Source organism: Microbacter sp. GSS18, from assembly GCA_029319145.1.
Lineage (GTDB): Bacteria > Actinomycetota > Actinomycetes > Actinomycetales > Microbacteriaceae > Microbacterium.
Genome location: CP119753.1, coordinates 113404 through 168373, shown reverse-complemented (window position 1 = coordinate 168373; position 54970 = coordinate 113404). Strand labels below are relative to the sequence as shown.

Sequence of the window (54970 nt, the reverse complement as noted above, 5' to 3'; positions counted from 1 at the left end):
TTCGTTAGTAAGCCGAGATACTGCGATTGCCACTCTGGATGAAGACTAACCTCAGGCTCGTCAATGAGGACGAGCGCGTCGTTCTCAATTACGGCGGCAAGCCCGAGAAACGCCGTCACCAGCGAGAGCTCCCCCGAACTAACCTCGCGAAGGTCCACCTTCAACCCACCGTCCTCGCGTTCTAGCTCCACGGCGCTCAGCTCGACAAGCCCGGCTCTCTTGAGGAGCTGCATGTCCCGAAATCGATCTAGCTCGGTTGTTCCGACGCTTCGAAAGTCAGCGGTAAGGCGCACCTCCCGCGTCGGATGGCTAGATCTCAAGTTATCGACGATCGTCTGGAGCTCATCCAGAATGCTCTCGTCGCGGTCCACCATCCGTTGAAGGCGAACGGAGACGCTGCGCGCAGCAACCGCCCCCTCCTCTTCGTCCAGCAGGTCCCTCAGACCACGTTCAGAACGAAGGATCGACGAGTAGCGCCATCTATACGTGTGTTCAACACGTGGCGCGTACCCCAAGAACTTGAAGACCTGAGCGATTCTCCTTCGCCGCTGCTGAGTCGATTCTGTCGCCTCGACCAACGCCTCGAGTGCGTAGAGTGCCACTGCGGTGGCGGACGCCCGTCCCGAGCGGTCGCGCAGGCCGAGGTAGCTGTATATGCCCTCGTGGATAGAGTCACCCCGAAGATCCTCCCTCGGTGGCAACGGGAACTTGTCCATCGCAGTAGTGCTAATGGCGATAACCCTTGAGGGCAAGGGGATCACTTCCGGATCACAGTTTTGCCCATTTCTTGTCCCATATATTCGACCACGCTCCGCCGTCCATAGCTCGCAATCGTCGTCGCCGACCCGGTAGCGGAGTCGCCAATTGGAGTCGCTGCGACTCCGAAGTGGCATGCGCCCGCTCCGCGCCGATGCGAATACGGACGCGATGGCGCCGAGGGCCCTGCTCTTGCCGAGCCCATTCCTTCCAATCAGCACTGACACCCAAGACTCCGGCTGAGTCCGAGGGCTGTTGTTGTCGGGCGAAACCTCAAGCGACATCGTCGTCGCCGCCGCATCAACGAACATACCGGTTCGGGAAAAGTCCGACGCGATGGAGATCAATCTTGTGCCCTGCATTGCCCCCGCCGTTCGAGCTAGCTCTTTGGCCGATCCTATCGACGTCACTCGGCCGCAATTCGCGCACGCGCCAAGCCACTACCCAGCCGCTGCGACACTTTACTCGCACGGCTCCGATCTGATCTTCTGCTGGGCTGGTCTGAAACTGCTTGTTGCGGCGCTGCGCTTCGGCCATCTCTCCGGACCCGCGACTGGCCCAACCTGCGCGTGAGCGTGCTCGATCGGTTGGTCGGCATTTCCCCCCAAGGGTTGCCCTACATTAAGGGCGTCAGGAACACACGCGTGGAAGATTCGCTTGCGTAGACCGCTCACCTTGCCCGAGCCCCCGAGTCAAGCGCGATCACGTAGCTACATGCGATCTTGACCGCTGCTACCGAAGTCTCGGCCGTCAAGTTGAGACGATTGCCACGCATTCCGAGCTTCATGACGGAGACAAGCTTGCTTTCCAGCGCGAGCTGGTCCGACAGCCGATTCCTCTGGAGCCTCGTGAGCTCGCCGGCGCCGTGCGTGAGCGCGTTTCTGAGTTCCACCAGCACATCGAACTCCTGTGCGGCCTGACTCCCAGCGATCGATATGCCGAACCCATCCTTCAACCACTGCCTACGACTCTGCCAGGACTGGTGAAGCTGAGTCCGCACCTGGCCGAACGCGAGCTCCTGGAAGTCGCTAGCTGCGTGGAGATCAGCGGCCGAGAGTTGGTCGAGCAAGTCATCGACGTAGCCCTCCGTCAACGCGCATGACCTCAGAACGACAAGTTCCGGCGAGGTGCCGTTGGAGTGAGAATCGGCAATCGCCCAGAGCGCGCGCTCCGCCAGTCGACCAACTGTCTTGGGAATCATCCGTCAGCCTGTTTGCTCCCCCACCCAAAGGCCGCCCGGCTCAATCGCGAGGACTGCGTGATCGCACGACTCACTGGGTCCGAGTCTGATGCTCCGGACCTTCCTAGAGCAGCTGCAAGTCCGTTGCGCGTGATGGACGTTGCCGCGCTGTACAGACGACCAACATCCCGCGGACGCAGGACGCCCATCTCCGCCACCACCCACGCCGCCTGAGCACGAACCACCTCATGAGGATCTTCGAGCTGTGCACGAACCCACGTGGCGACCGTCTTTGCATGCTTGTCTTTCGCTTCTCCCACCACCCCTTGGTCAGAAGTCGCCTGAAGCAGCCAGAGTTTCGCCCACGGACTCTGGCGCTTCATCGTGACGAGCTTCCTCAGCGACTTCCAGTTCTCCTCCGGTTCTGAGCGCTTCGCGATGTAGCGAATCACAGTCGAAAGACGCAAGGGATCGCGAAACACCAACTCCCGGAGCACCCTGTTCGGCACGCGCTCAGGCGCTTCGTCAAGTCCTTGGATAGCTCGACCCGCAAGGCGCGTCGGAATGCCGCTCTCCGAGCGTGAGTTCTCCATCCAGTCGTTGAGCACCTGCCGATACGCCTCACGAAGCGCTTCATCGTGGTCAGGCTCGTCCTCGAAGACGGCTGGCTCGCCGTACGGCCCAATTAGGTCATCGAAGGTCACGGTGAGCGAATCCACCGCCTCGGAAAAGTACTTCTGGACAATCTGCTGAAGGAGTGAATCCTCCTCCTGGAATCGCTTTGAACGCTTGATCGAGGTCTTCTCCGAGGAGAGGATCAGGCCGAGTGAACGTGCCACTTCCGCAGCTTCCTCAATGATCTGGTTTGCTGCGCCCCAATCGTCGGCAAGCACCCGGAAGTCATCCACATACCGACGAAATCGTCGCTCCTGCTGCAGCAGGGACCGCTCAAGCCGCCCGAGATAGACATCCCCCAAGAGATCGCTGGTACCCATCATCTGTGGGAGGCCGCGGGGCCGTTGAAATGCTTCTCCGAGTAGGTCGATGAGAGGCCCGACCACTGGCGCGTTCAATGACTGCGTCAGCAGCTCTCGCCGTAGCACTTCGTGATCGACGTACTCGTACATCGAAGCGATGTCGATGGTCACAATGTACTTGCCCTGCTCGTTCGCCCCGGGAAGCCCAAACCCACGGAAGTCAGCCCAGTTCTCCGGAGTCCTCGACTCCGCGGGCAGGTCGGGGCGCAGGCTGTCCGCGAGCGCACCGTAGGCGACTCGGTCGATCCCAGCCAAGACAGTCACTGGACGCGGGCCGAAGCCACGTCGAGGCATGCTGAATGTTGAGGACGTGACGGCTCGGCCGGCCGAGTAATCCGTGGTCACCTCCCGGACAATCGTTGCCTCGTTTCCAGCCAGACACTTCTCTGAAATCAGAAGCGGTAGTCGATCCAGGGCATTTGCAGTCAATGAGGCAGCACTCGTCTTGAAGTCGAGCTTCTTCATGACGGCGGAATCGAGCTTCATTGGAGGTCCCCTCGGCGAAGACCCACAGTACCGCGACCGGCCCAAGGTCGCCCCGTCCGACGACATCACCGGGCGCCGGGCACGAGTTCAGGCGCGCGAAACGCATTCGCGTTGTCGTATTGGAGCGCCGACCAAGTCAATCTGCGCCACTCAAGCTGAAGGTGTGCGCACAAGCGCGCGAGCCGAAGCTTCTCAGTTGCGCGGCGACTGCGACGGTCGATCCATCGCGCGAGGTTGTGAGATCCCCCAGGTGTGCGGGAGCGTGTGCATGCCGTCCTGCCAACCCTCCACCCCGTACCGCCAACCCCGCGGATAGCGCGGCTCCCAGCATCCGCTCGCCCCTACTCTCATCCCATGCCCGAGTACCGCGCCCACTTCGACTTCGAGATCGCCTTCGCCAATGGCGGGGACCTGCACGGCACCGGGTTCCGGCTCGACCTGCCCGGGCCGCATGCCGACGAGGCGGCGATCGGGCTCATGCTGGTGCGCCACCTCGGGCTCGCGCTCGTCGAGCGGGTCGAGCTGACCGGGCTGCGGATCGTCGAGGAGCCGCACCGCGGCAGCCGGGATGTGCCGGCCGCTCCCCCGGCATCCGGGCGGCGGGTCGTGGATCTCAGCCACCCGATCCGGGCGGGGCTCGTCACGTATCCGGGGCTGCCCGCGCCCACGATCACCCCGCACCTCACGCGCGAGGACTCGCGCTCGCGCTACGCGCCGGGCACCGAGTTCGCGATGGACGTCATCACGATGATCGGCAACACCGGCACCTACCTCGACTCGCCGTTCCACCGGTACGCCGAGGGGCCCGACCTCGCGGGGCTCGCGCTCGAGGAGCTCGTGGGGCTGCGCGCCGAGGTGTTCCACCTCGAGGATGCGTGGGATGCCGGCCGCCGCGGCATCCGGCCCGAGACGCTCGCCGATCGCGACGTCGCCGGAGCCGCGGTGCTGCTGCACACCGGGTGGGACCGTCACTTCGGCACCGAGGCGTACGGGAAGGGCGCGCCGTTCCTGACCGGCGAGGGCGCCGCGTACCTGATCGAGGCGGGCGCGGTGCTGGTCGGGATCGACTCGGTCAACATCGACGACACCGAATCCGGCGGCGAGCGCCCCGCGCACACGCTGCTGCTCGGCGCCGGCGTGCACGTGGTCGAGCACCTCACGAACCTCGGCGCGCTGCCGCCGCGCGGCGCACGGTTCACCGCAGCGCCGCCCGCGGTCGAGGGGTTCGGGACGTTCCCGGTGCGGGCGTTCGCGGAGGTCGGGGCGTAGGGAGGCCCGGTTGCCACGGTGAGGCACATGGATTCGATCAGTCACCGAGAACTGCGCGACCAGAGCGCCGATGTGATTCGACGCGTAGAGGCGGGTGAATCGCTGATTGTGACGAATCGAGGCCGCGCGACTGCCGTGATCGGCCCCGCCGGACAGGCACCGATCGATAACCTCGCTGGGCGGGGGCAGGTGCGCCGAGCACGGGGCACCCTGGCCCAGCTACACACGATTCAGCGCCGACGAGCCGGACGGAGTAGCGCAGAGATCGTCGCCGACTCCCGAGAGCACCGGTGACGGCCGCCCCGCGTATGGGGGCGGTGAGGCTGCTCATCGACCAGCAGGGGTGGCGTCGTTTCGCGGCGCTGTTCCTCGCTATCCCTGAGACTCGGCGGCTTCCCGGCGAACCTCGTCGGTCATAGCGGGGCTCGGAGGGTCGCCGCCCTGTTCGCCCTCGTCTCCGCTTGTCTGGGCGACTGAGGCGTCGCCGCTCTCCTCCCCCGCGCCCTGATGCGGCTCGGCCTCGTCGCCACTCGTGATCACGCCGATGCCCACCGCCTCGTGGCTGGGCTCGGCGTCAGAGGTATCGCCGGCCTTCGGCTCGTCGCCGGGCTCCGTCTCGGTGCTCGGTTCCTCAAGCTGCTCCGCGGTGGGCTCCTCGGCCTCTCGTCCGGGGTCTTCGGTCTGCGGGTCGCTGGTCATGGCATCGTTCCTCGCGTCGTGGGTTGTCAGGTCCCAGACTTCGCGCGTGCGGGATCACGAGCAACGGCCTTGACTTCGGGGGTGGCCGCGCGTAGGCGGCCCGCCGTGCAGCGGTCTCGAGGGCCGCTGCGGCGGTCAGTCGTTCGGCGGACGCCGCAGACGTTTGACGTCGGTGCGCTGCTTCTTCGCCTTCAGGCGCCGCTCCTGCGACCCTCGGCTCGGCTTCGTCGGCCGCCGCTTGGGCGCCGGCGGTCGCAGGGCGTCGGCGACGAGCGCCGCGAGACGGGCGCGGGCGGCGTCGCGGTTGCGCAGCTGGGCGCGGTGCTCGGATGCCGCGACCGTCAGCACCCCGTCGATGAGGCGACCGCTCAGCCGCTCGAGCAGGCGCTCGCGCTGGTGCGGTGAGAGCACTGCCGACCCGCCGACGTCCCACGACAGTTCCACGCGCGAGTCCGTCGTGTTGACCCCCTGCCCACCCGGACCGGAGGACCGCGAGAACCGCCACGACAGCTCGGGCTCGGGAATCGTGAGCCGCGCGTCGACCCGAAGTCCGGGACGGTGAGGGCCTGCCATACGTCCATCATCCCGCGATCACCGTTCTCGGACGGATGCCGCTGCGGCAGCATCCGATGGGCCCCGCGACCGCCACGACCGCCCTACGCTGGTGCCGTGATAGTCCTCGAGCCCCTCCCCGACGACCGCTTCGCGGCGTGGCGCGAGCGGGCGATGGCCGGATACCGCAGCGACCTCGCCGCGTCGGGCCGGACCGCCGACGAGATCGAGGCGCACGTCGCTCGCGTCGAGCCCGAGCTCTTCACCGACCACGGCCCGCGCGAGGGACACTTCGTGTTCGAGATCTCGGTCGACGACGACGAGGCCGGGTACCTGTGGGTGGGACCGGGACCGTCCGGCGACGAGTTCTACGTGTGGGACATCGAGATCGACGAGGACTGGCGCGGCATGGGGCTCGGACGGTCGGCGATGCTCGCCGCCGAGGAGCTCGCGCGCGCCGAAGGCTACGCGACCATCGCCCTCGCGGTCAGCGACGCGAACACCGTCGCCCGCGGACTCTACGACTCCCTCGGCTACGAGACGGTCGACACCCAGGGCGGGCGCCGGCTCATGCGCAAGGCGGTCCCGGCATCCGCCTCGGCCTCCGACAGCGCGGACTGAAGTTCGGCACGGCCCCGGCTCACCAAGCCACGCTCCGCCACCCGGCGATGCGCCCTGGGCCCTGGGCCCTGGGCCCTGACGGGATTCGGCGCCCGGCCTCGCCGCGCTGTGGACAGTTCCCGCAGCGATGTCGGCCGCCTCTGCTACATTCGCACCCGGGTTCACGAGTGGCAGCTGTCGGTACCTGGCCGGCTGCCCGGCAACCCTCTCCGTCGAGCGGGGTGCCCCAGGGGAAGAACCGGCCCGCCGCGACCGCGTCGGGCAAGTCGACGGATGCCGCGAGCCGCGGCATCCGCTCTCAGGGGCGCTGCGGCGTCCCGGGAAGGTGACCGCCATGGACACCGAGCACACACCCAAATACACCGGACCCCGGCCCGAGGACTGGGGCGACGTCCCCGAAGCCGAGCGCACCATCTGGATGCGGTACTTCATCGACTACCCGCCGGCGTTCCCCGGCGCCTTCGCGATGAACATGATGGCCCGCGCCGCGCTCGCTGGCAGGACCGACGTGTCGCCACGCTGGTCGCGCTTCGGCGCCGCGATGCACGCCAACGGCTTCGGCCCCCTCGAGTACTACGTGCTGATGCAGACGATTTCGGCGCTGCGCCGGCGCGAGAGACTCGACGAGGCGGTGCACCCCGACCTGTTCCGGGTCGACATCCCGGCCGGCAAATACCAGATCCTCGACCCCGACACCGGCGACCTGAGCCCAGGACCGGCGACCTACGTGATCATCCCGGAGGGCTGGGCGAACTGGCCGCTGCACCTGCGCTACGGCCAGACCCCCGCCCGCGCGACCCAGTACGTGCTGACCGGCGGCGAGCCCGCACCCATCAGCACCGCCTACCACGGCGACGAGAAGATCGAGTACACGGACTGACCAGTGGCGCCGCCGCTCGCGGCTAGAACCACCACGACCGTCCGCCTCGCAAATCCGCACGCTGCTGTAGGGCGTCGCGGGCGCGGGCGAGCGGTCGCCGGGGCGGGGCGGGCGAGGCAGACGGCGAGCTCCCATGCGCACGGCGATCGCCCGCACCCGCGAGCGAAGCCGTCAGCGATCCGTCAGGTTCGCGGGACTGCTCCCGTCTGGCGCGTTCGGTGGGCTGGATGCCGTCCACCACCGCGCCCGCCCGGGAGACCCCATGTCGCTCGCCCTCCACCGCCTCGACCTGTTCGTCGGCCGCCGCCGCGCCGCCGTCCGATCGGGTGGGTGCTCGCGCTCATGGCGTTCCTACCCCCTATATTGACTGTGCATAGGGGTGAAGGTCGGCTCTACCGGGGGAGAGGCATGAGCCAGGTCGCAAAACGTGTCCTTGTCGGCGTGGGCGGCGCGGTTGCGCTCGCCGCAATCGCGCTGGGTCTGCTGAGTCTGTCCCAACCGCCGATCTTCAGCCTGCGAGAGGACGTCCCCTTCATCGGCGTGCAGACCGGAGGGAAGACCGGGCCGCTCTGGCTAGACATCTCCACACCGGAGCCAATCTCCGCCGATGATCCAAGCAGCCGCTTCGAGATCACCGCCGAAGTTCTCGGCAAGCCCGGATCCGTCGCGCACCTGGTGATCGGCGGATCACTGGCGGCGGCCGATCCAACGTGCTCTGGGATGGCCGCAAACGTCGGTGAACCCGAACGGATCAACAGCGACGACGACCTCTGGCCGATGCTGACCGCCTACAACGAGCGTCGTCCAGGAACAGGGAGGATCTTCGGCGTCGCGGGGATCGACGCACGGGCGAAAGACGAAGCCGAGTCCTGGCTGCGCGAACAGGACCTGTTCATCGCGCGGAACGTCTCGCTCGCAGGCTCGGTGACGAGAGAGTGGCAGCCGGACGACTCGACCGAGATGACCAGCTATGAGCTCGGTACAGCGACGATGACATGCACGTTCGACAGGTCCGCCCTGACCCAGGAACTTCTCTACCGCACACGATTCAGGGGAATCGATCTGATCGTCGCCCACAGCTCGCAGGACGGAGACAACCTCCTGAGGGTCGACTACGACCTTGAGATCCAGTCGGACGAGCCCATCAGGTTCTACCGGTCGACATTCACCAGTTCAGAGAGTCGTATCGATGAGAGTCGGGACCTCATTACGAGTTACACCGGGGACTGGTGGGCGCGGAACTACACCGGCGAGATCGGCATCACACTGGCGGCCGGCGCGACTCACTGGGAGCCGTCGGATGCGCCCGGTTGGCGGAGCAGATCGCAGTTGTTCGCGGGCCTCTTCGCATCGTTGAGCCTCGCGACACTGTCCGCAGCCATCGCTTACGGCGTGAGCCGGTCCAGCTGGGGGACGCGATGAGTGGTGTCCCATCGGTCAAGAGGACGATCGCGACGACGATCGTGGCGGCGTCGGTGTTCGCCGCCGGATGGTGGTTGGCTGAACAGTCGAACTCGGAGACCACCGACCGCGGCGTGACGTCGGCTCTCGCGGTCGTCGCATTGACCCCGAGCGCCGCCGTGGTGGGCGACATCAATTTCGTCGGCCTGACTCCCGAGAATCCGCGAGCAGGACGAATCTCTGTCTGGGCCGGCATGGGAAAGACCGGTTCTCCGGACGAGACCGGCGCTGAGTCGATCCTCTCCCGAAGCGATCCCTCCGACGAAGAGCCCACGGGTGACAGTCGGCAGGGCATCACGGTCATCGCCGGAGGCGATGCCGCGGACGAGTTCGCGGACTGCGACGCGGACGAAGTCACCGTGTGGCCGGATGTCCTGTTCGACGAATTGTCCCCGGCTGAGAGGGTGGCCGTCGTCGACAGCGTCCACACCCAGCAGTCCGACCGCGAGGCCCAGTACGGCCGCCCTGTCCAGGAGTCGAACATCGCGGCGATCGACGTCGCCAAGGCGATGACGTTCACGATTCTCGAGCCGGACTGGCTGGACCCGGACGAGTGGTCGATGACCGGAACGCCACCTGAATCAACAGAGTCGAGCGAGGCCGGGGGAACCGACACGCGCGGCGCGACCGGGCACTCGGCCTTCTTCCAGTGCGACGTCTCGCTGGCGGGGCTCTGGTGGCCGCAGACGTGGGGAGTCCGCTTCGAGCTTCCCGCTCTGTCGGTGGCCACCCCGTCAACCGAGGGCGCGAGCCACGTCGAGGCTCGCGTGGGCGTCTACCGGAATCGGGAGCTCACGTCGTTCGCGTACTCGAGAGCCGAAGGGCTCGACGACGCCGACGTCGACGAGAACTGGCCCGGACTCGACGGACGGCGCACGGTCATCGACGCCTTCTCCGATGTGGAGCCGGTCGTGTCGTACCCGGATGTCTCGATCAACTATTCATCGAGTCAGTCGTCGGCCTTCCGCGACTCCGCTCTCTTCCTCGCGGGCGTCATGTTCTCGCTGTTCTCGGCCCTCGTGGTCGCGATCGTGCGACAGTTCGTGATTCGTCACGGCGCTCGGCGCGCACAGGGATAGCCGCCAGAGGCGCAGTTGCAGCGCCTGGACGCCCACCGCCGCGGGTCCAGGGCCGACGTCGGGTCTCGCACCACCGCTCTTGCCACCCGGTGCGATCCACGGCTCAATGAGCCGCTGGAGAGCTCTAACACCCTGCGGGTCTCGACCGCCGTACTCGAGGGAATCGCCGCGCGTGCCCGATCTCGAGGTCGAGACGCTCGACCTGTTCCAGAACGACCTGGCACGGTCCTCGGGTTCGTCGGCATCCCGTCCGTCGCCGCGCTCAGCCCCGCCGGCTGCGGCGACGAGTCGTGCGGCCGTTCCAGGGCCCGGTGCCCCACAGCGCCCACGCGATGAACACCGGCTGCAGGAACAGCCGGATGAAGCGCGCCCGCTCGGTGCGCAGCAGCGGCGCCGACCGGCCCGTGCGCCAGTGGTGGACGTTGCCGGGGAACACCGCGACGAAGAACAGCGCCGCGGCGGCGCCTTCCGTCCGCCGCTCGCGCGCGGCCGCGACGAGCGCGCCGCCGAGCACCAGCTCGGCGATGCCCGAGCCGACCACGATGCGGTCTCGCCGGTCGTGCTCGCCTCGAGGCGATCGGCCACCTCGTCGTACAGGTCGGACTCGCCGAGCACGGGCATCGCCGCCAGCACGTCGGCGGCGGTCACCTGCTCGCCGGTCATGACGGTCGCGCCGTCGTGGAGGGCGTCGGCGAGCACGCGGGTGTCGAGGCCTCGCAGGTGGGCGCGGGCGGTCTCGGCGACCGCGACGCGCAGCAGGTGCTCGAGGATGGCGCGCTCCCGGCCCTCCTCCCCCGTCTCGAACTCGATCTTGCCGCCGAGCACCTCGACGGCGGTCTCGAGGTCGACCGGGCGCGCGACGGCCACGTCCTCGTGCTGCCGCGTCGCTCGGTGCAGGGCCGCGGCCGCGATCGTCTCGGCGCCGGCGATCGCGAACCGCGCCGAGACTCCGGCGCGCTGGTCGACGGCATCCGACTCGCGCAGATTGCGCGTGAACCGCGCGAGCACCTCGAGCAGATGCGACGGGACGTCGGCGACGAGGTCGGCCTCCTGCCGGATGACCGCGATCTCCTCCTCGATCGTCTGCGGGTAGTGCGTGCGGATCTCGGCACCGAAGCGGTCCTGCAGCGGCGTGATGATCCGGCCGCGGTTCGTATAGTCCTCGGGGTTCGCGGTGGCGACCACGAGCACGTCATTCGCAGCCAGGTTCACGAGTGGCAGCTGTCGGTACCCGGCCGGCTGCCCGGCAACCCTCTCCGTCGAGCGGGGTGCCCCAGGGGAAGAACCGGCCCGCCGCGACCGCGTCGGGCAAGTCGACGGATGCCGCGAGCCGCGGCATCCGCTCTCAGGGGCGCTGCGGCGTCCCGGGAAGGTGACCGCCATGGACACCGAGCACACACCCAAATACACCGGACCCCGGCCCGAGGACTGGGGCGACGTCCCCGAAGCCGAGCGCACGATCTGGATGCGGTACTTCATCGACTACCCGCCGGCGTTCCCCGGCGCCTTCGCGATGAACATGATGGCCCGCGCCGCGCTGGCAGGCAGGACGGACGTGTCGCCACGCTGGTCGCGCTTCGGCGCCGCGATGCACGCCAACGGCTTCGGCCCCCTCGAGTACTACGTGCTGATGCAGACGATTTCGGCGCTGCGCCGGCGCGAGCTTCTCGACGAGGCGGCGCATCCCGACCGCTTCCGGGTCGACATCCCGGCCGGCAAATACCAGATCCTCGACCCCGACACCCGCGACCTGAGCCCAGGACCGGCGACATACGTGATCATCCCGGAGGGCTGGGCGAACTGGCCGCTGCACCTGCGCTACGGCCGGACCCCCGCCCGCGCGACCCAGTACCTGCTGACCGGCGGCGAGCCCGCACCCATCAGCACCGCCTACCACGGCGACGAGAAGATCGAGTACACGGACTGACCAGTGGCGCCGCCGCTCGCGGCATCCGCTCCGCGGGCGGCGCCGCCACCTCCGAGAGGTCTCGCTCCCTGGCCCTGGGCCAGGAGCGCGGCGACGAGGTGCAGGGCGCTCAGCGACCGGAGGGCGCGATCACCACCACCATGACCGCCCCTGGAGCATCTCGCCGAAGTCCTCGGGCGACCCGCGGCCGGTGTGACGGGAGCCGAGGTAGCTGTCCACGACGGCGCGGCCGAGGTCGTCCAGCTCGGGGGCCACGACGTGACCGCCGGCGCGTCGGGCGAGCGCGTCGAGGAAGCGCGCGAGCCCCGGGTCTTCGCCCAGGCGGAAGAAGGTCGTCTGCGCGCCCATGCGCTGAACGGTGTCGAGCTCGCGCACCGTCACCGCCACGGTGCGGGGATCGGGCGGGTACGCGAAGTGCGCGCGGCCGTCGGGGCGCAGGTGCGCGGTCGGCTCGCCGTCGGTCACGACAAGGAGCACCGGCTGCGCCGTGGGGTTGCGACGGAAGTGCCGCTGCGCGAGCAGCAGCCCGTGCTGCAGATTGGTGCCCTTGTTGCCCCAATCGGCGTCCATCGCGGTGAGCTGCTCGAGGTCGATGACCGACGCGTAGCGCCCGAACTCGATCAGCTGCAGGGTGTCGCCGCGGAAGCGGGTCGAGATCAAGTGGTGGAGGGCGAGAGCCGTGCGCTTCATCGGCACCCAGCGGCCGTCGATCGCCATCGAGAACGACGTGTCGACGAGCAGCGCGACCGCGGCCTGCGTGCGCTGCTCGGTCTCGACCACCTCGACGTCACGCGTGTCGAGCCGGATGCCGGACGACGCATCGCCGCCATCGGCCACGGTCCGCAGCACCGCGTTCGACACCGTGCGCGGGATGTCCCACGGCTCGGTGTCGCCGAACGCCCACTCGCGTGTCGCCCCGGTGCGGTCGCCCGCAGCTCCGGCGTGACGCGTCTCGCGGCGACCGGTTCTCCCCGACTGCCGCGTCGCGATGTCGCGCAGCAGCGCCCGCCCCAGCTGCCGCATCGCGCGCGGGGTGAGCCGCAGCTGCCCGTCGGACGCGCGGTGCAGCATCCCGGTGTCGCGCAGCTCCTGTTCGAGCTCACGCAGCGTCCGCGCACTCACGGCGGCGTCCTCGCCGACGAGGCGCTCGAGGGCGTCGAGGTCGATGTCGTCCATGCGCGCGCCCGGATACGACTGGGCGAGCTGATCGGCCAGTGCCTCGAGGTCGGAGAGGTCCTGCATGATGCCGGTCGCCTCGCCGAGACCGGTTGGCTCGTCCCCCGAGAAGGATGCCGAGCCCGTCCAGTCCTCGCCGGGGCGTAGCGATTGCAGGTTCTCGTCGAGGCGCGACAGCGACCGCATGAGGTCGGGCGAGCCGAACGCCTGGGCCGACAGGCTCATCAGCTCGTTCCGCTGCTCGGGGGTCATCGAGTTGAGCATGCGCTGGGCGGCCGCCGAGCGCTGCGCGAGCGTGTCGAGCAGCTCGTCGAGGTTCTTCGGGTTCTCGGGGAACTGATCCCCGTGCTTGCGCATGAACTCGTCGAAGTCCTCCTGCGTGTCGTCGCCCATCCGGCGTTTCTCGAGCAGGTCGTTGAGGTCGTTCAGCATGTCGCGGATCGCCTGGCGGTCGGCATCCGTCGCGTTCTCGAGCGCGTTCTTCATGCCCGCGAACCGCTGGTCGAGGAGCTCGCGGCCGAGGAGCTCGCGGATGCGGTCGTAGTCGGCGCGTGCGCTCGGGCTCTGCCAGTCGTAGTCGGTGAGCTCGGTGACGGCGGCGGCAGTGCCGGGCGGCAGGTTCTCGAGCCGCATCTCGGAGAAAGCGCGGACGTCGTCGTCGAGCTGCACGTCGCGCACGAGGTGCTTGCGCTCCTCGAGCACGGCGCGGTCCAGGAGCTTTCGGACCTCGTCGAGCGTGCCGTCGAGCCGATGGCGTCGCATCAGCTCGGCGCGGCGCTCGCGGACCCGGCGAGCGAGGTCGTCAAGCCCCTCGTTGCGGCGGTCGCCGCGGCGCAGGTACTCGCGCAGCGCCCGCTCGGCGGAGGTCCCGGCCATCACGTCCTGCCCGATCGCCTCGAGCGCGGCCTGCACCTCGATGGGCGGCGCGAGCGGATCGCCGCCCGTGTACCGCCCGTACCGCGCCGTGTGCGCGGGGTTCCGGTGGAAGCCGCGGGGCATCAGCGGATGCCTCTTCCGCGCGCCGCAGTGTGCTCAGCCATAGACGGTCTCCCCGCCCGCACTGTCCTTGCCGATGCGCTTGTCGAGGTACAGCGATTCGAGCAGCAGCTCGAGCGCGCCGGCGCGCTCGCCGACGGTGCTCGCCTCGAGGCGATCGGCCACCTCGTCGTACAGGTCGGACTCGCCGAGCACCGGCATCGCCGCCAGCACGTCGGCGGCGGTCACCTGCTCGCCGGTCATGACGGTCGCGCCGTCGTGCAGGGCGTCGGCGAGCACGCGGGTGTCGAGACCCCGCAGGTGTGCGCGAGCGGTCTCGGCGACCGCGACGCGCAGCAAGTGCTCGAGGATGGCGCGCTCCCGGCCCTCCTCCCCCGTCTCGAACTCGATCTTGCCCCCGAGCACCTCGACGGCGGTCTCGAGGTCGACCGGGCGGGCGACGGCCGCGTCCTCGTGCTGCCGCGTCGCGCGATGCAGGGCCGCGGCCGCGATCGTCTCGGCACCCGCGATCGCGAACCGCGCTGAGACGCCGGCGCGCTGGTCGACGGCATCCGATTCGCGCAGGTTGCGCGTGAAGCGCGCGAGCACCTCGAGCAGGTGCGACGGGACCTCGGCGACGAGATCGGCCTCCTGCCGGATGACCGCGATCTCCTCGTCGATCGTCTGGGGGTAGTGCGTGCGGATCTCGGCGCCGAAGCGGTCCTGCAGCGGCGTGATGATCCGGCCGCGGTTCGTGTAGTCCTCGGGGTTCGCGGTGGCGACGACGAGCACGTCGAGGTCGAGCCGTAGCACGTACCCGCGGATCTGGATGTCGCGCTCCTCCATGACGTTCAGCAGCGACACCTGGATGCGCTCGGCGAGATCGGGCAGCTCGTTGATCGCGACGATGCCGCCGTTGCTGCGCGGCACGAGCCCGTAGTGGATCGTCTCGGGATCCCCGAGCGACCGACCCTCGGCGACCTTGATCGGGTCGACGTCGCCGATGAGGTCGGCCACCGACGTATCGGGCGTCGCCAGCTTCTCGGCATACCGCTCGGTGCGATGGCGCCACACGACCGGAAGGTCGTCGCCCTCCGCGCCCGCGCGTCGGATGGATGCCGGCGTGATCGGGTGGAACGGATGCTCGCCGAGCTCGGATCCTTCGATGACCGGCGACCATTCGTCGAGGAGCCCCACGAGGCTGCGCAGCAGCCGCGTCTTGCCCTGCCCGCGCTCGCCGAGCAGCACGATGTCGTGGCCGGCGAGCAGGGCGCGCTCGATCTGCGGGACGACCGTCGTGTCGAAGCCGTGGATGCCCGGCCAGGGATCCCGGCCCTGTGCGAGGGCGTCGAGGAGGTTCTCGCGCAGCTCGATCCGCACCGGCCGGTACGTGTGACCGGATGCGCGGAGCTGGCCGGTCGTGGCGATGGCGGGCGGCGATGCTTCCATGACGAGAGCGTAGGACTGCCCGGGGGCGGTGTGGGCCGGATCAGGAGATACCCAGCCTCAGCCTCGGCTCGCCTTCGTCGCCCGCCGCCTCGGTGAGGGTGCCAACGGGCGGAGACGGTCGGGGCGGTCAGTCGCCCGCGGCTCACCCGCAAGCCGCACGGACGGAGCGAAGAAGATGCGGGGAACCCGCGCCTAAGCGGTCGCCGCGCTCCGGGGCGGGTTGTAGGCGAACTCGATGCGGATGCCGTTGTCGTCCTCGACGAACGAGGCGTAGTAGCGATCGTTGAACCGCGGATACGCCTTGGGCTCGCGCACCTCGGTCCATCCTGCGGCGAGCGCGAGGGCGTGCAGGCGTTCGACGTCGGCGCGCGTGGCGATGTCGAAGGCGAGGTGCTGCCAGCCGACACGCCCGTGCCGGTGCGGCCCGGTCCCGTCCTCGCGCGCGGGAAAGAGGATCAGCTCGGTCTCGTCGGCGTTGTCCCACGACACCGATCCGTCCTCGTCATGACGGGTGTAGCCGAGTGCCGTCAGCACGGGGTCGAACTGCGCGACGGCAGCGTTCAGATCGTCGACGGTGATGCCGAGGTGGTCGAGAAGGGCCATCCCGAAAGCCTAGAGCCGGCCCTCGACACCGCCTCGGCGCGGCACCCGCCCGTGCCGACCGAGGCGCTCGACCGCCCATGTAGCACGTGACGACCATTCGTTCCAGCCCCTCCCCGAATCCGCGCTCGTGACGTGTGATGGAGGTTCATCCCAGGAAGGAGCACGACATGGGTATGGACGACGACATCAAGCACCACGCCGAAGAGGCCGCCGGCAAGGCCAAGGAGAAGTGGGGCGAGGCGACCGACGACAAGGACCTCGAGCGCGAGGGCGAGGTCGACCAGACCAAGGCCAACCTCAAGCAGGCCGCCGACGACGTCCAGGACGCGTTCAAGCGCGACTGATCGCCGGGCCTCGGCATGAGCAGACGGGCGGTGGAGCGGTTGACGCTCCGCCGCCCGTCTCTCTGAGAACCCCGGTCCGGCGCGCGCGGATGCCGCTCAGCGGTCGCCGCGCTGCTCGGGCGTCAGCCGCATCCGTCCTCGGCCGAACGGCATGGCGGGCGCCCGGTAGGTGATGGCGGGCGGGTCCCCGGCCTCGAGGGCGAATTCGGCCTGACCGAAGCGCCACAGCCGGTTGAAGAGGTACACCCCGATCGTCGCCGTGTGGTCGGCGGGAAGCTGCCACGTGCCGACGCCCCACTGCACCGGGTTCCCGCGACCGGCGACCACGACGGTCGGCCGGACGCCGACGTACAGCGCGAACCAGGGCCTGGTCAGCGTCAGCTCGATGCGGCGGGTCCGTTCTGCCGACTCGCTCACCGGCGTCCCGCTCCGGCCGGCGCGGCGGACGACCGCACGGCAGCACGACGGATGCCGTGGCCCCGCAGCAGACGGGGGCGGGGTCGAGCGGAGATGGCGGTCACACCCCCATCCTCACACCTCCACGACGCCGCGCTCCGGGATCGCGTGATTCCGCTGCCACGTCCGGGACGCGTAGACGCGGCGCGTCAGCAGACGATCGAGCCGCACGAAGTCCCGGGCGAGGATCGCGTGCGTCGCCCAATCGGGCAGCCAGCCGAGCTGCCAGCGCATCGCATCGCTCAGCACGCCGGCGTACTCCGCGCGGATGCGCGTCTCGCCCCCGACCGCCTCGCACGCGTACTCGACGCGCGAGTTCCACGGCGCCGATGACAGCCACACCACGCGCTCGTTGTCTTCGAGGGCGTCGAGCGTGTCGATGAAGTGGGCCTGGAAGGGTCCGATCTGATCGGTCGCCATCCATCGCGTGCCCACGCGCGGCGGTCCGTCGTCGAGCTGCACCCGGAAGAAGGCGGCGGGGGCGAACTCGCGCCACTTCAGCGGGTCGGCGAGGTACGGGAACACCGCCTCGACAGGGTGATGCACCGTCGCGTCGACGGTGACGCGACGTTCCCAGCCGCGCCGGGTCGCGCTCACGAGGACCCCTATCGTCCATGCCCGCTCGCGTCCCAGCCCGCGGGCACCGTCCCTCGGTCCCGAGCGTACGACCACGTTCGGGCCCGCACAACGGTCCGCGCGGCGTGCGAGCGCGCGCCGAGGGCGGTGCGGCGCGGACGTCCCGGGTGTAGCCTGCGGCTGTTCGCCACGCAGGCGGCATCCGTCGCACGTCCGTGGCGGGATCGAGGTCGAGATGGCTGAGAGACTGCCGTCGTCCGGAGCCCTGCCGGAGGGGCAGACCCCCGGCTGCGACCCGTCGGGACTGATCCTCGTCCATCGCATCTTCCGGTGGCTCTATCGCGAACTCCCGCTGCTCGTGCGCGAGGTGAAGGCGGGCGACACGGCCCGCTCGTCGCTGGTCGGGGACTACGCGTCCCTCGACTTCTTCGCCCTGCACCTGCACCACGAGACCGAGGACACCGTCCTGTGGGATCGCCTCACCGCACGCGACCCGGCGTGCGTCGCGCACGTGGACCAGATGAAGGCGCAGCACGCCGAGGTCGCGCGGCAGCTCACGCTCCTCGAACCGCAGCTCGCGCCGTGGGTCGCGACGGCGGATCCGCGGCTGCGCGACGCGTTCGCCACCGACATCGAGACCCTGCGCGACACCTTGTTCGGCCACCTCGGGCAGGAGGAGGACGACATCATGCCCGTCGCCGCCGCCGTGCTGACGCAGAAGGAATGGGACGAGCTCGAAGGCCACACCCGCGCCGCCCTGCTCGCGCACCGCAAGGAGCTGCCGCGTGACGTGATGTCGCTGCAGCTCGGCCTGCTGCTGGCGAGCGTTCCCGAGGACGAGCGCGACGAGTGGTACCACGCCAACGTCCCCGCCCCGATCCGGCTGCTCTACGCCCTGCTGATGAAGCGGCGGTACGACCGCGCGATGCGGGAGATCTACCCGGATCGCCCGGTGCCCGAGATGACCTGACAGTTCTTCGAGCGTCGCGCAACCCCGGCCCCACCCACCCCGCGGCCGTGCCAAGGTGTGACCATGACGGCTCGCATCGTGGCGATCGGGACTGCGGTTCCCCCGACCCGCATCGACCAAACCCGCGTTCGGGACTTCTTCGCCGCGCAGCCGGGAGCCGATCGACTCACGCAGCGCCGCATCCGCGCCGTGTTCGACGCGGCGGCCATCGAGAACCGTCACACCGTGCTCACCCAGCTCGCCGATCCCGCCGCGATCCCCGCCGACCGCAGCGAGGATGTCGAGGGAGTGGACTTCGTCGACGAAGCCGCCGTTCTCCTCGCGCCGACGACGGGAGCCCGCAACGACACGTACCAGCGCCTCGCCCCTGACCTGTACGCGAGCGCGGCGAGCGCGGCGATGACGGATGCCGGCATCCCGGCATCCGCCGTCACCCACGTCGTGACGGTCTCGTGCACCGGGTTCTTCGCCCCCGGCCCCGACTACCGGCTCGTGCGCGACCTCGGCCTGTCCGATACGGTCCAGCGGTACCACCTCGGCTTCATCGGGTGCGCGGCGGCGATGCCGGCACTTCGGCTCGCGGCCCAGATCACCGCGGCCGAGCCGGACGCGGTCGTGCTCGTCGTCAGCGCCGAACTGTGCACGCTGCACGTGCGGGACTCCCCCGATCCGCAGCAGATCGTCGCCGCCTCCGTCTTCGCCGACGGCGCGGCAGCCGCCGTGATCACCGCCGACCCGGCGATCGGCACCCCCGGCGGACTCGACCTCGACCGGTTCGGCACGGCGCTGACGACCGACGGCGAGGAGGACATGGTCTGGACGATCGGCGACCGCGGGTTCGAGATGATCCTGTCGGCCGAGGTGCCACGGATCGTCGGCCGCGAGATCCGCGGAGCCGTCGATCGGTTCCTCGACGGAAGCCCTCCTCCCGACGCGTGGGCGGTGCACCCGGGAGGGCGGAGCATCCTCGACCGGGTCGAGGCGGGCCTCGAGCTCGACCCCGATGCGCTGTCGACGTCGCGGACGGTGCTGCGCGACTACGGCAACATGTCGAGCGCGACGATCATGTTCATCCTGCGCGCGCTCCTGCACGACGACGCGCTCGCCGACGGCGCCCGTGTCGCGGCCCTGGCCTTCGGGCCGGGCCTGACCGTCGAGTCGGCGCTCCTGACCAAGCGCTCCCCCGCCGTGGCATGAACCTGTCGGTGCGCGACGACGCGCTGCGCGAGCTGATGGACGATCCGGCGTGCGACCCGGAACGCCTGCGCTCGACGCTCCGGCGCTTCGACACCGTCAACCGGCTCGTCGCCGGCTGGGACGCCGTCTACCGCACGCACGTGCGCCCGACCCTCGCCGGTCTCGGACGCCCCGCCCGCGTCCTCGACCTCGGCAGCGGCGGCGGCGACGTGATCGCGCGCCTCGCCGCGTGGGCGCACCGCGACGGGCTCGACGCGTCGTGGCTGGGCGCCGACCCGGACACCCGCGCGCACGCCGTCGCCACGTCGCGCGGGGCGCCGGCGACCGTGTCGTTCCTGTGCACGGATGCCGCGACCCTGCGAGCCGAGGGCGCCGTGTTCGACATCGTGATCTCGAACCACGTGCTGCACCATCTCGACGACCACCTGCACGGATTCCTCGACGACTCCGCCGCGCTCTCGCGAGGACCGGTGCTCCACAGCGACATCGAACGCGGCCGGCTCGCGTACACGCTGTACGCGCTGGGCATCACACCGCTCGCCCCCGGCACCTTCCTGCGCACCGACGGGCTGCGCTCGATCCGGCGCAGCTACACCGTGCCCGAGCTGCGCGAGCAGCTGGAGACCCGCGCGTCGGGCTCGTGGCGCGTCGAGCGCCCCACGACCTTCCGCCTGCTCGCCGTGGGGACCGGCCATGCCTGACGTCGCGGTCGTCGGCGCGGGGCCGGTCGGGATGCTGCTCGCCGGCGAGCTCGCCCGGCACGGACTCGACGTCACGGTCCTCGAGCGCCGTCCCGTCCCCGGCGCCGGAACGCGCGCGATCGGCGTACACGCGCCGGTGCTCGCTGCGCTCGAACCCTCGGGCCGCACCGATGCCCTGCTCGCCGTCGCCAAGCGCGTGCCGCGCGGCGAAGCACGCTCCGACGGCCGGCGGCTGGGAACCGTGCGCTTCGACCGGCTCGCGACGAGGTTCGGGTTCGTGGCGACGCTGCCGCAGGCGGCGACCGAGGCGGTGCTCGCGCGCGACGCGCCGGACCCGGTGCGCGGCGTCGAGGTGACCGCGGTCGAGCCGGCATCCGCATCGGTCAGGATCCGGGCGCTCCGCAACGCCGACCCGATCGAGGTCGAAGCGCCGCTCGTCGTGGTGGCCGCGGGAGTCTGGGGGCGCGGGCTGGTGTACCGCGGCTCGGGGCTCTCCGCGCACGAGTACCACGACCGCTACCTCATGACGGATGCCGCGGTCCAGGCACGCGACGACGACACGACCGCGGTGGTGCACCTCGACCGGACGGGCGTGCTGGAGTCGTTCCCGCTGCCCGGCGGCATCCGGCGGTTCGTGGCGTGGGACCCGCCCGGTGGCGACCCGGATCCCGGCATCCGCACCGCGCGGCTGCGTGCGGCCCTGCGGGCCCGCGGCGAAGAGATCGCGGCGGATGCCGTCGAGTCGGCCACCGCGTTCGGCGTGCGGCGCGTCATCGCACCGAGTCTGCGCCGGGGGCGCCTCTTCGTGATCGGCGACACGGCCCACGAGGTGAGCCCGATCGGCGGCCAGGGGATGAACCTCGGCCTGCTCGACGCCATCACGCTCGCGCCGCTCCTCGCTGAGTGGAGCCGGACGGGCGTCGCGCCCGAGCCGGAGCTGCACCGGTGGGAGCAGCGCCGCGTGCGCTCGGCGCGCACGGCGGCGAGACTCGCGGCGATGAACACCGCGCTCGGCAGGCCCTTGCCGCCCCTCGCGCACCGCGTGCGCGTGGCGGCGCTGCGCGGCGCGCTGAGTCCCGCCACCGGGCGCGTGTTCGCCCGCGCGTACGCCATGGGCCTCGACGCCGACTCCTGAATCCGCGGTGCCGGGATCAGCCGACGAGCGCTCGCCCGGTCGCGACGAGCTGCGCGGCGAGCAGCAGCCCGGCGAGCATCACGAGCCGGAAGAGTGCGCGCGACGGCGCCTGTCGCACGACCATGATCACGGTGACCGCGGCCACCGCGATGACTCCCGCGAAGAACACCCACGAGATGGGCGTCACCGTCGCCAGGTCGCCGCCGGCGGCACCCGCGAGCACCGCCACGGCCCCGGCGATGACCGCGACGGCCGCGGCGACCGTCGACGTGCGGGGTCCCCACCGATGCGGCAGACCGCGCACACCCGTGGCCGCGTCGTCGTCGAGGTCGGGCAGGACGTTGGTGAGATGCACGGCCGCGCCGAGCGCCCCGCCGGCGATCCACGCCCATCCGGGGGCGAACGCGGGGTCGGGGGACGACAGCGTCGCGAGGCTCGGGAAGATCCCGAAGCTCACCACGAACGGCACGATCGAGGCGGGGGTCGACTTCAGGCCGGCGTTGTACGCCCACGCCGACCCGAGCGCGAGCGCATGGGCGACGAGCATCCGCCATCCGAGGATCGCCGACAGCGCGAGCGCGAGGGCGAGCAGTGTGAACGCCGCGCCCCACGCGACCGACAGCCCGACGTCGCCGCGCGCGACGGGCTTGTCGCCGCGACCCGTGCGGCGGTCGCGCGGCGCGTCGATCGCGTCGTTGGAGATGCCGACCGAGAGCTGCCCGGCGAAGACGGCGACGCCGAGCAGCGCGATTCGCGCAGGATCGAGTCCGGCTGCCCAGCCGAGCGCGAGCGCGAGCGCCGTGACCACCAGCGTCGGCCCCGGATGCGACGATCCCCACAGTGCACGCAGCGTGCTCACGCTCGATGGTCTCACGGCTCGTGCGGCGGCCCGGGTGCTGTACCCGGACAGGGGTCCGGCCGGGTCCGAACTGTCATCGTTCGGGCCCGGCCGGATTCGCGGGTGCGCTGGGTGACGATCCTCCGCGCTCCCGGTTTCGAGGAAGTCCGACGGCCACCGCGGCCACATTTCGAATGCCGGCTCCGGCGCTGTGCGCGAATGTCCTTCAGGGAACGGAGCATGTCAGCGCGAGCGCTCCACCGGCGCTTCTGCGGCGACCGTCTGGAACTTCCTCTGTATGTGTCGCCCTGGGGGCGATTTGTTGATCACAGCCTAGCGTTGTGGTCTGACCACCGGAGTAGGACCAAAGTCCCATGTGGTCGTCGCACCGCTTGCGCCTCGGTGTTGCACTCAGAGCCCCGGTGCTACACTGCCCGCATGCCGACCACACGCCCGCGCCACATGGTCACCGAGACCGATGACGTGGCGCGCGCCCTCGACGCCGCATCCCGCGAGTGGCCGGAGCTGCACGATGACCGCGCGGCCCTGCTCCGCCGCCTCATCGCTCGCGGATACGAGAGCCTCCACGCGTCCGGCGCCGAGGAACTCACCCGGCGCCGCGCGGCACTCGCCGCGCTGGCGGGCAGTCTGACCGGAGCCTTCCCGCCCGGCCACCGCGAGAGCCTGCGGCGCGAGTGGCCCGAGTGATCGTCCTCGACGCGAGCATCGCGATCGCGCTGCTCGACGCGGATGACGCGCACCACCACACCGCCGTCGCGCTCCTGGGCGAGCACGTCGACGACGACCTCGCGATCAGTACTCTCACGCTCGCCGAGGTGCTGGTGCGCCCCGCGCAGCTGGGAGCGGCGGAGCGCATCGATGCGGGCCTGCGCTCGCTGGGCGTCACGACTCTCGCCCTCGGCGCGGATGCCGCACTCGAGCTCGCGCACGTGCGCGCGGCGACGGGATTGCGGATGCCCGATGCTGTCGTCCTCCACGCGGCCGAAACGGCGGGAGCCGCCCTCGCCACGGCCGACCGGGTCCTGCTCTCGGCGGCCCGTGCGCGCGGGGTCGTCGTGCTCGCGGCTTAGGTCCGGAGCCGACCACCCTCGCACCTGTCACGGGGGAGGCGGGCGTCGGAACCCCGTCCTAGGCTTCTCGCGGCGACAGCGAAGAAGGAGTCGGCGATGGCGAAGTACCTGATCTCGTTCCCGAGCGGGGCGATGCAGTTCCCCGACGAGGACCTGCCCGCGGTGTCCGAAGCCGCGCACGCCGTGATCCGCGAGGCGAAGGCAGCCGGCGTCTGGGTGTTCGGCGGCGGCATCGATGAAGACATCCCGCCGGTCAGGGTCTCCGAGGACGGCACCGTCACGGCGGGCACCTACGCCGAGACCGCGAGGATCGAGGGCGGCTACACCGTCCTCGAGGTGCCGACGCGCGAGGCCGCAGTGGAGTGGGCTGCGAAGATCGCGGCCGCGTGCCGCTGCGCGCAGGAGCTCCGGGCGTTCCATGACGACCCGGAGTCCTGAGCTGCGGCGCCTCAGGCCTGCGACTGTCCGCCGCCGGTGTCGCGAGAGGCCTTCTTCGCGGCGTCGACCTCGGCCTGCCAGCGTCCCTTCTCGCGCGCGAAGAGCACGGCGAAGACGCCCCAGATGCCGAGATCGTCGACGAACCCGAGCGGCCCGAGGACGAGTTCGGGGATCAGGTCGATCGGCGCGAACGTGTAGATGGTGGCGGCGATCGCCGCGACCCACGTCGTCGGCGCGACGCGATGCTCGCGCTTGCGCACCGCCCGAAGGAACTGCCACCACATGTCTCCAGTGTGCGGCATCCCGGCATCGACGGGCCGGGTCTGGCGGCGAGCGTCACCGTCGTGTATGCGCCCGGGCACCAATGGTCGGCCGTAGCTGTGAAGCGGCAGGGGCGCTCGCTGCAGCAATACCTGTCGATCGAGCTCGCGAAGCTGGTCGCCCAGCCGACGCCCGCCGAACTGTTCGCCGAGATCGAGGCACGGGGCGGGGGTGTCGACGTCGAGCCGGCAGACATCGTCGAGGCGGTCCGACGCGGACGCGAGCGGATGCCGTGATCGTCGTCGACGCGTCGGTGCTGGTCGATGCGCTGATCGGCTCGGCTCGAGCGACCCCGGTGCGCTGGAGACTCGAGGCCGACGACCTGGTTGCGCCGGACATCGTCGACGTGGAGGTCGCTTCCGCGCTGCGTGGGCTCGCCATCGCGCAGCGCGTGGACGAACGCGCGATGGAGGGTGCCGTGGCAGACCTGGGACGGCTGCGGCTGCAGCGGCATCCGCCTGCCGTGCTGATCAGTCGCGCTCTGAGCCTGCGGGCGGACCTCACGGTGTTCGACGGTGTCTACGTGGCGCTCGCCGAAGCGCTCGACTGCCCGCTCATCACCTTCGATCCACGCATCGCCGCAGCCCCCGGTATCCGCTGCTCGGTGGAGATACCCGGCTAGCTCGCCGGACCTCGGCACAATCCGGACGACGCCCGCGCGCGCAGGTCGGACACGGACGCCTGTCCTGCATCCGCGTCCGCTTCTGCCTCGCCCCGCCCGTCCCCCACCCGGCCGAGCGCCCGGTCGATCGCGACGACGACGAAGCCCACGGCCTCGAGCGCGATGGTGAGAGCGAGGATCCAGAGCGCCACGCCGCCCGGGCCCAGCGTGTCGAGATTCATGAACGGATACGGGTACCGCACGCCCGGGGCGAACTCGCCGCCGACCGACCCGAACACGAACGCGAACGCGAGGTACCCGAGCGGGATGAGCGCCCACAGCAGCGGGTCGCGCCACCGCATCCGCCCCTTGGGGGTGAACAGCAGCCAATCGAGGATCACCAGCGCCGGCGCGACCACGTGCACGAGCGTGTCGGTGAGCGTGTACGCCTGATACGAGCTGTCTTCGGTGAGCGTCGGCACCAGCACGATCGTGTAGACGAGCATCGTGACGGTGACGGCCATGAGCACCGCCCCGTGGAACTCCGGCGACGGATTCGACAGCCCGCGAGGTCCGCGCGTGAGGAGATCTCGCACGGTCGCCGCCGCCACGGTCGCCATCCACGCCAGGGCCAGGACGTTGCTGAGCGCGGTGAAGTACAGCAGCGTGCGCCAGCTCGGGTCGGGCGTGAACAGATCGAGCAGGCGGATGACGCCGGTCGCAATCAGCACGACCGCGACGATGCGGAACGCCACGGCGACGGGGCGGAACGGGATGGCCACGACACGACCCTAGGCCCGCTGTCTTCGTCGGACTCCGACACACACAGGCGCCGCACAATCCACTCGTGTAGGCTGAACTCACCCAACCGGGTATGCACGCGTCCCTCTCTGCCTCATCGTGGAGCCGCAGAACGCCTGACGCCCGACCGTCACATCGAACGGTTTCACCCAAACTCGACTTACGCGCACCACCGCACCCGCGACGCCGGCGCGCGCCAGAAAGACCCTTGACTCTCACAGCATCCGCATCCCTCCCTCCGTCGAGCGCGCCCGCGCTCGAGTGGCGGCAGGCCGACCACGACGTTTTCGTGGCGACCGCCGCCGGCGAATACGCCGGGTTCATCGCCGTCACCCCGCGTGGTTACGAGGCCCACGGCGCCGTCGGCGACGCCCTCGGCGTGCACGAGACCCGCGACCTCGCGGGCCGGGCCGTCGCGGCATCCATCACCCGCAAAGCCCCCACACCTGCGCGCCCCGCGCACCTCACACGTCCGCTCCGCACACGTCGGAACGGCACCCCCGGCCGCTCACGCGGCCCCAGCAGAAAAAGGAAAGACACGATGGCCACTGGCACCGTGAAATGGTTCAACTCTGAGAAGGGCTACGGCTTCATCGCTCCCGATGACGGCTCGGCCGACCTCTTCGCGCACTTCTCCGCGATCACCGGCTCGGGATTCAAGAATCTCGAGGAGAACCAGAAGGTCGAATTCGACGCTGAGCGTGGCCCCAAGGGCATGCAGGCGGCGAACATTCGCCCGCTCTGATCTTCGCGCGTCAGCCCGGGTCGGCCCTGCATGGGGTCGGCCCGGGCTGACGTGTTCCCGCGGCCTCGTCGCGGAGTGCACTCGGGCGTGTGACGGCCCCGCAGAAAGAATTCAGAACCTCACACGGCGCGTCACACGCCGTCCTCGGATGCTGTCCTCACGACCTCACCGGATCATGAACGAAGGACACATCATGTGCACGATCGACCTCGCCACCACCCTCGACGACCTCGCCCACGCCATCGCCCAGGACGGCGCCGAAGCCCACCACGCCCAGCTCGCCTTCCTCGCCGAGGAGGCGCGCGGCGACGCCCCCGCCGCCGCCGCAGTCCTCGCCGACCCGCTGGCCCCTGACGTCGTGCGCCAGCGCGCCTTCGGTCTCGTCCACGGCGTCCTGGTTCGCCAGGAGCGCTCCGGCCGGAGCCTCGCCACGGCGGCGCGCCGCGTGGCGGAGCTCTATCGCCTCGCCGCGTGACCCCGATACCGTGAGCGCGTGCTGCGCATCCACCTGATCGGCCGCCCCGCCGCCGAGCGCGACGGGGTGCCGATCGCGGGTCCGCGCGGCCACAAGTCCTGGGCGCTCCTCGCACGGCTCACCCGCTCGGCGGACCCGGTCTCTCGACAGGTGCTGGTCGACGAGCTGTTCGCCGAGGCCGACGACCCGTTCGCGACGCTCCGCTGGACGCTCGCAGAACTCCGCCGCAGTCTCGGTGCTCCGGACGCGTTCGCCGGGAACCCCGTCGCGCTCGGCCTCGACGACGCCTGGATCGACGTCCGCGACATCTCGCCCGATACCGCCGCGCTGGGGCCGGTCACCGGCGGATTCCTCGACGGCATCGACGTGCGCGGCTCGGCGGGCTTCGAATCGTGGCTGCTCGTCGAGCGCAGCCGCATCGACGGCGAGATCTCCGAAGCGCTGCGGCAGGCGGCGCTGCGCGCACTGTCGGCTCGGCAGCACGGCCGCGCGATCGAGCTCGGCCAGGCGATGGTCGCCCGCACGCCGCTGGACGAGGGCGCGCACGTGCTGCTCGTGAAGGCGCTCGCCTCGGCCGGAGAAGCGGATGCCGCCGAGCGCCAGGTCGCGGCCGCAGAAGCGGTCTTCCTCGACGAGACGGGCGTCCCGCCGTCGCCCGCCCTCCGCGACGCCGCGCGCACCGGCGTCGCCTCCCCAGCCCTCGGCATCCCGGCACGCGCCACCGCAACAACACTCCTGCAGGCGGGCATCGCCGCGGTCGCCGCGGGCGCCGCGGACGCCGGCGTCGAGTGCCTGCGCGGAGCCTCGGCCGCGGCGGAGTCCGCCGAGGACCCGGCGCTCTACGGCCGCTGCCTGACCGAGCTCGGCACGGCGCTCGTGCACTCGGTGCGCGGCTACGACGACGAGGGCGCCATCGTCCTGCGGCACGGCGCCGACCAGGCGCAGACCGCCGGCGACGAGCAGACCGAAGCGACCGCGCTCGGCGAACTCGCCTACCTCGACGTGATCGCCGGCCGCCGTGCGAACGTGATGCCGAACCTGCGAGCAGCGCGCGAGCTGCATCCGCACGATGCCGAGTTCGCGGCACGACTGGCGGGATTCGAGGCGATGCATCTCAGCGACATGGGTCGGCTCGCCGAGGCCTCGGACCGCTTCGCCGAGGCGGCCGAGCTTGCGCGGGCGGCGCGGGCCCCGGTGCGGGAGGCGTGGATCCTCGGCGTCGGCTCGCGCACGCACTACCTGCTCGGGCGCTACGACCTCGCCGAGGAGTGGGCCGACCGGTCGTGCGAGCTCGCGGAAGCGGCGCAGTGGAACGCGTTCCTCCCCTGGCCGCAGGCGTGGCGCGCGCACGTGCTGCTCGCCCGCGGCGATGAGCCGGCGAAGGTCAGGGACGGGCTGTCGGCCACGTTCGCTATGGCGTGCCAGATCGGCGATCCCTGCTGGGAGGCGATCTCGGCGAAGGCCCTGGCCCTGACCTACCTCGACGAGGGCGACCACGGATCCGCGCTGGAATGGCTCGCGCGCGCGATGAACCAGTTCCGCCGCAAGCCCGACACGTACATGTGGGTGGCGATCGAGATCCTCGTGACCGAGGCGCAGGCGGCGCTCGGCGCCGGGGACCTCGCGCACGCCGAGGACGCCGCGCGGCGGGCGGTGGCCGAAGCCGCGACCCACTCGATGGACGAGCTGCTCGGCCGCGCCCTCGCTGCGCTCACCGAGGTCGGCACGGCCCGGGCGTGACCCGATGCCCGCGGTGGGCACGGTGACTCACCCGTCCCGCCGCCTGCGCATCTGCGCGAGCGGCATCGCGAGGCGGTGGTTGCCCGTCAGCTGCTCCTCCTGCCGGTCGAGGAAGTCCCAGTACGCGGTCGTGAAGGCCGACTCGCGGGCCTCGCGCTCGCTGCCCCACCACGACCCCATCTTCTGCAGGTAGGCCCCGCCCGAGATGTACGGCTTGGTGGCGACGCCGCCGCCGTCGGCGTATTGGCTCATGCCCTGCACGTTCGGCACCATCACCCACTCGTAGGCGTCGACGAACAGCGCCTGGAACCAGTCGAACACCGACCGGGGCGCGTAGCCCTGCAGCAGCATCCAGTTGCCGAGCACCATGAGCCGCTCGATGTGATGCGCATAGCCCCACCGATGCACGCGGGTGAGCACCGTGCGCACCGGCACCGGAATGTCGTCGGGGACCTCACTGCCGGAATACCACCACGGCTCGAGCTCGCGCGCGAGACCGAAGTGGTTGGCCTCGATCAGGGCGGGTCTCGTCCGGTAGGCGCCGCGCATGTACTCGCGCCACCCGATCACCTGGCGCACGAACCCCTCGAGCGACGCGATCGGCACGTCGTCGCGACGGCTCAGCGCAGCCTCGACCACCTCGTCGACCCGCAGCAGCCCGGTGTTCATGAGAGGACTCAGCACGCCGTGGAAGAGGAACGGCTCGCCAGCGGCCATCGCGTCCTCGTACCGCCCGAAGCTCCCGAGCCGGTGGGTGACGAAGTCGTCGAGCCACGCGCGCGCACCCTCCGGCGTCACCGGCAGCCAGAAGTCGGCCGCATCGCCCGGGTGATCGGCGAACCGCGCGGCGACCTCGACGAGCACGCCCCGCGTTATCGCATCCGGCTCGGGGACCGGCAGCGACGGCACCTCGATGCCGTCATTCGGCAGCGGCTCGCGGTTGTCGGCGTCGAAGTTCCAGCGCCCACCGGCGGGCCGCTCGCCATCCATGAGGATGCCGGTGCGCTTCCGCTGCGCCCGGTAGAAGTCCTCCATCGACGAGGACGGATGCTGCGCGAACCACGCGTCGACATCCTCGGCCGCGGTGAGGAACAGCTCATCCGGATACACCCGCACCTTCACGCCGGCGTCGCTACAGATCCGGCGCAGCCGCGCGTCGATGCCGCGGTCGGTCGCGCTCATCTACGCGAGGCCGTCGATGTCGTGCTCGCGCAGCATCCGCTTCACGGCAGCGCCGACGCCGACGCCCTCGGTGTGGGCGAGCGTCAGCCGCTCGACGCGTCGGCCCGCGCCCTCGAGCCGGTCGGCGGTGTGGCGCAGGCCCGACAGCAGCAGCGCGATCTTGTGCGCGTGGTACGGGCGCCGGCGGAACGCGGCGTCCGACTCGACGATGAGGAACACGTCGATGTCGGAGTCGTCGAGGGCCGGATGCCGCTCGAACAGCTGCGTCGCGAGCACCAGCGCAGCCTTCATGACGAGCGTCCCCCTCCGGCGCTGAGACGTCGCGCCACCCGTCATGACCCTATGCCGCCAGGCGGGTGCCGGGGCCGGCCCGTGCGCTTCGTCTGGCCCCTATGGTGGCGGGTATGGAGTCCCCCGATGTGGTCGTGATCGGTGCCGGGCTCGCGGGGCTGCGCGCCGCGACCGTCCTCGCCAAGAGCGGCCACGAGGTCGTCGTGCTCGAGGCGGAGGACGTCGTCGGCGGACGTCAGCGCACCGACACCGTCGACGACTTCCTGCTCGACCGCGGGTTCCAGGTCCTCAACCCGGCGTACCCGGCCGTGCGGCGCCTCATCGACGTCGACGCCCTCGGGATGCGCTCGTTCCCCGTCGGCGTGCGCGTGCGGCGCGAGGACGGGGTGGCTCTGCTCGGGCATCCGCTTCGGCATCCGCTCTCGATCGCGCCGACGCTGCGGAGCGGGCTCGTGAGCCCGGCGGATGCCGTGGCGCTCGTACGCTGGGCGGGGCCGGCGCTGTTGCAGCCGGGGCGGGTGAAGCGCGGCCCCGACCGGTCGCTGCGCGGAGCGTGGGATGCCTTGGGTCTGCGCGGACCGATCAGGGACGAGGTGCTCGAGCCCTTCCTCGCGGGGGTGCTCGCCGACGACACCGGCGAATCATCGGACGCGTTCGTGCGGCTGCTGATCCGCATGTTCGCGCTCGGGCGGCCGGGGGTCCCCGAGCGCGGCATCGCAGCGCTGCCCGCCCAGCTCGCGGCCACTGCACAGACCGTCGGCGCACGCATCCGTCTCGGCGAGCGCGTGACCGGCATCCGCTCCCGGGGCTCGGCGGTCGAGGTCGCCATCGACGGCGGCGATACGCCGCGCCCTCGCGCCGTCGTCGTCGCGGTGGGGCCCGAGGCCGTCTCCTCCCTCGTCGACGTCCCCGCGCCCGAGACACGCGGGCTCCAGACGTGGTGGTTCGAGGCGGACGGCGCAGCGCCGGCATCCGCTCTGCTGTCGGTCGACGGACGCCGCCACGGTCCGGTCGTCAACACCGTCGTGATGTCGCGCACCGCCCCGTCCTACGCACCGGCCGGCCGGCACCTCGTCGAGGCGACGTGCCTGCTGCCGACGGCGGCGCGCACCGATTCCTCGGCGGCGCCGACCGAGAAGCACGTGCGGGCGCACCTGACCGAGATCTGGGGAGCGGATGCCGCCTCGTGGCGATTGCTGCGCCGCGACGACATCCCGCACGCGCTCCCGGCCCAGCGTGCGCCGCTGCGCCTGACCGCTCCGGCCCGCGTCACCGACGGCGTCTACGTCGCCGGTGATCACCGCGACACCGCGTCGATCCAGGGCGCGCTCGTGTCGGGTGAGCGGGTCGCGCGGGCCGTCCGATCGGACCTTCACGGCGGGTAGCACCCGCCGTGCCGCGGCTCCGCCAGCCTGGACTTTGCGCGCCTGGACGCCGGATACTTCTACAAGACGTCGCATCGTGCTCACGTCGTTGCGAGCGACTGATCTGTGGGGAGCACCATGAGCAACGTCGACCCGGCCACCGACACCGGCCGTTCCGCCGTCAGCCGGCGGACCGTGGTCAGAGGAACCGCGTGGGCTGTGCCGGTAGTGATGGTCGCGGCCGCTGTGCCGGCATTCGCCGCCTCGCAGCTGGTCAGCGTGGACTCCGCCGGCGTCGGCTGTCACGTCGTTCAGAATCCGCCGGATGCCATTCGCGCCTACATCATGTTCACCGGAGCGGACGGAATCAACGTGAGCGTCACCGGGGTGACCGCCGAGAACGCGACCCCGACCAACCTGCCCGTTTCCGGGGTCATCGCCTCAGGTCAATGGGAGGCCGAGGTCCACTTCCAGACGACCGCGGCCTTCCAGTACGCCGGCCGAGTCCTGACGGTGAGCTATACCGCGAACTCCCAGCCGCAGCCATCGGCACAGGTCGTCATCCCGGCGTTCACCGCGCGGTGCCCCTAGCCCCGACTTCATCGGTCGCGGCGCGGGACGGCGCTGCGGCTTCACACCGGCGACCTACGTCGCCTCCCACAGCCGCTGGCAGTAGTCCCTCGGGACCGCGCCGAACGGCACACGGTAGCAATCACGTTGCCACCGAAGGAGCATGAAGGCATGTCGTACGCCAAGGTCAGTCTGAGCCTCAGCGATGCCGACGTCGCCTTCCTCGACTCCGAGACCCTGTCGGGCGCCTACCCGAGCCGATCGGCGGCCGTGCAGGACGCCGCGCGGATGCTGCGCGAGAGCCGCCTCGCGGATGCCTACGCCCAGGCCTTCGAGGAGTGGGACGACGACGCGTGGGATGCCACATCGGGCGACGGGATCTCAGCCGCGTGAGCGATGCGCTCCCGCTCCTCCGACGCGGACACATCGTGCTGGTGAATCTCGACCCCGCGGTCGGCTCTGAGGCAGCGAAGACCCGCCCCGCCATCGTCGTGAGCAACAACACCGCGAACGCCAGTGCGCTCCGCAGCGACCGCGGCGTCATCACCGTGGTTCCCCTCACCTCGAACGTCGCACGGGTGCATGGGTTCCAGGTGCTCGTGGATCCCGAGAGCTCCGGGCTCACCCGCACATCCAAGGCGCAGGCCGAGCGGGTCCGGACGGTCTCGATCGCACGCGTGAGCGCCGTCACGGGGTGGCTGGGTGCCGAGCAGATGGGCGCCGTCGACGCCGCGCTGCGCCTCCATCTGTCGCTCTGAGCGCTACGTCGCCTCCCACAGCCGCTGGTAGTACTCCATCCGCACCGCGTCGAACGGAACGCCGTACGCCTCGACGAGCGCGTGCTCCCAGCCGGGGCCGTAGTTCCAGCCGGTGCTGAGCGCCGCGACGGCGATGTCGGCCCAGCGGTCGGCGACGCCGAGGGCGCCGAGGTCGACGTGCGCCGTCCACATGCCGGCATCCGAGATCAGTGTGTTGGGGGCACACGCGTCGCCGTGGCACACCACGAGGCGATCGACGGGCGGTGGCGTACGCAGGTCGGCGGGAATCCGGATGCGTCGGGCGCCGGCTTTCGCAAACCTCGTTTCGACGTCCCATCGGAACGGGCAAGCGGCGACCGGCAGGCTGTCGTGGAGCGCCCGCAGTCCTTCGCCGATCGCCCGCACCGCCGTCGCGGCGTCCGCGATCCAGCGGGGGTCGACAGCGCTCCGGCCGGGCAGCGCCGCGGTCACGAGCCACTCATGCGTGTCGTCGCCTCCGACATCGAGCACGCGCGGCACCGGCGTGAACGGAGCGGCCCAGCGCATCCGCGCCGCCTCGTCGGCCATGGTGGTCTCGGCGCTGCGGGGACCGTACTTGATGAACCGCGCGCCGTCGGCATCCGTCGCCTCGAAGGTGACGCCGCCATCGTCGTTGCGCCACACCGGGGCCAGGCGCGCGGAGCCGGCGAGCTCGCGCACCCGCGCCGGAACGTCGGCGTCGGGTGCAGGGATGCTCATGCCGACATGATGCCGGTTTCCTCCCCGGGCACGCTCGGCCGGCGACCTGTCCACACACGCAGGCCACCCTCGGCATCGACGGCCGCGCGTCGCCAGAGTGTCCGCATGGCGCTCGGCCGCCATGCGGACGCGCGACAAGCGCCTGCACGACCGAGCCCACGTCCTCGGTGTCGCATGGCAGCCGTCCGACTGACGACCGCCCCGGTCCGCCCATCCGGTGGTTGACTGGGCGCATGCAGGCCGACCGCACCGACACCGCCGTCGCGACGATCGTCGCGGCCGACGCCGTGGACAAGCTCGAGGCCCTCACCGCGATCGCGGAGGCCGTCGGATCGCGCGTGATCGGCGCCGGGACCTCGACCCCCACCATCCCGCTCGCCGACGGCGTGTGGGCCCAGATCGAGATCCCCAAGTTCGGCGAACCGCCGCCGCTGGCGATCGACGTCCATGCCACGTCCGGTCTCGACACGGCGCGGCATCATGCCCGGCGACTCGCCGACACGCTCGCGCACGCGACGACGTGGTCGCTGAGCCTCATGTTCGAGGGCTGAGCGCACGAAGCCCCGCGCTGCAGCGCCCCCGGCGAGGCGGCATCGCGGTGGTTGCGAGTCGCCTCGGCGGTGCGTTGCTGAAGGGCCTCGCTTCGTGCACGTATGCCGACGGAAGCCTGGGAATCGCCCTATATTCCGGCCGCGCCATGGGGGACCCCGTAGCCTGGCATCAGCGATCGGCAACCGCCTTTGGCTCCGCAACGGCCAAAGCGGTCACGATCGAAACCGGGGTATCCCCATCTCTTCCAGCACCCTCGAGCCGCGGCTCGGACCCATCCGCCAGACCTACGCCGGCACGAAGGACTTCCCGCCCATCAATCGGGCCTACACGGATGTCGCGCAGATCGCCCGCGAAACCGGCCTGATGCGCCGAGCGCCGTGGTTCTACGGAATCGTCGGCATCGCCATCGCGCTCGGATTCGGCGGCGCCGTCACCGGCTTCGTCCTGCTCGGCGACAGCTGGTTCCAGCTGCTCATCGCGGGCGCCCTCGGCATCCTGTTCACCCAGGTGGCCTTCCTCTCGCACGAAGCGGCCCACCGGCAGATCCTCGCCTCCGGACCCGCCAACGACAAGCTCGCACGCGTGCTCGGCAACGGCATCGTGGGCATGAGCTACTCGTGGTGGGCCAACAAGCACACGCGCCATCACGCCAACCCCAACCGCGTCGGCAAGGACCCCGACATCGAGGTCGACACGATCTCGTTCCTCGACACGGATGCGGCGAGCGCCCGCGGCCTCCGGCGTCTCATCACCCAGCGCCAGGGGTGGCTGTTCTTCCCGCTCCTCACCCTCGAGGGTCTGAATCTGCACTTCCTCGCGTTCCAGCACCTGTTCAGCCGGCAGCCGGTCAAGGGCAGGTTCATCGAGCTGGGGCTGCTGGCCGCTCGCTTCGCGATCTTCGTGGTGCCGGTCTTCATGTTCCTGCCCCTCGGGATGGCGTTCGCGTTCCTGGGTGTGCAGCTCGCGGTGTTCGGCGTCTACATGGGCGCCTCGTTCGCCCCGAACCACAAGGGCATGCCCGTCATCGCGCCGGACGCCAAGCTCGACTTCTTCAGCAAGCAGGTGCGCACGTCGCGCAACATCGGCGGCGGCTGGTGGGCGACATGGCTCATGGGCGGACTGAACTACCAGATCGAGCACCACCTGTTCCCGAGCATGGCTCGCCCCCACCTGGCCAAGGCGCGCGAGATCGTGATCGATCAGTGCCGTCACCTCGACGTGCCGTACACCGAGACGTCGCTGTGGCGGTCGTACGGCATCGTCATCGACTACCTCAACCGCGTCGGCCTCGCGGCCCGCGACCCGTTCGACTGCCCCGTCACGGCCACCTACCGGCGGGCGTGACGCGCGCGACCGCCGGCCGCCGGGAATAATCCGGCCACTGCCGCGGTCGTTCACAGCATGACTCCCGCCGACGCGACGACTGCTCCCGACATCCTCGACCAGACCCTCGCCGCCCGGTACGGCGACGCCGCGCCCGAGCCGACGCCGTCGATGAACGACGTGATCGCGTTGCAGCTGCGGCACCGCTCGGTGCGCAGCTTCACCGCCGAGGACGTCGCCGACGACGACATCACGGCGATCATCGCGGCCGCACAGTCGGCGGCGACGAGCTCGAACATGCAGGCGTGGTCGGTGATCGAGGTGCGCGACCCCGAGCGCAAGGCGAAGGCGTCCGTGCTCGCGGGCGACCAGCAGTTCATCCGCGACGCCCCGGTGTTCCTCGTCTTCGTCGTCGACTGGGCCCGCAACCGCATGATCGCCGAGCGGCGCGACGCACCGACCGGCGGCATCGACTTCCTCGAGAGCACGCTCGTCGGATTCGTGGATGCCGGCATCGCGGCCCAGAACGCCGTCATCGCCGCCGAGTCTCTGGGGCTCGGCACCACCTACGTCGGATCGGTGCGCAACAACCCCGAGGAGCTCAGCGACCTGCTCGGGCTTCCCGCAGGCGCGTTCCCGGTCGCCGGCCTCGCGATCGGCCACCCCGACCCATCCGATCCGGCCGGCGTCAAGCCGCGCCTCCCCCAGGCGGTCGTGCGGCACCGCGAGACCTATCAGACGCCGGATGCCGATGCGATCGCCGAATACGACGAGACGGTGGCCGCGTACTACGCCACCCAGGGGCGTGCGCGGCCGTGGACGCCGACGGTGCTCGCGCGCGTGCGGAACGCCGCGAGCCTGCACGGACGCGCGCGGATGCGCCAGGCGATGGAGAACCGCGGGCTGCGCTCGGAGTGATGTGCGGGCCCGGCGCGCAGAGGCCGGGGCGAGAACGAGCCAGCGGCGCGCGACGGCGCCGAATCCGGGGACGGCCGAACCGCACCCTCGGGTATGACCCGCGTGCGCAGAGCGCACCGCGCCGACAGTCGGCCGCACGGTCGCGCAGCGCGATCCGTGGGGGGACGGAGCAGCGCGCGCCGGGCCGACAACGCTGGAACGTATGTCGGATGGGGGGCGTCGGGTCGGGCGCAGCCCGGCCGAACGGGGAGTCGGCGCTCGGTCGAGACCGGCGCGCTCCCCCTGTCACCGCAATCGGCGACAGGACAATTCTACCCATTGTGGTCAGACCACAGCTGAGAACGGCATAAGAGTTACCGATGGACCCGCCGTGAACGTCACGACGACCGGCGGCCCGCGCCTATCCGGCCGTCAGTCGGAGATCGCCGCGGCGATCTCGTCGTCGCCGGCGTTGAAGCGGATGGTCCGCCCGATGGTCGAGTCGTCGGCGATGGTCGCGGCGATCACGGCGGCGACATCCGCGCGCGGCACCGTCCCCGCCGACTCGGCGTCCGCGTCGATCCGGCCCGTCGGCTCGTCGAGCGTGAGCCCGCTCGGTCCCAGGATCGTCCAGTCCAGACCGCTGGCACGCAGGTGCTGGTCGGCCGCCGCCTTCGACTCGGCGTACGCGAAGAACGAGTGGTCAGGCGGCACCCCGTGGTCCGGCCTCGCCCCGAAGTACGACACCATCACGTAGCGACGCGCACCGGCCGTCGCGGCGGCGTCGATCGAGCGGATCGCGGCATCGCGGTCCACCGCGTAGGTCCGCGCCGGGTCGCCGCCGCCCGCGCCGGCCGACCACACCACGACATCGTGACTGCGCATGAGCTCGGCCAGCTGCGCCGTGTCCATCGTCGCGACGTCCGCCACGAGCGGCGCGGCTCCCGTGGCGACGACGTCGGGCGCGTGCTCGGGATTGCGGATCACCGCCGTGACGGTGTCGCCGCGCCGCGTGAGCATCGGCTCCAGCAGCAGCGCCACTTTGCCGTGGCCACCGATGATCAGGATGCGTTCGGACATGGAGCTCCTCTCGCCTGCTCCTCCACACTATTGCGATGCACGACGGCGAGGGCCGGATGCATCGCACGGCGCGAGGCCTTCCCCCTGTCGGCGGCCCGCCCTACCGTGGGCATCATGACCGGACTCACGCCGTACCTGCACTTCCCGGGCACCGCACGAGACGCCCTCACCTTCTACGGAGACGTCTTCGGCGGCGATCTCGAGATCAACACGTTCGAGGACTTCGGGCGCAGCGACGGGCCCGGCGACGCCGTCGCTCACGGGATGCTCAATGGTCCCGTCACGCTCTTCGCGGCCGACGCCGGGCCGCAGGACGCCCCGCTCGGTCTTCAGGGCATCATGTTCTCGCTGCTCGGCACCGCTTCACCAGAGGTCCTCAGCCACTGGTTCGCCGCCCTGGCAGAGGAGGGCGGGACGATCCTGGACCCGCTGCAGCAGCGCCCGTGGGGCGACTTCGACGGCCAGGTGACCGACCGGTTCGGCGTCACGTGGCTCATCGGCTACGAGGGCTGACGCCGCCGACCACCCCGGCGGCGGCTCATCGGGGTTGCGCGACCGCGCGGAATGGCGCACGCGCCCCCGCCCGCGCTCCCCTAGGCTGGCGGCACCCGAGCAATGCCGCCCGCGCAGGAGATGCCGCATGGACCGCACCCCCGAGAACGAGCAGCCGACCCCCGAGACCGTCCCGGACGCGACCGCGGGAGTCGGCGAGCCAGAAGCGGACGCCACGAGCGCCGACGCGGCCGAGACGACGCGCATCGACGCCCCGGGGGGCGACGAGGACTCATTCGAGACCGTCCGCCTGAACCGCGACTCGCTCGACGCCGACAGCTTCGACACGGTCCGCATCACACCCGCGCCCGACAACACGGATGCCTTCGACACGGTGCAGCTGGACCCGCCGCGACAGACCGACGAGGAGTTCGCCGCCCTCGGCCTGCCGACGCACACGCACGCGACCGACGCTTACAACACGGTCATCATGCCCCCGCCCGAGCCCGCGCCCGCGGCGCAGGCGGCGGAACCCGCTCCGGCGACGGGCGAGGTCGCCGCGCAGAAGACCCGTGACCCCGATGCGCAGCGCTGGTGGGCGACGCTGCTCGCCCTCCCCGCCGGAGTCTTCGCGGCGCTCATCGGCCTCGGTCCGTGGGCGCTCACCGGCGCGCGCCTGCCGCTGCAGGACCTGTGGGTGGACGCGACACCGCAGTCCGCCATGCCGTTCGCGCTGCTGCCGCTGAGCCAGACGACGGTGATCCCGGTGTTCTCGTACCTCATCGTCGGGGCCGCGCTCGCCGGCATCCTCGGCCGCGCCCTGCACCTGCGCGGCGTCGGCCTGTTCCTCCTCGAGATCGGGGTGCTGGGGATCCAGGGCTGGGCGGCGGTGCAGGCCACGATGGTACTGCGCGAAGGCCTGCAGGACCGGTTCGAATCGGCGATGTACATCGTGGGACTGGTCACCGGCACGAGCCTGTCGATCCTCAGCGGCGTGCTGGTCACGATGCTCATCGCCGCCGCCCCCCGCGCCGGCGCCCTGCTCGGTCTCACCGCCGGCGCGATCGGGATGACCGCGTGGACGACCACGCTGCTGTTCACGACGGGAGTCACCAGCAGCGCGTTCGCCGGCGTGATGCTGATCGTCCCGTGGATCGCGCCGGTGCTGACGGGGCTCGCGATGGCCTGGACGGGGCTCAACACCGTGGGCCGCGTGATCTCGGCGATCGTCGCGCTCGCGATGATCTGGATCGCCCCGGCCGTCACGACCGCCGTCGCCAACGCGCTCGGCAACCGCGTGATCTTCCGCAACGGCGACGACCTGCTCGCCTACGGCTCGAGTGTGTTCCGCTCCGCGCTCACCGAACCGTCGATCTCACTGCCACCGGTCATCGTCGCGGCGGCCATCGGCGCGGTCATCGCGGGCGGCATCGCGCTCATCCGCGTGCTCACGACGCAGCGGGACGTTCCGGCGACGCGCTGACGGCTGCCGCCGTGTCACGACGATGGACGGATAGCCTTCGGTCATGGCCGTCCGTCAGACGCGCAAGGCGCGCGCCGCGCGCCGCCGGTCGCGCCGCGTCGCGGCATCCGGCAGCGATCTCACCGACGCGCAATGGCAGCTCATCCTCGACGCGTGGGAGTGCTGCGCGTATTGCGGCGGCGAAGGGGCGGCATTGCAGAAGGACTGCGTGCTGCCGATCTCGCGCGGCGGCCGGTACACGCTCGAGAACGTCGTGCCGGCGTGCCGGTCGTGCAACGCCAGCAAGTGCAATGACGAGGTGACGTCGTGGATGCGGCGACGCCGGCTCGACGAGCCCGCGTTCCTGCTGACATGGGCGACCATCGTGCGGGAGCTGCGGGAGCTGCGGGAGCCGCGGGAGCCGCGGGAGCCGCGGGAGCCGCGGGCAGAGGAGCTGCGGGCGGAAGTTCCGTAGGGAGCGCTTCGTCTTGCCGCGGCCGCTCAGCGGCCGGGAGCCGGATGCGCCGGGACCGGGGCCGACCCCAGCAGCGGCATCGCGACGTCGTCCACGATCTGCACGAGGTACGCGTCGTCGACGGCGGCGCCGTGCGTCAGGAAGCGGTGCTGCAGCAGCGCGGGGGCCGCGTGCAGGCGAACGGGCGGCGGATCCGGATCCACGGCCTCGCCGCGCTCGACGGCGCGTCGCACGATCTCGCGCATCATGCTCGCGCTGCCGCCGCGCGAGCCGTCGGCGATCGCCGGAGCCGCCGCATCCGACAGTGACTCCGAGACGATCCCCCGCAGCGCCTCGCCCGCCGGGCCCTGCATCTCGCGCGCCATCGTGCGGAACAGCGCCAGGAGGTCGGCGCGAAGCGTGCTCGGCTCGGCGGGCAGCACCGGCTCACCCACCAGCCGGTACGCGGCCTCGCGCACGAGCTCGACCTTGGTGGGCCAGCGGCGGTAGACCGAGATCTTGCCGGCTCCCGCGCGCCGCGCGATGCCGTCCATCGTCATGGCGGCATAGCCGACGTCGCGCAGCTCTTCGATCGCCGCGTCGACGATGGCATCCTCGAGCGCGGCTCCGCGCCGGCGCGGCCGGCTGCGGTGGTCACCCCCGGCCATCACTGTCGTCCTCCGCGAGCACCACCCCGCGATCGCCGTCGACGATCACGCGCTGCCCCGTCGTCAGCACGGCGGTGCCGGTGCCGGTGCCCATCACGGCGGCGATGCCGTACTCGCGCGCCACGATCGCCGCGTGCGACGCCAGTCCGCCGTTGTCGACGACCACTGCCGCCGCCCGGGCGAACAGGGGCGTCCACGCCGGATTCGTCGCGGGGCACACCAGCACCTCGCCGGCCCGCAGGGTCGCGAACTCGTCGGGACCCTGCACGATGCGCACCGGGCCCGACGCCCGGCCGCCTCCCCCGCCGACCCCGTTCGCGAGCGCCCCGTCGACATCGCCCCGGCCGAGGTCCGGATACAGCGTGGTCGGCGCGATCAGCGAGGAGCCGGCGAGCTCGGCGAACGCCGCCCGGCGACGCTCGACGATCGCGCGCAGGTCGGCGCGCGCGTCGTCGGGGCCGCGGAGTCCGCGCAGGTCCTCGAGCGTGAGGAACCAGATGTCGCCCGCGTCGTCGATCGCGCCGGCATCCGTCAGGCGACGTCCGAGCTCGGCGATCACGTCGCGCACGACCGGCATCGTGCGGGTGAGCTCGAAGTGGGTGTCCTCGCGCACGGTCACACCGGCCGAGGCCTTGTGCACGAGACGTCGCACCCGGTCCTCGGAGTGCGTGCGGCGGATGAGCGGATGCCGCAGCACGGCGTCGAGGGCCGCGGCCGCCGCGGCATCGTGGTCCGGCCGCGCGTCGGCGTCGCCGTCGAGCATCACGGCGACGAGGGCCATCACGGTCTCGGGGGAATCCGACCACGTCGGGTCCTTCGGCAGCAGCACGCTCGACGTCTCACGATGACCGAACCGGCCGAGGAAATCGTCGAGAGCTTCCCGCACGTCGCCCGCCACCGGTTCGCTCCGCACGAGGTCGTACAGGGCGGGGCCGTCGAGACCCGTGGCCCGGTCGGCGAGACCGGCGGCGCGGATCCGGTCGGCGATGCCGGCGAGAGCGGCGTTCGCCTCCTGCGTGGCCGTCTTGGCGTCGAGAATAAGGGTCGAGAACAGCTCGCGCCGCCGGAGCAGCGTCAGCAGCATCCGCAGTCGCACCATCGCACCGCCGGCGGCGGGCAGGTACTCCACGCGCAGATCGGTCATCAGATCGCTGACACTCCCCGCCTCGGCCGGCATGTCGAGGAGCTGCGCCCACGCGGCCCGCCCGAGGTCGCGGGCGGCGAGCGCGTCGACCTCGGCTTGGAAGCGGGCGCGGCGCGGATCGTCGAACCACGCCCGCGGATCGCGCCCGAGGCGCGACAGGGTGCGCACGATGCGCTTGGGCACACGCCGGGTCGGCTCGGGGTTCGGCGGGATGAACTGCTGCACGATCGCGTCCTCGGCCGGCAGAACGTCGCGCAGCGAGAACCGGGCGCCGACGACGCCGCCGACGAGCTTCTCGACGTGCGGACCGACGTTCGGCTCGATCCACGCGCTCACCTCCATCGGGTACGGCCGGCGCGGCACGAGCTCGAGGATCACCGGCCCGGTGATCCGCTGTCGCCGCGTGAGCGCGATGGGCGCGGGCGGCAGCGCCGTCATGGGCCGAGCCTGCAGGATCGAGATCCGATCGCCCACGACCGCCCACTCGATGTCCTGCGGACGGCCGAAGTGCGCCGCGATGCGTCGCCCGTGGTCGGCCAGGCTCGACAGCTGCGTGTCGGTCAGGCGCGTCGCCACCGGCGTCGACACCGTTTCTGTTCCGCCGGCCGCGCTCTCGCGGATCACGGTCTCGGCGCGGCCGGCGTGCCGCTCGATCACGCGCCCGTCCGCGCCGACCACCGCGTGGTCGGGGGTCACGAGCCCCGACACGACAGCTTCGCCGAGCCCCGGATTCGAGTCGATGACGACACGGTCGCGCGCCCCCGTGACGGGGTCGGCGGTGAACATCACCCCCGCGAGATCTGCGGGCACCATGCGCTGGACGACCACGGCGATCGACACGGTTCCGTCGTCGACACCCAGCCGCGCCCGGTACGCGATCGCGCGCTCGGTCCACAGCGACGCCCAGCAGCGCCGCACCGCGTCGAGCAGAGCATCAGGACCCTCGATCCCCAGGAACGTGTCCTGCTGCCCCGCGAACGCCGCCCCGGGGAGATCCTCGGCCGTCGCACTCGAGCGCACCGCGACGCGCCCCTCACCGAGCTCTGCGTAGCGGGACAGGATGCCGTCGCGCACCGCTTCGGGCATCTCAGCCGCCAGCACCGTGTCGTGCGCCGGCCCTGCAATGCCGGCGACCGCGTCGCGATACGCCCCTGTCGTCACGACGAATCCGGCGGGCACGGCGAACCCGGCGCGCACGAGTTCGCCGAGGTTCGCACCCTTGCCGCCCGCCGTGTCGAGATCGGCGGCGGTCAGGTCGGCGAGGGGGAGACACCAGTCGTCAGTCATGTCTCCCAGCCTAGATAGTGAACGCATCGTTCACAATCACGCGGGGATGCCAGAGCGTCACGGCCGCGGCGAACCGATCGCGGTCCGGTCAGGGACCGGACCCGAAGGTCAGAAGCAGCGGCACGGCGAGGCCGATCACCCACAGGGCGATGAAGGCGATGCCGCCGATCAGCAGCAGCCGGCGCTGCCTGACGGGCATGTCGCCCCACAGCGAGTGCCGCACGACTTCGCGGTTCGCCTCGTGCACGACGCGACGGATCTCGGGATCGCCGGTGTCGAGTCGCCCTTCGCGGGCATGACGGGCGATCTCCTCCGCCTCCTCGGGAGACAGATCGTCATCCGATGCCGGCATGGCTGCCCTCTCGGCGCCGGTGCGCCCAGCGCCCTCGTGGCCAGTCTAGGTCGCGTTCGGCGTCGCGAGGCGGGCGCGGCTAGCGCGGCCCGCGACGCCCCACGCCGGAGAAGATCGCCGCGAGGCCCGGTGGGATCGACAGCAGCATGAGCGTCGTCCCCCACGCCGCCTCGGACCCGTACAGCAGCGCGCCGCCGACGAGCAGCGACCCGAAGACGGCTCCCCACACGCCGCGGCGCGCGAGGCGCTCGAGACGGGCGAATCTGCGGTCCAGACTCGACATGTCGACCGCGAGCTTGCCGTCGTCGAGCTTGGTGACCAGGTCGTCGACGCGCCGCGGCAGCCGCGCCACGATGCCCGCCACGCTCGAGACCTCCTTCGCGACGGACTGCACGATGTTGCCGCGCTCCTCGCGCAGCAGCTGCTGCGCGTACGGCTCCGCCGCGTCCCACACGTTGAAGGCGGGATCGAGCGAGCTGCACAGGCCCGACGTGAGCGAGACCGCGCGGATGATGAGCAGGAAGTTCTCGGGCAGCTGGAACGGCATCGAGCGCATCGTCTCGCCGAACTCGACCGCGAAGTCCTCGAACTCGCGGACGTCGACCTGCTGAAGCTCGGAGAACGCCATGCCTCCGAAGCGCGAGAACAGCTCGCGCATCGCATGCTCGAGCTCGCCGGTGTCGGCGGTGGGCAGCAGCACGCCCATGTCGCGGATGGCGCCGACGAGCTGTCTGCTGTCGCGCCCCGCGACCGCGATCATCAGCTGCCGCATGCCGCTGCGCAGCCGATCCGGAACCTGGCCCATCATGCCGAAATCGACGAAGGTGAGCGCGAAGCCCGGACCGTCCGCGGCCTCCGGAGTGGGAGTCACGAACAGATTGCCCGGATGCGGATCGGCGTGGAAGTAGCCGTGCGCGAACATCTGGTCGAACATCACGTCGGCGAACACACGGGCGACCTCGCTCGGGTCGATCCCGGCCGCCCGGAGCGCCTCGTGGTCGTTGATCTTGATCGCCGAGACGTCCTGCAGCGTCAGCACGCGTCGCGTCGAGCGCTCCCACGCGACCTCGGGCACACGCACACGCGGGTCGCCGGCGAAGTCCTCCGCGAAGCGCGCGGCGTTGGCGGCCTCGTGGATGTAGTCGATCTCCTCGAGGCTCGTCGCGGCGAACTCCTCGATGAGCGCGGGCAGGTCGACGTGCTGTCGCACGATGCGCACGCGGTTCATCAGCCGCGCGACGCGGCGCAGAGCCGTGAGGTCGATCGCGACGATGTCCTCGATGCCGGGCCGCTGGATCTTCACGACGACGCCCGCGAACCCGGTGTCGTCGGCATCCGACTCGAGCAGCGTCGCCCGATGTGCCTGACCGAGGGATGCCGCCGCCAGCGGAGCCGGGTCGACCGACGCGAACGCGTGATCCAGCGACCGTCCGAGCTCCGATTCGGCGAGCGACCGGATGGCCGCGAAGTCGACGGGCGGGACCTCGTCCTGGAGGCTCTCGAGTTCGCTGGTGATCTCGGGGGGCAGCACGTCGAGACGGCTCGACATGAACTGGCCGACCTTGATCATCAGTCCGCCGAGCTCGACCGCCACGTCATGGAAGTTGCGGGCGATGCGCCGCATGCGCTCCGATCGGCCGCGCGCCGCGAACGGTCCGAGCCCCACCCGCGGCAGGAACAGCTCGAACCACCACGCCTGGACCATGTACCGCCAGGCGAACCGCATGATGCGGCGGTAGCGGGCGCGCGCGGCCCGGGCGTCGGTCGTCATGTCTCCATGATGCCGACGTTCGGGCGGCACGGATCAGTCCTCGGCGAGGATCGCGTACAGCCTGCGGCGCGCTTCTTCGAGCACCGCGACGGCCTCGTCGACCTGCTCGCGCGTGCCTGCCTGGCCCACCTGAGCGGCGGCCTGGGCGAGCTTGGCGCCGGCCTTGGGCAGCGCCGTGGCGCGCGCGGCGTCCTTCATCATGGGCGACTCCCACGGCGCGGACTTGTCGGCGGCCGCGGCGGCCTCCTCCTTGCCGGCATCCGTCAGCGAGTACACCTTCTTGTCGCCGGAGGTCTCGGCCGTGATGAGACCCTCGTCGGCCAGCATCTGCAGCGTCGGGTACACCGAGCCGGGGCTCGGCTTCCACATGCCGCCGGAGCGCTCCTCGATCTCGTGGATGATCTGATAGCCGTGCATGGGCTCTTCGGCAAGGAGCGCGAGGACCGCCGAGCGGACGTCGCCGCGGCCCATGCGCATGCCGCCGAAGCGCTGCTCGAAGCCTTCCTTGAGCTGGTCCATGGCCTCCCAGATGTCGGAGCCCGAGAAGCCGCGCCCGAATCCGGAGCCGGGTCCGCGCCGCGATCCTCCGCGGTCGCCATAGGAATCGTTCATGATGACCTCCTCACAGGGATGATGTCGCCTGATACACGGGCGATACCTACCGATATATCGTTAACGCGTGCTCGGCAACAGGGGCATCGGGCATTTCACACGAGCCGCACAGGTTCGCGCACCCGGCCCGGCGACGTCAGTCGGCGCCCAGCAGCTGCCGCCTCGCCGGCTCCACGCCCTCGACGCCGAGCTCCCAGTCGGGGCGCCGGAACAGCTCGGGCGTGATGCGGACGCGGATCTCGTCGGCCACCTCGCCGGGCTTGGGGCGGGCGCGCGTACGACCGTTGAGCTCGTACCCGAGCTTTCGCGACACCCCGAGCGAGGGCGCGTTCCACGCGAACGCACTGGACTCCGCGACCTCGGCTCCGAGATGGTCGAACGCGAACATCAGCAGCCCGGCGCGCATCTCGGTGCCGAGGCCCTGACCCTGATGCGCCTGCGTGAGCCACGAGCCGGACTCGATCGTGCGCCGATCGGCGAAGTGCACGGCGCCCACGTCCTGCACGCCGATCGGCACGCCGTCCCGCAGCACGGCGAAGCTCACCGTCCACTTCTGCGGACCCGCCCCGACGCGCAGGCCCCAGTGGAACTGCACCATCGAGCGTGCCAGGGCGTCGGGCTCGGCCTCGGACCACGGCGAAAGGAACGGCAGCCGGCCGGGCTCATGGATGCCGGCGACGGCCGCGTCGACGAGCCCCGGGAAATCCTCGTCCCGCACCGGGCGCAGCACGAGCCTCGGCGTCTGCAGCCGCAGACCGAACAGCGGCCAGATGCGCTCCATGTCCATGGCGCCACGATAGGGGCAACGGGTGCAGACACGCATGGCCCAGACCGCGCGTTCGGCGGACGCCCGCCCCCTCACCGCCGAACGGCCGCGGATGATACCCGAGAGGAGATTCCGCGGCCATGTCGATCCCCGCGGTCGCCGTTCGACGCGATAGTGAGAGGGGACGACAGATCCCCGCCGAACAGGGAGCAAGAGATGAAGCACATGCTGATCATGCGGGCGACCGCCGAGGCCGTGACGAACTACCAGGAGATGGACTTCGAGGCCGTCATCAACGCCATGGGCGCGTACAACGAGGCGATGATCGCCGCGGGCGTGCTGGTCGCGGGCGAGGGTCTCGCGATGGAGCCCGGCTACGTCGTCGACTTCTCGGGTGAGGCGCCGATCGTCAGCGACGGCCCCTACGGCGAAGTGCACGAGCTGTTCAACGGATTCTGGATCATCCAGACGGCCACCGCCGAAGAGGCGCTCGAGTGGGCCAAGCGATGCCCGCTGACCCCCGGCAACAAGCTCGAGGTGCGCCGCGTGACCGACGAGAGCGACTTCGCCGAGCACGCCGACAACGAGTACATCCAGAAGGAGAAGGGCTGGCGCGAGGAGCTCGGCACCGAGTGAGCGGCCCCGGCATGGACGACGTCCGGCGCACGGTAGACGCGATCTGGCGCATCGAGGGCCTGCGGATCACGGCATCCGTCGCCAGGATGACCGGGGACATCGGCCTCGCCGAGGACGTCGCGCAGGAGTCGGTGCTCGAGGCGCTGCAGTCCTGGCCGGAGGCCGGCATCCCCCGCAATCCCGGAGCCTGGCTCACGGCCGTCGCCAAGCGTCGCGCGATCGACGCGTGGCGACGCCGTGAGCGCCTCGACGAGCGGTACGCCGCCATCGCGCACACGCTCGACGACGCCTCCGACGACGCGTGGGAGCCCATAGACGACGACATGCTGCGCCTCGTATTCACCGCGTGCCATCCCGCCCTGTCGCGAGAGTCGCAGGTGGCGCTCACCCTGCGCGTGGTCGCGGGGCTGTCGACGGACGAGATCGCGCGGATGCTGCTGACGACCGTGCCGACGGTGCAGGCGCGCATCACGCGGGCGAAGAAGACGCTCGCGGCGGCCGGCGTGCCGTTCGAGACGCCCGATCCGGCGGAGTGGCGCGAACGGCTCACGGCGGTTCTGGGGGTGGTCTACCTGGTGTTCACCGAGGGCTACGCCGCCACCGCGGGCGACCGCTGGGTGCGCCCCGACCTCGCCGACGAGGCGATCCGGCTCGGCCGCATCGTGACCGGGCTCCTCCCCCGCGAACCCGAGCCGCTGGGCCTGCTGGCCCTCATGGAGCTTCAGCGCTCCCGCTTCGCGGCGCGCGAGTCGGGCTCGGGTCCGGTGCTCCTCGCCGACCAGGACCGCCGCCGCTGGGACCGCGGGCAGATCGCGCGCGGCCTCGACCTGCTCCGGAGGGCGGATGCCGCCTCGGCCGCGCGGGGCACAGGGCGCGGGCCGTACGCCCTGCAGGCGGCGATCGCCGCATGCCATGCCGTCGCGCCGAGCGTCGCCGACACCGACTGGGCCCGCATCGTCGTGCTGTACGAGGTGCTCGGCCGTATCGCACCCGGTCCCGTCGTGGAGCTCAACCGTGCGGTCGCGGTCTCGATGGCCTCCGGGCCGGCCGAGGCCCTGGCGATCGTCGACGCGCTGGAAGAATCCGGGGCGCTGCGCGGGTCGCACCTGCTGCCGAGCGTGCGCGGCGAGTTGCTGGCGCAGCTGGGCCGGACCGAAGAGGCTCGGTCAGCGTTGCTGACCGCCGCCGCGCTGACCGCGAACGCCGCTCAGCAGCAGGTGCTGCGGGCGAAGGCTGAGGCGCTGACGGGCTGACGCGCCCGTGGCCGCCCCGTGACCTCCTCCCCCTCCTTCCCCATCCCCCTCCTTCCCATACCCCTCCTTCCCATCCCCCTCCGGACGCACGTGTGTCATGACTCAGGCAGGATGCGGCCGACACGCCTGCACCTCCCGCGTGCCGCGCGATTCCGCCTGAGTTTCTGCACACGGGAGACGCCGAGGACGGGTCGCGCGGCCGCGGCCTCCGGCAACCCTGGCCGCCGCACGCGTGTCATCACGCAGGCAGGATTCCGCCGACACACCCTGCTATCCGGGTGCCGCTGGATTCCGCCTGAGTTCCGGCACACGGGAGACGCCGGGGACGGGTCGCGCAGCGCGTCGGAGGCCGCCCTTTGTGTGCACTCTGGTCGGAATAGTGCAATACTGCACTCCATGTCCGAGAGTGCACCGATGGGTCGCGAGCGCAAGCGCCGCGAGACGACGCGCGCGCTCATCTCGCTCGCGCGCCAGGCGACGGCATCCGATGGCCTCCACGGTTTCACGATCGAGGAGCTGTGCGAGCGCGCCGGCATCTCGCGGCGCACCTTCTTCAACTACTTCGCGTCGAAGGAGGACGCCGTCCTCGGCTTCGCGCTGCACCACGACAGCACCGAGGCCGACGAACGGTTCGTCGCGCGACGCGGCGCGCCGCCGACCGGCGAGATCTCCGCGACGCTCCTGATCGACCTCGCCGCGCTCTACGAGGAGCGCTGGGCCACGCTCGAGGTCGACCGCGCCGCCGTGCAGGAGCTCATGGCCGCCACCGAGCGGGAGCCGAAGCTCATCCCGCACATGATCCAGCGCCACCAGCAGGACGAGGCGAAGGATGCCGCGCTGGTCGCGCGCCGCGAGGGCCTCGCCCCGCACGACCCCCGTGCCCGGGCCGCCGCACAGATGATCGGGCACGTCGCGCGCATCGCCATGCCGGCGTCCCTCGACCCGGATCACCCCCGCCCGTTCGCCGAGGTGCTCGAGGAGCAGCTCGGCATCGCCTCCGAGATCTTCCGCGCCCAATCCTCCGCATCACTTCCACACAGCCCCGGAAAGCACGAATGACCACCACGTCCCCCACCCCCGCCGTCGCCTCCGGCGACGCGCCGATGCTGCTGACCCAGCGCCGCATCTGGATCATCTTCTCGGCGCTCATCGCCGGGATGCTCCTGTCGAGCCTCGACCAGACCATCGTGTCGACCGCCATGCCGACCCTCGTCGGCGAACTCGGCGGCGTCGAGCACCAGGTGTGGATCACGAGCGCCTACATCCTCGCGACGACGATCGTCATGCCGATCTACGGCAAGTTCGGCGACATCCTCGGGCGCCGCAATCTCTTCCTCGTGGCCATCGCGATCTTCACGCTCGCGTCGGTCGGATGCGCGTTCGCGGGCGACTTCTGGACGTTCGTCGTGTTCCGCGCCGTTCAGGGCCTCGGCGGCGGCGGGCTCATGATCCTGTCGCAGGCGATCATCGCCGACATCGTGCCCGCGTCCGAGCGCGGCAAGTACCTCGGCCCGCTCGGCGCGGTCTTCGGCCTGTCGGCGGTCGCCGGGCCCCTCCTCGGCGGCTTCTTCGTCGACAACCTGACGTGGCAGTGGGCGTTCTACATCAACATCCCGGTGGGCATCGCGGCGTTCCTCATCGCCGTGTTCGCCCTGAAGCTGCCGAGCAAGAAGGCCGACAAGCCCATCGACTGGCTCGGCGTGATCTTCCTGTCGGCGGCCACGACGTGCCTCATCTTCTTCACCGACTTCGGCGGCGACCGCGACCACGGCTGGGACTCCCCGACCACGTGGGCGTGGGGCGCGGGCCTGCTCGCGGCGATCGGACTGTTCGTGCTCGTCGAATCCCGCGCGGCCGACCCGGTCATGCCGCTGTCGCTGTTCACCAACCCGGTGTTCATCAACGCCACCCTCATCGGACTGACGCTCGGCATCGGAATGTTCGCCGCGATCGGCTTCATGCCGACCTTCCTGCAGATGTCGTCCGGCACCTCGGCTGCGGCATCCGGCCTGCTGATGATCCCGATGATGGTCGGCGTCATGGGCACAGCGATCACGTCGGGCATCCTCATCACCAGGACCGGGCGCTACCGCATCTTCCCGATCGTCGGCACGCTCATCACCGGCGCCACCCTGGTCACGATGACGACGCTCACCGCCGACACGCCGATCTGGCTCATCTGCGTGTACCTGTTCTTCTTCGGCGCCGGTCTCGGCATGATCATGCAGGTCGTCGTGCTGGTCGCGCAGAACGCGGTCCCCGCCGCCCAGGTCGGCACCGCGACGAGCACGAACAACTACTTCCGCGAGGCGGGCGCCGCGCTCGGCATAGCGGTGTTCGGCGCGATCTTCACCAGTCGACTCACCGACAACCTGCTCGAGGTGTTCACCAGCGCCGGCGCGTCCGCCGGCCAGGCCGACCAGGCGGCCGCGACGATCGACCCGGCGACGCTGAACCAGCTGCCCGAGCCCGTCCGCGACGCGATCGTCACCGCGTACGCCGACGCCCTCGCCCCGGTGTTCTGGTACCTCGTGCCGTTCATGGCGATCGCGTTCGTGCTGTCGCTGTTCCTCAAGCAGATCCCGCTGTCGGACATCGCCGGCCTGGTGGCCCGCGGCGAGGCGATCGGCGGCGAGGAGGCCGAGCGCCTCGAGGCCGAAGAGCGCGCGGCGGCAGCCGCGGCCCGCGGCCGGAAAACGGACGCCGGCGCTGCACGGACCGACGAGACGGTTCCGCGCGACCGCGTCGACGCGAGCGACTGATCCTCCGCGTACGGCGGTGCCGCCGACCCCTGCCGGGTCGACGGCACCGCCGCGTCACACCGCCGCTTCGGCGGGAGGATCACTCCCCTCCGCCGATGACCGCGACGACCGGCTGTTCCTCGACCGGAGCGTGCTCGGGCAGCTCCGCGGCACCGTCGCCCTCGGGGTCGACCACGAGCGGAACGCCGTCGACCTCGCCGAACACGTAGCCGCCGAGGCCCGCCGCCTCGGTCGCCGCAGCCGCGGCATCCGTCTCATCGTCCTCACCGAAGACGCCTCCGAAGCCGTCCTGCTCCATCCCGGGATCCAGCAGCTCCTGCTCGCCCTCGAGGCCGGCATCAGCCGACGAGAAGACCCCGCCGACCTCCGGAGCCGGGAATTCGTAGTCGACGAGCCGCAGGCCCTTCTCGGCGAGCTCCTGCCACTTCGCGCGGAAGCCCTCCCACGTCACGTTCGCCCACAGGTAGTAGGCGCCCGAGCCCTGGCGGAAGACCCCGGTGTACCGGTTCTTGCCGTTGTCGCGGTGGATGTTGAGGTCCACCAGCCGCAGCCCCTGGCCGCTCCACTGCTTCCACTTCGCGATGAAGCTCGTCCACGACGCATTCGCCCACAGCGCGTAGCTGCCGGTGCCCGCGGCGAAGACGCCCGAGTACCGGGTCTGGCCGTTGACCTTGTGGACGTGGATGTCGACCAGACGCAGGCCCTGACCGCTCCACTGCTGCCACTTGGCCTTGAAGCTGTCCCAGCTCGCGTTCACCCACAGGCCCCATGCGCCCGAGCCGGGCAGGAACACACCCGAGTAGCGGTTCTGGTTGCCGACGCGGTGCACGTGCAGGCTGACCAGGCGCAGGCCCTGCTGCGTCCACTCGGCGTGCTTGGCCTTGAAACTGGCCCATGACACGTTCGCCCACAGGCCGTACGCCCCGGTTCCCGGCAGATAGACGCCCGAGTACCGGTTGGTGTTGCCTACGCGGCGCACGTGGATGTCGACGAGGCGCAGGCCCTGCGCGCTCCACTGCTGCCACTTGGCCTTGAAGCTGTCCCAGCTGGCGTTGACCCACAGCGCGTACTTGCCCGTGCCGGGAGCCCACACCCCCGAATAGCCGTTCGTGAAGAACCGCTCGTACAGCTTCGCGATCGTCTGCCGGTCGGTCCACGACAGCCCGTCGCGCTGCCCGATCGTGACCCCCGACTGCAGCGGCACGATCGTGTCCTGGCCGTTCTTCGAGAACGCCCACTCGGGATAGTGCATCACCGAGCCGTAGTCGTAGTCGTAGTAGTCGACCGACCCCGGCACCGTCTGGAAGTTGTGCAGCGCATCGGCCTCGATGTTCTGCCACTTGATGTCGATGAACGCGTCGCGGTCCGACCGTGACTGCTCGTGGTAGATGCCGATCGCGTGGAGGATCTCGTGCACGACCGTTCCGACCGGCGAGTTCGCGGTCAGGCGGATCGTCTGCCGGCCGCCCTGCATGCCGATCTTGGAGCTGTTGCCGGTCGCACCGATGAAGTCGACGTAGTTCGACTGGTTCGTGCGGGGCACCAGCCGGATCGCCGAGCGATCGCGCAGGTGCGTGATCGCCTGATTCACGCGACCCGGGTTCTGCAGGCTGCTGTCGATCTCGAACGGCACGACGCCGCCCGGCCACAGCAACGACGACGAGGTCGGCACGCCGACGCCCGCCAGCTCGAACTCGAGGTCGTCGTCCGGGGCGTCCTCCTCGGCGTGCAGGGGTTCGGCCAGCGCCTCGGCGCGGGCCGCGCGCGCGGCGGCGGCATCCGCCTCGACCTGTTCGACCGTGCCCAGTTCGATGTCGCCGTCGAACACCGCCAGCCCGTCGATGACGCTGTAGCGCACCGGCAGATGATCGACGCCGGGGCCGGTCAGGTAGCCGCTGCGGATGTCGGACGACGTCTGCAGCTCGCCCTTCGCGACGGCGTCCGAGGCGTCAGCGGAGGCCTTCGCCTTCGAGTTCGACCCGGCGCGGGACTTCGACGATCCCGACTTGGAGTTGTTGGTAGCCATCTGTCTCTTCCATTCCCAGTTGGTGCGGGCCCATGGCGGACCCCCTATCGCAACTCGGTCATCGACACGTCGACGACCGAGCGCGGTCCCTCGGGGAGGCGGACCACGGCAGGGTTGATGAAGTCCCCTGCTGTCATCGCGCCCGTCGACCCTTCGTCGACGTGGACGCGAATCGCGGGTTCGACCGCGGGTGGAAGGTCGGGTACCTCGACCTCGATGGGGTCGAGCGTTCCATCAGATCGGACCGGCGGTGAATCCACCTCGGTCTCGTACAGCACGGTGGCGCGGCCATCTGCCTGGGAGATGTCCTCCACCACGACGTGCACGCGACGCGTGCCCGCCGGATCTATCGGTCGTGGGAGCGCGAGGTCGAGCTCGACGCGTCGGCCGCCGCCGTTCGCCTCTGACCTGTCCTGCCCGCTCATATACTGCCTCCGTCATCGACGAGGCCCGATGGGTCCATTGTGATACCGCGCGGTGCCGAGCGATAGGCCGTGTCCCGCCGCGGGCGAATGTGACGAACCGAGGAACTCCCAGGCGCCCCCCAGCTTGGCGGGACCAAATGGGAGGCGGCGTTGGTTGTCTTGTATGACGAAGACCGCCGCGCCGCACGGCGCGCGTGTCAGACTGCCGACAGACGATCGAGGAGCATCCCGTCATGACAGCCACCGGAACCATCACCCGCGTCCCCGGGACCGAGACCGCCGTCCTCGCCGGCGGCTGCTTCTGGGGCATGCAGGATCTGATCCGCAAGCAGCCCGGCATCCTGCAGACCCGCGTCGGGTACACGGGCGGGCAGAACGCCCACGCCACGTACGGCTACCACCCGGGTCACGCCGAGGCCGTCGAGATCGTGTTCGACCCCGCCAAGACGACGTACCGCGACGTCCTGGCGTTCTTCTTCCAGATCCACGACCCGTCGACGCTGAACCGTCAGGGCAACGACATCGGGTCGAGCTACCGCTCGGCGATCTTCCCGCTCTCGCCCGAGCAGGAGCAGGTCGCCCGCGACACGATCGCCGACGTCGACGCGTCCGGCCTGTGGCCGGGCAAGGCGGTGACCACGATCGAGGCCGAGGGCCCCTTCTGGGAGGCCGAGCCCGAGCACCAGGACTACCTGGTGAAGTACCCCAACGGCTACACGTGCCATTTCCCGCGGGCGGGCTGGGTGCTGCCGAAGCGCGCGGACGCCACCGCGTAGACATCAGGGCGGATGCCGCGGGCAACGGCGCCCGCGGCATCCGTCGTCATCGCCGTGAGCCGGGCCGCCTCTCGGACGATTCAGGCGAGCCCCGAGACCCCTACGCCGAGCCACTCCGCGAGGTCGCCGATCTCGGCGCGCACCATGTCGGTCTCTTCCGGCTCGAACGGCGCGAACTCGTGGACCGCGTTCACGCGGAGCGTCTCGCGAGGGCCGTCGAGCTCGGCGTCGAGCATCCCGACGAACCGGTCGCCCATCAGGATCGGGTGCGCGAACGCGCCGTAGACGCGCTGCGGCTTCGGCTTGAACTGCTCGAGCACGTACGTGAACGCGAACAGCTCCGTCAGACGCTTGCGGTCGAACAGCATGCTGTCGTACGGGTTCAAGAAGGCGACGCGACCGCCGTCGTCCTCGTCGAGCGACGCGAGAGCCCCGGGATCGACCCGCCACGTGCCCGTCGTCCCCTCGACGACCGCCGATTCGCCGCTGGTCTTGCCCACGCCGCTCCAATGCCAGTGCGCGCGGGCGATGCCGGCCGCCTGCAGCTTGCGCTCGCCGAGCAGCTCGGCGGCCTCATCGCCGTCGTACTCGGGCAGGCCCTGCGGGTACACGCGCTCGGCGAGATCCCAGCGGCGGTGGCGCCCCTCGCGGCCGACGACTGCGGTCAGGCCCTGGCGCGCGAGCATGTCGAGCATGATGGGCACCTGGTTCGAGCCCGACCAGCCGTCGGGCGCACGCGCCACCTGCGCC

Annotated in this window: 58 protein-coding genes, 1 pseudogene and 2 riboswitches (2 of these 61 running past the window's edge); of the genes and pseudogenes, 33 read left to right on the top strand and 26 right to left on the bottom strand. The window is 70.7% G+C overall.

Going from position 1 to position 54970, the window contains the following annotated elements; all coding sequences use genetic code 11:
- The 3 genes from P0L94_00810 to P0L94_00800 all read right to left on the bottom strand — a co-directional run.
- Positions 1–716 carry the 5' portion of an AAA family ATPase gene (locus P0L94_00810; protein WES64624.1) on the bottom strand. 382 nt of this gene lie to the left of the window's left edge, so 716 of the gene's 1098 nt are visible here — the first part of the coding sequence; it begins with the start codon at positions 714–716; its stop codon lies off the left edge, out of view.
- A 710-nt stretch (positions 717–1426) separates the two neighbouring features.
- Complete coding sequence (locus P0L94_00805; GenBank protein WES64623.1) at positions 1427–1957, bottom strand: hypothetical protein; 531 nt, start codon at positions 1955–1957, stop codon at positions 1427–1429.
- Complete coding sequence (locus tag P0L94_00800; protein ID WES64622.1) at positions 1954–3459, bottom strand: RNA-directed DNA polymerase; 1506 nt, start codon at positions 3457–3459, stop codon at positions 1954–1956. Before P0L94_00800 ends, P0L94_00805 begins: the two co-directional genes overlap by 4 nt.
- A gap of 354 nt (positions 3460–3813) precedes the next feature.
- Between P0L94_00800 and P0L94_00795 the strand changes: the two genes are divergently transcribed.
- Positions 3814–4728 carry a cyclase family protein gene (locus tag P0L94_00795; protein WES64621.1) on the top strand — a complete coding sequence of 305 codons (915 nt, stop codon included), beginning with the start codon at positions 3814–3816 and terminating at the stop codon, positions 4726–4728.
- Between the two features lie 372 nt (positions 4729–5100).
- On the opposite strand, the gene P0L94_00790 is transcribed toward P0L94_00795, so the two are convergent.
- On the bottom strand, positions 5101–5427 hold the full coding sequence (locus P0L94_00790) for a hypothetical protein (GenBank protein WES64620.1): 327 nt from the start codon (positions 5425–5427) through the stop codon (positions 5101–5103).
- A 135-nt stretch (positions 5428–5562) separates the two neighbouring features.
- Entirely contained in the window at positions 5563–6000 is a 438-nt protein-coding gene (gene arfB, locus P0L94_00785) for an alternative ribosome rescue aminoacyl-tRNA hydrolase ArfB (protein ID WES64619.1), read from the bottom strand.
- Positions 6001–6096: 96 nt separating this feature from the next.
- On the opposite strand from arfB, the gene P0L94_00780 reads away from it, so the two are divergent.
- From P0L94_00780 to P0L94_00770, 3 genes are all read left to right on the top strand, one after another.
- Positions 6097–6600: a GNAT family N-acetyltransferase gene (locus P0L94_00780; protein ID WES64618.1), complete on the top strand. Its 504-nt coding sequence runs from the start codon at positions 6097–6099 to the stop codon at positions 6598–6600.
- 159 nt (positions 6601–6759) lie between these two features.
- A riboswitch (SAM riboswitch) is annotated at positions 6760–6874 on the top strand.
- A 60-nt stretch (positions 6875–6934) separates the two neighbouring features.
- Positions 6935–7480, top strand: a complete 546-nt coding sequence (locus tag P0L94_00775; protein WES64617.1) for a hypothetical protein — start codon at positions 6935–6937, stop codon at positions 7478–7480.
- Between the two features lie 408 nt (positions 7481–7888).
- A complete protein-coding gene (locus P0L94_00770) occupies positions 7889–8902 on the top strand; it encodes a hypothetical protein (GenBank protein ID WES64616.1) in 1014 nt (337 codons plus the stop codon).
- A 980-nt stretch (positions 8903–9882) separates the two neighbouring features.
- On the opposite strand, the gene P0L94_00765 is transcribed toward P0L94_00770, so the two are convergent.
- Entirely contained in the window at positions 9883–11232 is a 1350-nt protein-coding gene (locus P0L94_00765) for a hypothetical protein (protein ID WES64615.1), read from the bottom strand.
- Positions 11227–11342: riboswitch (SAM riboswitch) on the top strand. It overlaps the preceding gene by 6 nt.
- A gap of 59 nt (positions 11343–11401) precedes the next feature.
- On the opposite strand from P0L94_00765, the gene P0L94_00760 reads away from it, so the two are divergent.
- Positions 11402–11947, top strand: coding sequence for a hypothetical protein (locus P0L94_00760; GenBank protein WES64614.1), 546 nt, complete (start codon positions 11402–11404; stop codon positions 11945–11947).
- 129 nt (positions 11948–12076) lie between these two features.
- On the opposite strand, the gene P0L94_00755 is transcribed toward P0L94_00760, so the two are convergent.
- The 3 genes from P0L94_00755 to P0L94_00745 all read right to left on the bottom strand — a co-directional run bounded on the left by P0L94_00755 (position 12077) and on the right by P0L94_00745 (position 16150).
- Positions 12077–14122: a VWA domain-containing protein gene (locus tag P0L94_00755; GenBank protein ID WES64613.1), complete on the bottom strand. Its 2046-nt coding sequence runs from the start codon at positions 14120–14122 to the stop codon at positions 12077–12079.
- Positions 14123–14155: 33 nt separating this feature from the next.
- Positions 14156–15547 (bottom strand): AAA family ATPase, encoded by a 1392-nt coding sequence (locus P0L94_00750; GenBank protein WES64612.1) that lies wholly within the window; start codon positions 15545–15547, stop codon positions 14156–14158.
- A 192-nt stretch (positions 15548–15739) separates the two neighbouring features.
- A complete protein-coding gene (locus P0L94_00745) occupies positions 15740–16150 on the bottom strand; it encodes a VOC family protein (GenBank protein ID WES64611.1) in 411 nt (136 codons plus the stop codon).
- A 167-nt stretch (positions 16151–16317) separates the two neighbouring features.
- Between P0L94_00745 and P0L94_00740 the strand changes: the two genes are divergently transcribed.
- Positions 16318–16494 (top strand): CsbD family protein, encoded by a 177-nt coding sequence (locus P0L94_00740; GenBank protein WES64610.1) that lies wholly within the window; start codon positions 16318–16320, stop codon positions 16492–16494.
- A 96-nt stretch (positions 16495–16590) separates the two neighbouring features.
- Here the strand turns inward: P0L94_00740 and P0L94_00735 are convergent, their stop codons facing one another.
- The gene (locus tag P0L94_00735) at positions 16591–16911 is read right to left on the bottom strand and encodes a hypothetical protein (GenBank protein ID WES64609.1); all 321 of its coding nucleotides are present in this window, start codon (positions 16909–16911) and stop codon (positions 16591–16593) included.
- 114 nt (positions 16912–17025) lie between these two features.
- Complete coding sequence (locus tag P0L94_00730) at positions 17026–17547, bottom strand: SRPBCC family protein (GenBank protein ID WES64608.1); 522 nt, start codon at positions 17545–17547, stop codon at positions 17026–17028.
- Between the two features lie 214 nt (positions 17548–17761).
- Between P0L94_00730 and P0L94_00725 the strand changes: the two genes are divergently transcribed.
- The 4 genes from P0L94_00725 to P0L94_00710 all read left to right on the top strand — a co-directional run bounded on the left by P0L94_00725 (position 17762) and on the right by P0L94_00710 (position 21529).
- Entirely contained in the window at positions 17762–18496 is a 735-nt protein-coding gene (locus tag P0L94_00725) for a hemerythrin domain-containing protein (protein WES64607.1), read from the top strand.
- 63 nt (positions 18497–18559) lie between these two features.
- Positions 18560–19693, top strand: coding sequence for a type III polyketide synthase (locus tag P0L94_00720; protein WES64606.1), 1134 nt, complete (start codon positions 18560–18562; stop codon positions 19691–19693).
- An 8-nt stretch (positions 19694–19701) separates the two neighbouring features.
- The gene (locus tag P0L94_00715) at positions 19702–20394 is read left to right on the top strand and encodes a methyltransferase domain-containing protein (GenBank protein WES64605.1); all 693 of its coding nucleotides are present in this window, start codon (positions 19702–19704) and stop codon (positions 20392–20394) included.
- On the top strand, positions 20387–21529 hold the full coding sequence (locus P0L94_00710) for an NAD(P)/FAD-dependent oxidoreductase (protein WES64604.1): 1143 nt from the start codon (positions 20387–20389) through the stop codon (positions 21527–21529). The genes P0L94_00715 and P0L94_00710 overlap by 8 nt, the downstream gene beginning before the upstream one ends.
- A gap of 16 nt (positions 21530–21545) precedes the next feature.
- Here the strand turns inward: P0L94_00710 and P0L94_00705 are convergent, their stop codons facing one another.
- The gene (locus P0L94_00705) at positions 21546–22388 is read right to left on the bottom strand and encodes a UbiA family prenyltransferase (GenBank protein WES64603.1); all 843 of its coding nucleotides are present in this window, start codon (positions 22386–22388) and stop codon (positions 21546–21548) included.
- 417 nt (positions 22389–22805) lie between these two features.
- On the opposite strand from P0L94_00705, the gene P0L94_00700 reads away from it, so the two are divergent.
- From P0L94_00700 to P0L94_00690, 3 genes are all read left to right on the top strand, one after another.
- Positions 22806–23075, top strand: a complete 270-nt coding sequence (locus tag P0L94_00700; protein ID WES64602.1) for a hypothetical protein — start codon at positions 22806–22808, stop codon at positions 23073–23075.
- A complete protein-coding gene (locus P0L94_00695) occupies positions 23072–23458 on the top strand; it encodes a PIN domain-containing protein (protein WES64601.1) in 387 nt (128 codons plus the stop codon). Before P0L94_00700 ends, P0L94_00695 begins: the two co-directional genes overlap by 4 nt.
- 96 nt (positions 23459–23554) lie before the next feature.
- Entirely contained in the window at positions 23555–23896 is a 342-nt protein-coding gene (locus tag P0L94_00690) for a YciI family protein (GenBank protein ID WES64600.1), read from the top strand.
- An 11-nt stretch (positions 23897–23907) separates the two neighbouring features.
- Here the strand turns inward: P0L94_00690 and P0L94_00685 are convergent, their stop codons facing one another.
- Positions 23908–24180, bottom strand: coding sequence for a YkvA family protein (locus P0L94_00685; GenBank protein ID WES64599.1), 273 nt, complete (start codon positions 24178–24180; stop codon positions 23908–23910).
- Positions 24181–24276: 96 nt separating this feature from the next.
- On the opposite strand from P0L94_00685, the gene P0L94_00680 reads away from it, so the two are divergent.
- Positions 24277–24453: a hypothetical protein gene (locus P0L94_00680; protein WES64598.1), complete on the top strand. Its 177-nt coding sequence runs from the start codon at positions 24277–24279 to the stop codon at positions 24451–24453.
- Positions 24450–24839 (top strand): type II toxin-antitoxin system VapC family toxin, encoded by a 390-nt coding sequence (locus tag P0L94_00675; protein WES64597.1) that lies wholly within the window; start codon positions 24450–24452, stop codon positions 24837–24839. Before P0L94_00680 ends, P0L94_00675 begins: the two co-directional genes overlap by 4 nt.
- Here P0L94_00675 and P0L94_00670 read toward each other — a convergent pair.
- Entirely contained in the window at positions 24836–25600 is a 765-nt protein-coding gene (locus P0L94_00670) for a Pr6Pr family membrane protein (GenBank protein ID WES64596.1), read from the bottom strand. The genes P0L94_00675 and P0L94_00670 overlap by 4 nt on opposite strands.
- A gap of 560 nt (positions 25601–26160) precedes the next feature.
- Between P0L94_00670 and P0L94_00665 the strand changes: the two genes are divergently transcribed.
- The 3 genes from P0L94_00665 to P0L94_00655 all read left to right on the top strand — a co-directional run bounded on the left by P0L94_00665 (position 26161) and on the right by P0L94_00655 (position 28579).
- Complete coding sequence (locus P0L94_00665) at positions 26161–26364, top strand: cold-shock protein (protein ID WES66339.1); 204 nt, start codon at positions 26161–26163, stop codon at positions 26362–26364.
- 193 nt (positions 26365–26557) lie between these two features.
- Entirely contained in the window at positions 26558–26839 is a 282-nt protein-coding gene (locus P0L94_00660) for a hypothetical protein (GenBank protein ID WES64595.1), read from the top strand.
- A gap of 18 nt (positions 26840–26857) precedes the next feature.
- Entirely contained in the window at positions 26858–28579 is a 1722-nt protein-coding gene (locus P0L94_00655; protein WES64594.1) for a BTAD domain-containing putative transcriptional regulator, read from the top strand.
- A 27-nt stretch (positions 28580–28606) separates the two neighbouring features.
- On the opposite strand, the pseudogene P0L94_00650 reads toward P0L94_00655, so the two are convergent.
- Positions 28607–30052, bottom strand: a pseudogene (locus P0L94_00650) (cryptochrome/photolyase family protein).
- A 113-nt stretch (positions 30053–30165) separates the two neighbouring features.
- Between P0L94_00650 and P0L94_00645 the strand changes: the two are divergent.
- The 4 genes from P0L94_00645 (at position 30166) to P0L94_00630 (ending at position 32744) form a co-directional block, all read left to right on the top strand.
- Positions 30166–31437: an NAD(P)/FAD-dependent oxidoreductase gene (locus P0L94_00645; GenBank protein WES64593.1), complete on the top strand. Its 1272-nt coding sequence runs from the start codon at positions 30166–30168 to the stop codon at positions 31435–31437.
- 117 nt (positions 31438–31554) lie between these two features.
- Positions 31555–32007 (top strand): hypothetical protein, encoded by a 453-nt coding sequence (locus tag P0L94_00640; protein WES64592.1) that lies wholly within the window; start codon positions 31555–31557, stop codon positions 32005–32007.
- A 150-nt stretch (positions 32008–32157) separates the two neighbouring features.
- The gene (locus tag P0L94_00635; protein ID WES64591.1) at positions 32158–32379 is read left to right on the top strand and encodes an antitoxin; all 222 of its coding nucleotides are present in this window, start codon (positions 32158–32160) and stop codon (positions 32377–32379) included.
- On the top strand, positions 32376–32744 hold the full coding sequence (locus P0L94_00630) for a type II toxin-antitoxin system PemK/MazF family toxin (protein WES64590.1): 369 nt from the start codon (positions 32376–32378) through the stop codon (positions 32742–32744). Before P0L94_00635 ends, P0L94_00630 begins: the two co-directional genes overlap by 4 nt.
- Before the next feature lie 3 nt (positions 32745–32747).
- Here the strand turns inward: P0L94_00630 and P0L94_00625 are convergent, their stop codons facing one another.
- Entirely contained in the window at positions 32748–33482 is a 735-nt protein-coding gene (locus P0L94_00625; protein WES64589.1) for an aminoglycoside 3'-phosphotransferase, read from the bottom strand.
- Positions 33483–33715: 233 nt separating this feature from the next.
- Here P0L94_00625 and P0L94_00620 point away from each other — a divergent pair, with 233 nt between their 5' ends.
- The 3 genes from P0L94_00620 to P0L94_00610 all read left to right on the top strand — a co-directional run bounded on the left by P0L94_00620 (position 33716) and on the right by P0L94_00610 (position 36275).
- A complete protein-coding gene (locus P0L94_00620; protein ID WES64588.1) occupies positions 33716–34033 on the top strand; it encodes a hypothetical protein in 318 nt (105 codons plus the stop codon).
- Positions 34034–34397: 364 nt separating this feature from the next.
- Complete coding sequence (locus P0L94_00615) at positions 34398–35378, top strand: acyl-CoA desaturase (protein ID WES64587.1); 981 nt, start codon at positions 34398–34400, stop codon at positions 35376–35378.
- A 57-nt stretch (positions 35379–35435) separates the two neighbouring features.
- Positions 35436–36275: an NADPH-dependent oxidoreductase gene (locus P0L94_00610; protein ID WES64586.1), complete on the top strand. Its 840-nt coding sequence runs from the start codon at positions 35436–35438 to the stop codon at positions 36273–36275.
- A gap of 411 nt (positions 36276–36686) precedes the next feature.
- On the opposite strand, the gene P0L94_00605 is transcribed toward P0L94_00610, so the two are convergent.
- Entirely contained in the window at positions 36687–37334 is a 648-nt protein-coding gene (locus P0L94_00605) for an SDR family oxidoreductase (protein ID WES64585.1), read from the bottom strand.
- A gap of 114 nt (positions 37335–37448) precedes the next feature.
- Between P0L94_00605 and P0L94_00600 the strand changes: the two genes are divergently transcribed.
- The 3 genes from P0L94_00600 (at position 37449) to P0L94_00590 (ending at position 39763) form a co-directional block, all read left to right on the top strand.
- Positions 37449–37847: a VOC family protein gene (locus P0L94_00600; GenBank protein WES64584.1), complete on the top strand. Its 399-nt coding sequence runs from the start codon at positions 37449–37451 to the stop codon at positions 37845–37847.
- A 127-nt stretch (positions 37848–37974) separates the two neighbouring features.
- Positions 37975–39309, top strand: a complete 1335-nt coding sequence (locus tag P0L94_00595; protein ID WES64583.1) for a hypothetical protein — start codon at positions 37975–37977, stop codon at positions 39307–39309.
- Positions 39310–39352: 43 nt separating this feature from the next.
- Positions 39353–39763, top strand: coding sequence for an HNH endonuclease signature motif containing protein (locus P0L94_00590; protein WES64582.1), 411 nt, complete (start codon positions 39353–39355; stop codon positions 39761–39763).
- A gap of 26 nt (positions 39764–39789) precedes the next feature.
- On the opposite strand, the gene P0L94_00585 is transcribed toward P0L94_00590, so the two are convergent.
- From P0L94_00585 to P0L94_00560, 6 genes are all read right to left on the bottom strand, one after another.
- The gene (locus tag P0L94_00585) at positions 39790–40410 is read right to left on the bottom strand and encodes a TetR/AcrR family transcriptional regulator (GenBank protein WES64581.1); all 621 of its coding nucleotides are present in this window, start codon (positions 40408–40410) and stop codon (positions 39790–39792) included.
- Positions 40397–42841, bottom strand: a complete 2445-nt coding sequence (locus P0L94_00580; GenBank protein WES64580.1) for a PEP/pyruvate-binding domain-containing protein — start codon at positions 42839–42841, stop codon at positions 40397–40399. Before P0L94_00580 ends, P0L94_00585 begins: the two co-directional genes overlap by 14 nt.
- 88 nt (positions 42842–42929) lie before the next feature.
- Complete coding sequence (locus P0L94_00575) at positions 42930–43193, bottom strand: hypothetical protein (GenBank protein ID WES64579.1); 264 nt, start codon at positions 43191–43193, stop codon at positions 42930–42932.
- 79 nt (positions 43194–43272) lie between these two features.
- Positions 43273–44964 (bottom strand): AarF/UbiB family protein, encoded by a 1692-nt coding sequence (locus tag P0L94_00570; GenBank protein WES64578.1) that lies wholly within the window; start codon positions 44962–44964, stop codon positions 43273–43275.
- A gap of 33 nt (positions 44965–44997) precedes the next feature.
- Positions 44998–45576, bottom strand: coding sequence for a PadR family transcriptional regulator (locus tag P0L94_00565; GenBank protein WES64577.1), 579 nt, complete (start codon positions 45574–45576; stop codon positions 44998–45000).
- A 136-nt stretch (positions 45577–45712) separates the two neighbouring features.
- Positions 45713–46363 carry a GNAT family protein gene (locus tag P0L94_00560; protein WES64576.1) on the bottom strand — a complete coding sequence of 217 codons (651 nt, stop codon included), beginning with the start codon at positions 46361–46363 and terminating at the stop codon, positions 45713–45715.
- 195 nt (positions 46364–46558) lie between these two features.
- On the opposite strand from P0L94_00560, the gene P0L94_00555 reads away from it, so the two are divergent.
- From P0L94_00555 to P0L94_00540, 4 genes are all read left to right on the top strand, one after another.
- Positions 46559–46978, top strand: coding sequence for a YciI family protein (locus P0L94_00555; protein ID WES64575.1), 420 nt, complete (start codon positions 46559–46561; stop codon positions 46976–46978).
- Positions 46975–48231 (top strand): sigma-70 family RNA polymerase sigma factor, encoded by a 1257-nt coding sequence (locus tag P0L94_00550; GenBank protein WES64574.1) that lies wholly within the window; start codon positions 46975–46977, stop codon positions 48229–48231. The genes P0L94_00555 and P0L94_00550 overlap by 4 nt, the downstream gene beginning before the upstream one ends.
- A 396-nt stretch (positions 48232–48627) precedes the next feature.
- Positions 48628–49290 (top strand): helix-turn-helix domain containing protein, encoded by a 663-nt coding sequence (locus tag P0L94_00545; protein WES64573.1) that lies wholly within the window; start codon positions 48628–48630, stop codon positions 49288–49290.
- Positions 49287–50993, top strand: a complete 1707-nt coding sequence (locus P0L94_00540; protein WES64572.1) for an MDR family MFS transporter — start codon at positions 49287–49289, stop codon at positions 50991–50993. Before P0L94_00545 ends, P0L94_00540 begins: the two co-directional genes overlap by 4 nt.
- A 79-nt stretch (positions 50994–51072) precedes the next feature.
- Here the strand turns inward: P0L94_00540 and P0L94_00535 are convergent, their stop codons facing one another.
- Together P0L94_00535 and P0L94_00530 are read right to left on the bottom strand one after the other, a co-directional pair.
- Positions 51073–53019, bottom strand: coding sequence for a M12 family metallopeptidase (locus P0L94_00535; protein ID WES64571.1), 1947 nt, complete (start codon positions 53017–53019; stop codon positions 51073–51075).
- A gap of 44 nt (positions 53020–53063) precedes the next feature.
- Positions 53064–53444: a hypothetical protein gene (locus tag P0L94_00530; GenBank protein WES64570.1), complete on the bottom strand. Its 381-nt coding sequence runs from the start codon at positions 53442–53444 to the stop codon at positions 53064–53066.
- A 233-nt stretch (positions 53445–53677) separates the two neighbouring features.
- Here P0L94_00530 and msrA point away from each other — a divergent pair, with 233 nt between their 5' ends.
- On the top strand, positions 53678–54220 hold the full coding sequence (gene msrA / locus P0L94_00525; protein WES64569.1) for a peptide-methionine (S)-S-oxide reductase MsrA: 543 nt from the start codon (positions 53678–53680) through the stop codon (positions 54218–54220).
- 80 nt (positions 54221–54300) lie between these two features.
- Here the strand turns inward: msrA and P0L94_00520 are convergent, their stop codons facing one another.
- Positions 54301–54970 carry the 3' portion of a crosslink repair DNA glycosylase YcaQ family protein gene (locus P0L94_00520; GenBank protein WES64568.1) on the bottom strand. The gene runs 416 nt beyond the window's last position, so only the last 670 of its 1086 coding nucleotides appear in the window; its start codon lies beyond the right edge, outside the window; the stop codon is at positions 54301–54303.

Excerpts from the sequence above, each read along its gene's own strand:
- P0L94_00805 (WES64623.1), bottom strand. The coding sequence starts at position 1,957 with ATGATTCCCAAGACAGTTGGTCGACTGGCGGAGCGCGCGCTCTGGGCG.
- P0L94_00800 (WES64622.1), bottom strand. The coding sequence starts at position 3,459 with ATGAAGCTCGATTCCGCCGTCATGAAGAAGCTCGACTTCAAGACGAGT.
- P0L94_00795 (WES64621.1), top strand. The coding sequence starts at position 3,814 with ATGCCCGAGTACCGCGCCCACTTCGACTTCGAGATCGCCTTCGCCAAT.
- P0L94_00790 (WES64620.1), bottom strand. The coding sequence starts at position 5,427 with ATGACCAGCGACCCGCAGACCGAAGACCCCGGACGAGAGGCCGAGGAG.
- arfB (WES64619.1), bottom strand. The coding sequence starts at position 6,000 with ATGGCAGGCCCTCACCGTCCCGGACTTCGGGTCGACGCGCGGCTCACG.
- P0L94_00775 (WES64617.1), top strand. The coding sequence starts at position 6,935 with ATGGACACCGAGCACACACCCAAATACACCGGACCCCGGCCCGAGGAC.
- P0L94_00770 (WES64616.1), top strand. The coding sequence starts at position 7,889 with ATGAGCCAGGTCGCAAAACGTGTCCTTGTCGGCGTGGGCGGCGCGGTT.
- P0L94_00760 (WES64614.1), top strand. The coding sequence starts at position 11,402 with ATGGACACCGAGCACACACCCAAATACACCGGACCCCGGCCCGAGGAC.
- P0L94_00755 (WES64613.1), bottom strand. The coding sequence starts at position 14,122 with ATGCCCCGCGGCTTCCACCGGAACCCCGCGCACACGGCGCGGTACGGG.
- P0L94_00750 (WES64612.1), bottom strand. The coding sequence starts at position 15,547 with ATGGAAGCATCGCCGCCCGCCATCGCCACGACCGGCCAGCTCCGCGCA.
- P0L94_00745 (WES64611.1), bottom strand. The coding sequence starts at position 16,150 with ATGGCCCTTCTCGACCACCTCGGCATCACCGTCGACGATCTGAACGCT.
- P0L94_00740 (WES64610.1), top strand. The coding sequence starts at position 16,318 with ATGGGTATGGACGACGACATCAAGCACCACGCCGAAGAGGCCGCCGGC.
- P0L94_00725 (WES64607.1), top strand. The coding sequence starts at position 17,762 with ATGGCTGAGAGACTGCCGTCGTCCGGAGCCCTGCCGGAGGGGCAGACC.
- P0L94_00720 (WES64606.1), top strand. The coding sequence starts at position 18,560 with ATGACGGCTCGCATCGTGGCGATCGGGACTGCGGTTCCCCCGACCCGC.
- P0L94_00710 (WES64604.1), top strand. The coding sequence starts at position 20,387 with ATGCCTGACGTCGCGGTCGTCGGCGCGGGGCCGGTCGGGATGCTGCTC.
- P0L94_00700 (WES64602.1), top strand. The coding sequence starts at position 22,806 with ATGCCGACCACACGCCCGCGCCACATGGTCACCGAGACCGATGACGTG.
- P0L94_00690 (WES64600.1), top strand. The coding sequence starts at position 23,555 with ATGGCGAAGTACCTGATCTCGTTCCCGAGCGGGGCGATGCAGTTCCCC.
- P0L94_00685 (WES64599.1), bottom strand. The coding sequence starts at position 24,180 with ATGTGGTGGCAGTTCCTTCGGGCGGTGCGCAAGCGCGAGCATCGCGTC.
- P0L94_00665 (WES66339.1), top strand. The coding sequence starts at position 26,161 with ATGGCCACTGGCACCGTGAAATGGTTCAACTCTGAGAAGGGCTACGGC.
- P0L94_00660 (WES64595.1), top strand. The coding sequence starts at position 26,558 with ATGTGCACGATCGACCTCGCCACCACCCTCGACGACCTCGCCCACGCC.
- P0L94_00645 (WES64593.1), top strand. The coding sequence starts at position 30,166 with ATGGAGTCCCCCGATGTGGTCGTGATCGGTGCCGGGCTCGCGGGGCTG.
- P0L94_00640 (WES64592.1), top strand. The coding sequence starts at position 31,555 with ATGAGCAACGTCGACCCGGCCACCGACACCGGCCGTTCCGCCGTCAGC.
- P0L94_00635 (WES64591.1), top strand. The coding sequence starts at position 32,158 with ATGTCGTACGCCAAGGTCAGTCTGAGCCTCAGCGATGCCGACGTCGCC.
- P0L94_00625 (WES64589.1), bottom strand. The coding sequence starts at position 33,482 with ATGAGCATCCCTGCACCCGACGCCGACGTTCCGGCGCGGGTGCGCGAG.
- P0L94_00620 (WES64588.1), top strand. The coding sequence starts at position 33,716 with ATGCAGGCCGACCGCACCGACACCGCCGTCGCGACGATCGTCGCGGCC.
- P0L94_00615 (WES64587.1), top strand. The coding sequence starts at position 34,398 with ATGCGCCGAGCGCCGTGGTTCTACGGAATCGTCGGCATCGCCATCGCG.
- P0L94_00610 (WES64586.1), top strand. The coding sequence starts at position 35,436 with ATGACTCCCGCCGACGCGACGACTGCTCCCGACATCCTCGACCAGACC.
- P0L94_00605 (WES64585.1), bottom strand. The coding sequence starts at position 37,334 with ATGTCCGAACGCATCCTGATCATCGGTGGCCACGGCAAAGTGGCGCTG.
- P0L94_00600 (WES64584.1), top strand. The coding sequence starts at position 37,449 with ATGACCGGACTCACGCCGTACCTGCACTTCCCGGGCACCGCACGAGAC.
- P0L94_00595 (WES64583.1), top strand. The coding sequence starts at position 37,975 with ATGGACCGCACCCCCGAGAACGAGCAGCCGACCCCCGAGACCGTCCCG.
- P0L94_00590 (WES64582.1), top strand. The coding sequence starts at position 39,353 with ATGGCCGTCCGTCAGACGCGCAAGGCGCGCGCCGCGCGCCGCCGGTCG.
- P0L94_00585 (WES64581.1), bottom strand. The coding sequence starts at position 40,410 with ATGGCCGGGGGTGACCACCGCAGCCGGCCGCGCCGGCGCGGAGCCGCG.
- P0L94_00580 (WES64580.1), bottom strand. The coding sequence starts at position 42,841 with ATGACTGACGACTGGTGTCTCCCCCTCGCCGACCTGACCGCCGCCGAT.
- P0L94_00575 (WES64579.1), bottom strand. The coding sequence starts at position 43,193 with ATGCCGGCATCGGATGACGATCTGTCTCCCGAGGAGGCGGAGGAGATC.
- P0L94_00570 (WES64578.1), bottom strand. The coding sequence starts at position 44,964 with ATGACGACCGACGCCCGGGCCGCGCGCGCCCGCTACCGCCGCATCATG.
- P0L94_00565 (WES64577.1), bottom strand. The coding sequence starts at position 45,576 with ATGAACGATTCCTATGGCGACCGCGGAGGATCGCGGCGCGGACCCGGC.
- P0L94_00560 (WES64576.1), bottom strand. The coding sequence starts at position 46,363 with ATGGACATGGAGCGCATCTGGCCGCTGTTCGGTCTGCGGCTGCAGACG.
- P0L94_00555 (WES64575.1), top strand. The coding sequence starts at position 46,559 with ATGAAGCACATGCTGATCATGCGGGCGACCGCCGAGGCCGTGACGAAC.
- P0L94_00545 (WES64573.1), top strand. The coding sequence starts at position 48,628 with ATGTCCGAGAGTGCACCGATGGGTCGCGAGCGCAAGCGCCGCGAGACG.
- P0L94_00540 (WES64572.1), top strand. The coding sequence starts at position 49,287 with ATGACCACCACGTCCCCCACCCCCGCCGTCGCCTCCGGCGACGCGCCG.
- P0L94_00535 (WES64571.1), bottom strand. The coding sequence starts at position 53,019 with ATGGCTACCAACAACTCCAAGTCGGGATCGTCGAAGTCCCGCGCCGGG.
- P0L94_00530 (WES64570.1), bottom strand. The coding sequence starts at position 53,444 with ATGAGCGGGCAGGACAGGTCAGAGGCGAACGGCGGCGGCCGACGCGTC.
- msrA (WES64569.1), top strand. The coding sequence starts at position 53,678 with ATGACAGCCACCGGAACCATCACCCGCGTCCCCGGGACCGAGACCGCC.